Below are 55,239 nucleotides of genomic sequence, written 5' to 3' on the forward strand. Positions count from 1 at the left end.
CGATCGTCGCCGCGCTGGTGGCGCTGATCTGGGTGCTCGGCCTGCCGGGTTTCCCGGCGCTGCTGTTCGGTCTGCTGCTGGGCATGCCGGTGGCCTACCTGGCGCTGCGGCCGATGCGCGACCGGCTCACCGAAGCGATCGCCGCGCGCAGCATCCGCAAGCAGCAGCTCCGCGCGGAGCTCCGCGGCGACGACGCCGCCGCGTCCTGATCCTCAGCTGAGGGCGAGGCCGACGGCCAGCAGCACGCCCACGGCGAGGGTGAGCCGGCCGGTGCCCTGCAGCGCGCCGATCAGCGCGGGGCCGCGGCCGCCGGTGAGCACGGTGCGCACCGGCGGCACGGCCAGCGGTGCGGCGAGAAGGGCCAGCAGTGCCCACGGCCGGGCCAGGCCGATGAGCGCGATCGCGGCGAAGACGACGACCAGCAGCCCGGTGAAGAACAGCCGGGTGCGGCCCTCGCCGAGCAGCACCGCCAGGGTGCGCTTGCCGACGGCGGCGTCGCCGTGCACGTCGCGCAGGTTGTTGACCACCAGCAGCGCCACCGAGCACAGCCCGATCGGCACGGCGGCCGCGAACGCCAGCCCGTCCAGCGACTCGGTCTGGGCGAACGTCGTCCCGACGACGGCGACCAGGCCGAAGAAGACGAAGACGAACACCTCGCCCAGCGCCCGGTAGCCGTAGGGGATCGGGCCGCCGGTGTAGGTCCAGGCGGCCAGGATGCTCACCGCACCGACGGCGACCAGCCACCAGCTGGACAGCGCGGCCAGCGCCAGGCCGGCCACCGCGGCGACGGCGAAGGCGATCATCGCCGCGACCAGCACCTGCCGGGCGGTCGCGGCGCCGGAGCCGACCAGCCGCATCGGGCCCACCCGGTCGGCGTCGGTGCCGCGCTTGCCGTCGGAGTGGTCGTTGGCGTAGTTCACCGCGACCTGCAGGGCGAGCGCGACGAGCAGCGCCAGCAGCGCCGGGGCGAGCCGGAACCCGTCGAGCGCGGCGGCCACCCCGCTGCCGACGAACACCGGCGCGAGGGCGGCGGGCAGGGTGCGGGGGCGGGCGCCCGCCAGCCACTGGGCGGGGGTCGCCATCAGTCGGTTCCTCTCAGCGTGCGTGCGACACCACGGCGGTCGGGCTTGCCGGTGTGCAGGGTCGGGACGGCGTCGATCAGGTGCAGGTCCTTGGGCGCGGCGGCGGCGCCGAGCCGGTCGGCCACCCAGGGCCGCAGCTGCGCGAGCTCGGGCGCGGCGCCGGGGGCCGGAACGACGGCGGCGACCACCCGCTGGCCCCACTCCGGGTCGGTCAGGCCGGTGACGACGGCGTCGGCGACCGACGGGTGCTCACGCAGCGCCGCCTCGACCGCCTGGGGTGACACGTTCACGCCGCCGCTGATCACGACGTCGTCCAGCCGGCCGTGCACGGTCAGCACGCCGTCGGCGGACAGCGTTCCGGCGTCCCGGGTGCGGAACCAGCCGTCGTGGAAGGCCGCGGCGGTGGCTGCCGGGTCGCGCCGGTACCCGTGCGCCAGCACCGGCCCGGCCAGCTCGATCCCGTCGGCCACCCGCACCGAGACGCCGTCCAGCGGCACCCCGTCGTAGACGCAGCCGCCGGCGGTCTCGCTCATCCCGTAGGTCGTGCGCACGCGCACCCCCGCTGCCCGAGCTTCGGCCAGCAGCGCGGCGTCGGTGGCCGCACCGCCGACCAGCACGGCGTCGAAGGACGTCAGCGCGTCCGGCTCCTCGGCCAGGTACCGGCGCAGCTGGGTGGGCACCAGGGAGGTGTACCGGCGGTCCCCGGCCGGCAGCCGGGCAGCGGCGACGGCCAGCGGCTCCCCGCGGCCCAGCACCACCGGCTCCCGGCCGGCCAGTGCGCTGCGCACCAGCACCTGCAGTCCGCCGACGGCGGAGACCGGCAGCGCCAGCAGCCAGCTGCCGGGGCCGCCCAGCCGGTCCAGCGTGGCGGCGGCGGAAGCGCGCAGCGCCGCGGCGGACAGCAGCACGCCCTTTCCGCCGCCGGTCGAGCCGGAGGTCACCACGACCAGGTCGGTGCCCGGCTCGAGTGGCTCGTCGGGGCGCAGCACCTCGCGGGCGACGGCCGCCGGGCCGTCGCCGGCGGGCAGCACGGCCAGCGGGGAGTCGCCCTCGAGGGCGGCGCGCAGTGCGGGCCACACGGTGCCCAGCACCGCGGCCGGGTCGGTGGAGACAGGTGCCGGCACGAGGGTCAGCTGCCGGGACACGAGGAGCCACGGTACTGCGCACCGGCCGAACCCCCAGGGGTCGCCGGTCGGCGGGGCCTGCTGGGCTCGGTGCGGATGAGGCCGGCGCTGAACAGCTCGGCGGCTGCTTACCGCTCTCGCGTACCCCGTGTCGTGGGAGGCCCCGGAGACCTCACGTCGGTGCTGGCCCCTGCGGCGACTACTGCTGAGTAAGGTCCCGATCGTGGTTCTCGCTGCCGCTGCCGCTGCCGCTGCCGCTGCCGCTGCCGCTGCCGCTGCCGCTGTGGCACTGGCCATTGGGCTGTTCCTTGTGCCCTCCCGCCGATCGGGTGGGGCGAAGTTGGCCGAGCAGGAGTCGCAGAACCGAAGGGCTCGCGGCTGCCTGACCACCCGCGCTTTGGGCACGCCGACCAGAACGCTCGCGTCCAGGGGGTTGGCGGTGCCGTCATGGCCGTAGCCGGCGTCGCAATGGTCATCATCGGTTTAGCCACTGGGTGAGACCGAGGTGTCGCTCGGGCAGGAGTCAGGGCGTCGGCTCACGAGCGGGACCACTCCTCAGAGAGCGGTTCCTGCGCTCAGGCGCGTCGGTCGCGGTGCCAGGACCTCTGGTCTTGGTGCGGCGGGCCTGGGGACGCTGCAGTAGCCGACCCGATTGCCGGATACGTGACCTGACATGAGGGGCCTGGATGAGTGGCCGGAAGCACTGGATGGACACCGGAAACACCGCCGGTCGGCGCGTGGGGGCCATCACGGTCACTCTGGTGTCCTCTGCCCTCCTGGTCGGTGCCCTGTTCGCTGACGTCTCCGGGACGATCAGGGGACTGTGCCTCGGAGTGGGCCTGCTTGGTGCCATCCTCGGCCTCTACGCCTTTCGGCAGTTGAGTGAGATCAGACGACGCGAGGATGGAGGCGCGAAGTGAAGGCCGGTACGCCTCTCCATCTGGTGACGATCATCATCGGTGCTGGACTGGTCGCTGCCGCCATCGTTCTCGACCTCGGTCTCGTGGTCACGGTCATCGGCATAGTCGCGGTGGTGGCTGCGGGGATCGCTCTGGTATTTGCCACCACAGGCCGTGGCGGCACGCCCCAATAGGCTGCCCTCTGAAACCTGCCGGGTCGGCGGCTCCAGCTACTACTTCATCGCCGACCGACAGGGCAGCACCATCGCCGTGGTCGACCCCACCGGCGCGGTGAAGAACACCTACTCGTACGACCCCTACGGCGCCTCCCGCACCAAGACCGAAGCAGTCAACAACCCATGGCAGTACATCGGAGGTCAACTCGACAGCGCTGGCCTGTACCACTTGCAGGCGCGCTATTACGACCCGGTGGTCGGACGTTTTACCCAGCCTGACCCAACTGGTCAGGACGCTCAGGCGTACGGGTGTGGAAGCAGCGACCCTGTGAACTTCTCAGACGCGACGGGCGAAGTCGCTGTGCTCATCCCTCTGGCGCTAATCGGCCTTCAGGTCGGGGCCGGCTGTGGCGAGTGTGACAGCTCGGGCGGCGGGAGCAACTGCAAAGAGCTTTGTGCAAAACACATCCGTGCAGCGAGGTATCATCTCCGCAGCCAAGTCGGCGAAGGCGTCCGGTGGCCTGTCGCGGCAAGCTGGAGATGATCTGGCTGCGAGTGCTAGGGCGGTAGCGATTCCGAGAAGTCACGGTCCGTCAACGACCACCCGTGGTGCGTCCCATACCTGCGTCGGTCCGGTGCGGCACATCCCCCTTTGCTGAAGGCTTAGTCAAATGTCGACCGCTTCCCTGCTATTCAGTCTCGCCGCTTCTGTAGAAGCTTCTGAATATTCTTCAGCGAGTTTCACTGTCTTCGGTTACGGAGACGAGTTTGAAGTGGCATTTGAGGCGGAAGACCCTGATGCCCTCCTGCCTAGGGTGTTGGCGCCAACAATGCAAGAAGTCCTTGAGGCTGCACAGCTTCGGGCAGAGGAAATTGCGCCTGGTTGGATTTCTGTAGATCAGCCGGAGGCGTCAGTGCGGCCTGAGGAAAGGGCGTTGGTCGACCGAGCCATCATGTCTCTAGTGAGCGCGAACTTCAGCCTAAGCTACGTGCCGCGCTCAATGGTTACAGCCGGCCCATCGTGGGAACTGTCGATAAATGTTGAAGATGAGGAGGGGGGCATAGTGTTCATGGCGCCGACTCTTCTTCAGACGCTTAACGATTTTACGCAAGGTTTCGCCGGGTGAAACTTGTTGCAGGCGGAGGAGATGGCCGGGTGGGACGGTGATGTCCCATCGGAACAACTTGTCCGGTCTGAGCGACTCGTTACTGGCGAGTGAGGAGGTTCTCCCGTGGGTGGAGTAGTGGGAGCGGGCGAAGTCGTTCTCCGTGGTCACGCTCGGGATGGCAGCCCTTAAAGGGACCGAGATCGGAGTCGGTAAGGATCCGCATGTGGTGGTCAGCGTGGTCGCGCAGCCACACGGGCATGCCGGTGACCGCGTCCAGGCGCAGGTGCTCCCAGGACCGCCACATCGCCTTCAGCCGCACGATCGCCTCCGCATGCTTCCACCAGGCAGGGCACCAGGTCAGGTGCCGGCCATCGACCGGGCGGCACCAGCTTGTGGCCAGCAATCCAGTGACGAATCAAGTGTCGGGTACACCAGCTGCGGCCCGGGCTCGGGATTGGCCGGCTCATCGGCGTGGTCGACCGGCGGGTGCTCGATGGGTGCGGTGTCGTCGTCGGGCCACTCGTCGACGTCGCTCATGTTGATCCAATCTCGCGGGCACCGGTGACGAGGACGGCGTAGCGCGGGACGGGTCGTGCGCCTCGATCGAGGCCCTGATCGCCGGAGCTTCGGGGCTGTCCATCCAAGGCAGCGTGCGGACGAGCACCGGGGGGACGCCGGAGGCGAACAACACGGCGCGGAACCGCGGCATGGAGCCCAGGTCGGAGACGTCCAGGACTCGGTCGCGGCGCAGGTTGCGGCTGGTGGTGGTGTGCCCGCGGCTGCGGGAGGTGGAGACGGTGTCGACGTCGACCTACCCGATGAGCGTGGACAGCTAGGTGAGGAACTCGATCTCGGAGACGCCGCCGCCGTAGATCTTGACGTTGGCTGCTGACCATAGCTTGCGCATGCCGTTGCGGCCCCAGACCTCCACGCCCTGGGACCAGGCCTGCAGGATCGTGAGGATGGTGATGCCGCGCGACCCGTAGTGGGAGTAGAGATCGGGGAGGTTGTGCCAACGGCACACGTTCGCGGCCTCATCCAGCACGGCGACCAGTCCAGCTGGGCAGCTAGCCGTGGCATCCCGCCCCCGGACTGTGCCGCCAAGCCCACGCCTGACAGCTGTCATCGCCAGTGGGCCCCGGGTGCGCTCTAGGCTGAGCGGGTGATCGCCCCGGCAGCCGGCGGCGCCGGTACGGCGCTGGAGGCGCACGTCTACCGCCTGCCGCTGCGCAACCGGTTCCGCGGGCTGGACGTGCGCGACGGCGTGCTGGTCCGCGGCCCGGCCGGCTGGGGCGAGTTCTCCCCGTTCTGGGACTACGACGTCGCCGAGAGCCGGCGCTGGTGGGCCAGCGCGCACGAGGCCGCGGTGCTCGGCTGGCCCGACCCGGTGCGCGGCACCGTGCCGGTGAACGTGACGGTGCCGGCGGTCGGCCCCGAGCGGGCGCACGAGATCGTGCTCGCCTCGGGCTGCCGGACGGCGAAGGTGAAGGTCGCCGAGCGCGGGCAGACGCTCGCCGACGACCTCGCCCGGGTCGAGGCGGTCCGCGACGCGCTGGGGCCCGCCGGCGCGATCCGGGTCGACGCGAACGCCGCCTGGGACGTCGACACCGCCGCCGACCGGCTGCGCGCCCTGGACCGGTTCGGCCTGGAGTACGCCGAGCAGCCGGTGGCCACGGTCGAGGAGCTGGCCGCGCTGCGCCGCCGGGTCGACGTGCGGATCGCCGCCGACGAGGTGGTCCGCCGCGCGGTCGACCCCCGCCGGGTGCCGTTGCGGGAGGCCGCCGACGTCGTCGTCCTCAAGGTGCAGCCGCTGGGTGGGGTCCGGGCCGCGCTGGAGGTGGCCGAGGCGCACGGGCTGCCGTGCGTGGTCTCCTCGGCGCTGGAGAGCTCCGTGGGCATCGCCGCCGGGGTCGCCCTGGCGGCGGCGCTGCCGGAGCTGCCGTTCGCCTGCGGGCTGGCGACGGTCGCGCTGTTCACCGCCGACGTCGCCAGCGAGCCGCTGCTGCCGGTCGACGGCGCGCTGCCGGTGACCCGCTCGGTGCCCGACCGGCTGGCCGCGACCACCGCGGACCCGGAGACCGAGCGGCGCTGGCGCGAACGGCTCGCCGCGGTGCAGGCGCCGTGAACCCGGCCACCGCCTTCGCCCGGGTGCTCGTCGACGAGCTGGTCCGCGGCGGGGTCACCGACGCGGTCGTCTCACCCGGCTCCCGGTCCGCCCCGGTGGCGCTCGCCCTCGCCGACGCCGAGACCGCCGGCCGGCTGCGGCTGCACGTGCGCATCGACGAGCGGACGGCGGCGTTCCTCGCGCTGGGGCTGGCCAAGGCCGGCGGGGGCCCGGTGCCGGTGCTCACCACCTCCGGCACGGCGACCGCGCACCTGCACGCCGCGGTGCTGGAGGCCGACGCCAGCGGGGTGCCGCTGCTCGCCCTGACCGCCGACCGGCCGCCGGAGCTGCGGTCGACCGGGGCGAACCAGACCATCGAGCAGCCCGGGCTCTACGGCCGGGCGGTGCGCTGGGCCGCCGACGTCGGGGTGCCCGAGGCCGGGCGCGAGGTGGCGCAGAACCGGTACTGGCGCTCGCTGGTGGCCAAGGCGCTGCTGGTGGCCCGCGGCGAGCTGTCCGGCGACCCCGGCCCGGTGCACCTGAACCTGGCGCTGCGCGAGCCGCTGCTGCCCGACGACGTCACCCCCGGCGTCCGCCCGCCGCTGCCCGGCGGCCCGTTCGCCGGCCGCCCGGACGGCGCGCCGTGGACCGCTGCCGTGCCCGGCGGCGCGTCACGTGGGGCCCCGCTCACCGGGCCCGACCCGGCCGGGGCGCGCACCCTGCTCATCGCCGGCGACGCGCCGCTCGGTGTCGGCCGGGCCGCCGCCGTCCTCGCCGACCAGCGGGGCTGGCCGGTGCTCGCCGAGCCCAGCAGCGGCGCGTGGGGCGCGGCCGGCGCGCTGCGCGGGCCGGCGCTGCTGCTGGGGGCGCCGGAGTGGCTGGCCGAGCACCGGCCCGACCGGGTGCTGGTGGTCGGCCGCCCGACGCTGTCCCGCCCGGTCTCCGCGCTGCTCGCCGACCCCGACGTGCTGGTCGAGACCTACGCCCCGGCGCCCCGCTGGGCCGATCCCGGCCGGGGGAGCACGCTGGTCGGCAGCGCGCACCTGGACCCGGGCAGCTCCTGGCGGGAGGGCGGCCCGCGCGCGGGGCGCGGCTGGGCGGCCGAGTGGTCGTCGGCCGCCGAGCGGGTGGGCGTCGCCGTCGACGCGCTGCTCGACGACCGGCCCGGGCGGGCGCTCACCGCCGCGCGGCTGGCGCGCGACGTGGTCGCCACCCTCCCGGCGGGGGCGCTGCTGGTGCTCGGGTCGTCGACTCCGGTCCGCGACGTCGACCGGCTGGCGGTGCCCCGGCCGGGCCTCACCGTGCTGGCCAACCGCGGCGTCGCCGGCATCGACGGCACCGTCTCCACCGCCGTCGGCGCCGCCCTGGCGCACCAGGGGGCCGGTGGCGGCCCGGCGTTCGCGCTGATGGGTGACCTGACGTTCCTGCACGACCTCACCGGGCTGCTCACCGGGGAGGGCGAGCGGCAGCCGGACCTCACCGTCGTGGTGCCGGACAACGACGGCGGCGGCATCTTCGCCCAGCTCGAGCCCGGCCAGCCGCAGTACGCCGCCGGCTACCGGCGGGTGTTCGGCACCCCGCACGGGCGCGACCTGGTGGCGGTGGCCCGGTCGCTGGGCTGGGCGGCCACCGCGGTCGCCGACCCCGAGCAGCTGGTCGCGGCGCTGAGCGCGGGCGGGCCGCGGGTCGTCGTGGTCCGCACGGACGCCGCGGCCGAGGCCGAACTGGCCGGGCAGCTACGTGCGGCGGCGGCGACGGCGCTGAGCGTCGCCCGGGGCTGACCGGCCGCCTCAGGCCTGGGCGCGGGGCGCCGGGCTCGACTCGCGCAGGAGCAGCAGCTCCGCCTCCGCCTCCTCCAGCGGTGTGGCGAACAGGTAGCCCTGCGCCAGGTCGCAGCGCTCGGCGCGCAGCCGGTCCCGCTGGGCAGCGGTCTCGACCCCCTCGGCCACCACCTCCAGCCGCAGCGTGCGGCCCAGCTGGACCAGACCGTGCACGATCGCCGCGTCGTCCGGGGAACCGTCGAGCAGGCTGACGAACGAGCGGTCGATCTTGAGCACGTCGACGTCGAACTGGCGCAGCCAGCTCAGCGACGAGTAGCCGGTGCCGAAGTCGTCCAGCGCCAGGCGGGTGCCCAGCGCGCGCAGCTCGGCGAGCCGCTCGGCGACCGCGGACCGGTCGGTGACCAGCGCCGTCTCGGTGACCTCCAGCACGAGCGACGAGGGCACGGTGCCGCTGGCGGACAGCGCCTCGGCGACGTGCCCGACCAGCGTGCCGCCGGCCAGCTGACGCGGTGAGACGTTGACCGCCATCGACAGCGGGGTGCTGCGCGGGTGGGCACGCTGCCAGCGGGCGGCGGTGCGGGTGGCCTCGGCGAGCACCCAGCGGCCGATCGGCACGATCAGCCCGGAGTCCTCGGCGACCGGGACGAACCGGTCCGGCCCGATCGGGCCGAGCACCGGGTGGTGCCAGCGCAGCAGCGCCTCGAAGCCGACGACCCGCTCGGTGGCCAGGCAGACCACCGGTTGGTAGACCAGCCGCAGCTGCCCGGCGTCCAGCGCACCGGCCAGCTGGCGCTCCAGCTCGATCCGCTCCAGCGCGGCCGCGCGCATCTCCGGGTCGAAGACCACCCACTGCGCCCGGCCGGCGGACTTGGCCCGGTACATGGCGATGTCGGCGTCCCGGAACAGCGACAGCGGGGTCGCCGACGCCTCCGCGGCGACGATGCCGATGCTGGCGGCCACCGAGACCCGGTGCCCGCCGAGGTCGATCGGTGCCCCGATCACGTCCAGCAGCCGCTGGGCGAGTTGGGCTGCCTCGGGCAGCCCCCCGCGGGTGTCGTCGACCAGGACGGCGAACTCGTCACCACCCAGCCGGGCCACGGTGTCCGCACCGCGGACGGCGTCCCGCAGCCGGTGCCCGACGGTGCGCAGCAGGTCGTCGCCGGCCAGGTGGCCGAGGCTGTCGTTGACGTCCTTGAACCCGTCGAGGTCCAGGCACAGCACGATCGGCGGGGTGCCCGTGCGGCCGGCCCGGCGCAGCGCCTGCTCGGTGTGGTCCAGGAAGAGCGAGCGGTTGGCCAGCCCGGTCAGCGCGTCGTAGAACGCCTGGTGGGCCAGCTCCTGCTCGGCGAGCTTGCGGGCGGTGATGTCGTAGACGCTCACCACGATGCCGCCCACGTCCGGGTCGTCGACCAGGTCGACGGCGCGGCCACCCAGCCAGACGGTGCCGCCGTCGGGGTGGCCGCCCCGCAGCTCCAGCTCCGACGGGGTGCCCTTCTGCTGCCGGGCCCGGGCCAGCACGGCCAGCACGTCGGCGGGGTCGACGCCGATCGCGGCCAGCATCGCCGGCAGTGAGTCGCCGGCGACGCCCGGCTGGCCGAGCAGCTCGGCCATCGACCGGGAGTCGGCCACCAGCCGCCCTGCCGGGTCCACGACCACGACCCCGTCGGAGGAGTTCACGGCGAGGGCCTCGGACCGGCGGGCCTGGGAGCGGACCAGCGCCCGGGAGCGTGCGCTCTCGGTCAGCAGCCGCTGCGCCCGGATCACGACCAGGACGGTGAGGGCGAGGGTGGCCAGCAGCCCCGGCAGCGGATCCAGGTCCTCCCCCTCCAGCCACGCCTCGAGCTCCAGGACGCTCGGCACGAGCAGCGGCAGGAAGGCCAGCGTCATCCGCCAGCGGCCCACGACGGCGTGGTGCGGGCGCGGGGTCGCCCTCGCGCTCCTGCGGGAGGTCCACGTCGAGAGGGCGAGCAGCACCGAGCCGACCAGCCAACCGGCGTCCAGCCAGCCGCTGGCGGTGTCCGCGTCGCCGATCACGAGCCATCCCAGGTCCGAGCCCAGCCACGCGGCGGTCCCCAGGGCGAGCAGCAGCGGGGACGCGCCCAGCCGGCGGTAGAGCACGGCCCCCCGGACGACCAGCCCCAGGGCCACGGCGTCCAGGACGGGGTAGGACGCCCAGACGACCCGGGTCTCCAGGGCGAGCGAGGCGTCGAACAGCGTGGTCCGCACGGAGGCCTGCCAGACCACCAGCAGGGCGATGACGAGCATGGACGTGCCGTCGAGCACGGAGTGGAAGCGGGCCCGGGTGCTCGGCCCCCCGTCGTGCCCGAGCCTGAGCAGTGCGGCCGCCAGGGCGATGTAGGAGCCGATGTAGGCCACGTCCGCCACCGAGACGTCCAGCGCGCTGCCGTGGGCGGTGGTGACCAGCTGCCAGAGCAGGTCGCCGAGGGCGTTGAGGGTCAACGCCACGGCGAGCCATCGGCTGGTCGACGAGCGCGGTTCCCGCCGAGCCCCGATCCACGCGGCGATCGCGGACCCGGTGCTGACCACCAGGAAGCTGACGGCGGACGACGGCGTGCCCTCGGTCAGCGCAGCCGACAGCACGAGGCTGGCCGCGAGGCCCAGCACGGCGACGCCGGCCACCGTCGGGCGCCGGTGGGCCGGCGACGGCGACGGCGCAGGGGCGGCGGGCAACACCTGTGAGACGTCGGCCGGGAGCCGCCCCGTCTTGACCCCACCGGCGAGGGCTCCGCTCTTCCGGGTGACCCGGTGGGCTGCTCAGTCCTCCAGGGCTGCCTGCACGGCCGCGAACTTCGCCTGCGTCTCGGCGAGCTCGGCCGCCGCGTCGGAGCCGGAGACGATCCCGCAGCCGGCGAACAGCCGCGCCTGCCGGCCGCCCTCGCTGCCGGTCAGCTGGGCGCAGCGCAGGGCCAGCCCGAACTCGCCGTCGCCGCGGGCGTCGAGCCAGCCGACCGGGCCGGCGTACCGGCCGCGGCCCATGCCCTCGAGCTCGCCGATCAGCGCCGCGGCGCGGTCGGTCGGGGTGCCGCAGACCGCCGCCGTGGGGTGCACGGCGGAGACGAGCTCCAGCAGGTCGGCGTCGCCGTGCTGGCGGCCGTGCACGTCGGTGGCCAGGTGGCGGACGTTGGGCAGGGTCAGCAGCGACGGGCCGGGCGGGACGTCCATCGACGAGCAGTAGGGGCGCAGCGCGTCGACCAGGGAGCGGACGGCGTAGCCGTGCTCGGCGAGGTCCTTGACGGAGTGCTCCAGCGCGACGGCGAGCCGCTCGTCCTCGGCTCCCGCGCCGCGCGGAGCGGTGCCGGCGAGCACCCGGGCGGAGAGCTGGTCACCGGTGCGGCGCAGCAGCAGCTCCGGGGTGGCGCCGAGCAGGCCGTCGACGGCGAAGGTCCAGCAGTCGGGGAAGCGCTCGGCCAGGCGGAGCAGCAGCCGGCGGGGGTCGATCGGCTCGTCGGCGCTGACCAGCAGGTCGCGGGCGAGCACCACCTTGTCCAGCGCCCCGGCGTCGATCCGGGCGACCGCGGCCTCGACGGCGGCGCACCAGGTGGCCGGGTCCAGCGACCCGTCGGCGTAGCGGAGCTGGCCGATCGACGTCGTCGTCACCGACGGCGAGGTCTCCACGACCGCCCGCTCCTCGGCGCCGGCGTCCCCGGTGACGGTGACCCAGGTGGCGCCGTCGCGCCGGCCGACCACCACCTCCGGGACGACGAACACCGAGCTGGACGCCGCCGGGTCGAAGGCGATGGAGGCGAAGACCACCGGGCCGGACCCGGGGACGCCCACCGGGTCGTGCACCTCGGTGCGGGCACAGCGATCGGCCCACCAGGCGGCGGCGGTGGCCAGCGCGTCGGGGCCGGAGACCTCCAGCCGGTCGGCCTCGCCCCAGCCGACCAGCCCCTCGCCGCGGCGGACCCAGGCCAGGGCGCCGTCGGAGGGGACCAGGGTGAGCAGCGGGGTGCGCCGCCGGCCCAGCGCGGTGGTGGTCACGGCAGCCTGGGTGGTCGGGGAGGGGGCTGCCGGGCTCACCGCTCCAGGGTAGGAGGCGCGCAGGTAGCGTCCCCGGGGTGGCGACCGGTGGACGACCTGACGGGGGAGGCGTGCGCGCCGGGCTGGACAAGGCCCCGGCCGACGTCGCGGCGATGTTCGACCGGGTCGCCGGGCGCTACGACCTGACCAACACCGTCCTCTCGGGCGGGCTGGACAGCGGCTGGCGGCGGGCCACCCGCGAGGCCCTGGACCCCCGGCCGGGCTCGACGGTGCTGGACGTCGCGGCCGGGACGGCGGTCTCCACGGTCGAGCTCGCGGCGGGGGGCGTGCGCGCCATCGCCTGCGACTTTTCCCAGGGGATGCTGCGCGCCGGGGCATCGCGCCCGGTGCCGAAGGTGGCCGGTGACGCGATGGCGCTGCCGCTGGCCGACGAGAGCGTCGACGGGGTGGTCATCTCCTTCGGGCTGCGGAACGTCGCCGACCCGCGGCAGGCGCTGCGCGAGTTCCGCCGGGTCACCCGGCCCGGCGGGCGCCTGGTGGTCTGCGAGTTCTCCCGGCCGACGTGGGCGCCGTTCCGCACCGTCTACACCGAGTACCTGATGCGGGCGCTGCCCTCGATCGCGCGGGCGGTCAGCAGCAACCCGGAGGCCTACGTCTACCTGGCCGAGTCGATCCGGGCGTGGCCGGCGCAGCCGGAGCTGGCGATCTGGCTGCAGGAGTCCGGCTGGGGCGACGTCGCCTGGCGGAACCTGACCGGCGGGGTCGTCGCCCTGCACCGCGGCACCCGCGCCTGACCTCGCCGCAGGCCATGGCTCGATCCTCCCGCCGTGCGCAGCTGCTGATCGGCGTCTCCCTCGTGGCTGTCCTCGGCCTCGCGGGCTGGGCCTGGGGAGCCGGTGGCCCGGCGGTGCTCCTGGTCTTCGGGCCGGCCGTGGCCGGCGCGCTCCTCGCGCTCGCGGCCGAACGGGCCAGCCGGACGATGATGGCTCCCGCGGTCACCGCCGGCGTGGGTGCGGCGTCGCTCGTGTGGGGGCTGGTCACGCTGGCGGGCGGCGGCCTCCATCTCCTGGTGCCCGCCGGTCTCCTGGTGGTCGCCGCCCTGGTCTCGTGGGTCGACCGGCGGCCGCGCGCCCGTGCGCGGGCGCGGACCTGAGCCGAAGCGCAAGAGCGATCTCGGACGCACGCAGCTCGGCAGCCGGGGTGCAGCGCCGGTGCGCGGCGAGATCTGCGATCTTGTGGCCACCTGGGCCGGGAAGCCACGAGATCGCAGATCTCGCGCGGCCCCGAGCGCGGTCGGTCTCGACCCGCTGTGTGAACTCGATCACCGAAGGTCCTGGTGTTCCGGTGGCCGTCTGTCATAGGCTTCGACCGCTCGACTTTGTGAAGTAGTTCACAAGCGTCCGCCCGGTCCGCCGGGTGGAGGAGAGGTCGCCGCCGTGGTCTGCACAGCGAGGTGCACACGCGAGACCGCCCCGGCGCGTGCCCATCGCGCGCCCCGAGGGGGTGGCCGCTGATGCTGTCCACCTACGCGCCGATCGTCGGCCTCTTCGTCCTCGCCGCGGGCTTCGCGCTCTTCTCGGTCACCGTCGCGCCGTTCGTCGGCCCGCGCCGGTACAACCGCGCGAAGCTGCAGGCCTACGAGTGCGGCATCGAGCCGGTCGACCAGCCGCTCACCGGTGGCCGCTTCCCGGTGAAGTACTACCTGACCGCGATGTTGTTCATCGTCTTCGACATCGAGATCGTCTTCCTCTACCCGTGGGCGGTCGCCAACGACGCGCTGGGCCTGTGGGGTCTCGGCGCGATGGCCCTGTTCATCGGCACCGTCTTCATCGCCTTCGCCTACGAGTGGCGCCGCGGAGGCCTCGAGTGGGACTGACACCGACCCGGAACGGGGGGCGCTGACATGGGCCTGGAGGAGAAGCTGCCCAGCGGCGTGCTGCTCACCAGCGTCGAGAAGCTGGTGAACTGGACCCGCAAGTCCTCGCTGTGGCCGGCCACCTTCGGGCTGGCCTGCTGCGCGATCGAGATGATGGCGTCGGGCGCCGGCCGCTACGACCTGGCCCGCTTCGGCATGGAGGTCTTCCGCGCCTCCCCGCGCCAGGCCGACCTGATGATCGTCGCGGGCCGGGTGAGCCAGAAGATGGCCCCGGTCCTGCGCCAGATCTACGACCAGATGCCCGAGCCGCGGTACGTGCTCGCCATGGGCGTCTGCGCCAGCTCCGGCGGCATGTTCAACAACTACGCGATCGTGCAGGGCGTCGACCACGTCGTCCCGGTCGACATGTACCTGCCCGGCTGCCCGCCGCGGCCGGAGATGCTCACCGACGCGATCCTCAAGCTGCACCACAAGATCCAGCACCAGCCGCTGGGCGCGAAGCGGGCCCGGGAGATGGCCGCCGCCCGCGCCGACGGCACCGCTCCCGACCTGCACCTCGAGATGCCCTCCAGCGTGCGGGTCGACAAGGAGAAGCGGCGCGCCTACGAGGAGGCCGCGGCCGCCGGCCGCACCGGCCAGTTCGCCATCGAGCAGCGTGGCGGCAACGCCGTCGCCCTGCCCGGCGCCGAGCCGGGGGCGCGCCGGTGAGCGACGAGGCCGGGTTCGGCGCGGCGAGCGCGCCCGGCGGCGGGTTCCGCAAGGGCGCCTTCGGCGTCACCGGCAGCGGCGACACCTCCGGCTTCGGTGGCCTGGTCCGGGTCGAGCCCGGCGGCGCCGTCGCCCTGCACTCCACCGAGCGGCCCTACGGCGGCTGGTTCGACGAGGTCGCCGACGCGCTCGTCGACGCCGTCGGCCAGGCCACCTACGACGCCGCCGTCCAGCGGGTGCTCGTCGACCGCGGCGAGATCACCTGGTTCCTCGAGCGCGAGCACCTGCTGGCCTTCGTCCGCGCCCTGCGGGACGACGAGGCGCTGCGGTTCGAGCTGCTCTCCGGCGTCTCCGGCGTCGACTACCTCGACAGCGGTGGTCCGGAGGTGTCGCCGGGGCGCCCTCGGCTGCACGTCGTCCACCACCTGACCTCGATGACCTACCGCCGTCGCATCCGGCTGGAGGTGGCGGTGACCGCCGAGGACCCGCACGTCCCCTCGGTCACCGGCGTCTACCCGACGGCGGACTGGCACGAGCGGGAGGTCTGGGACATGTTCGGCGTCGTCTTCGACGGCCACCCCGGGCTGACCCGGATCCTCATGCCCGACGACTGGGACGGCCACCCGCAGCGCAAGGACTACCCGCTGGGCGGTGTGCCGGTGGAGTACCACGGCGCGACGATCCCGCCCCCCGACGAGCGGCGGAGCTACCGATGACCACGCTGAACGACCCCTACGCCGGGTCGCGGGAGACCACCGAGGGCCGGGTCTACACGGTCACCGGCGGCGACTGGGACCAGACCTTCGGCGCCGACCCGCACGAGGACGAGCGGCTCGTGGTCAACATGGGCCCGCAGCACCCCTCCACGCACGGGGTGCTGCGCCTGGTGCTCGACCTCGAGGGCGAGACGGTCACCAAGGCCCGGGTGGTCATCGGCTACCTGCACACCGGCATCGAGAAGACCACCGAGTACCGCACCTGGGTGCAGGGGACGACGCTGGTCACGCGGATGGACTACCTGTCCCCGCTGTTCAACGAGGCCGGCTACTGCCTGGCCGTGGAGAAGCTGCTCGGCATCGAGGCCCCGCCCCGCGCGCAGACCATCCGCGTGCTGGTCATGGAGCTCAACCGGATCGCCTCCCACCTCGTCGCGCTGGCCACCTTCGGCATGGAGATGGGCGCGCTCACCGGGATGACCAACGGCTTCCGCGAGCGCGAGCTGGTCCTCGACCTGCTCGAGGAGATCACCGGGCTGCGGATGAACCACGCCTACATCCGTCCCGGCGGCGTGGCGCAGGACCTCCCCGAGGGCGTGGAGGGCCGGATCCGCGAGTTCCTGCAGGTCATGCCCGAGCGGGTCGCCGGATTCCACCGGCTGCTCACCGGCCAGCCGATCTGGCAGCGGCGCCTCAAGGACGCCGGCTACCTCGACGTCACCGGCTGCGTCGCCCTCGGCGTCACCGGCCCGGTGCTGCGCGCCGCCGGGCTGCCCTGGGACCTGCGCAAGGTCGAGCCGTACCTCGGCTACGAGACCTACGACTTCGAGGTGGCGACGGCCGACACCTGCGACGCCTGGGGCCGCTACCTGGTGCGGATGAGCGAGGTCAACGAGTCGCTCAAGATCATCGCCCAGGCGCTGGACCGGCTCGAGCCCGGCCCGGTGATGGTCGAGGACAAGAAGATCGCCTGGCCCGCGCAGCTGTCGCTGGGCGCCGACGGGCTCGGCAACTCCCTGGACCACGTCCGGCACATCATGGGCCAGTCGATGGAGGCCCTGATCCACCACTTCAAGCTGGTCACCGAGGGCTTCCGGGTGCCGGCCGGCCAGGTGTACGTGCCGATCGAGAGCCCGCGCGGCGAGCTCGGCTACCACGTGGTCAGCGACGGCGGCACCCGCCCGTTCCGGGTGCACGTGCGCGACCCCAGCTTCGTGAACCTGCAGGCCACGGCGGCGATGAGCGAGGGCGGGATGATCGCCGACGTCATCGCCGCGATCGCGTCCATCGACCCCGTGATGGGGGGTGTGGACCGGTGAGCGCCCTTCCCGGCTCGCAGGAGGGAACGGCGGTCACCGGGCTGGACTCCAGCCCGGTCGAGCCCGCCGCCCCGGACCTGCCACCGCTGACCGGGCAGACCGAGGCGGAGGCACGCCAGATCATGGCCCGCTACCCGCAGGCCCGCTCCGCGTTGCTGCCGATGCTGCACCTGGTCCAGTCGGTGCAGGGCTACGTCTCCCCGGAGGGCGTCGGCTTCTGCGCCCGGCTGCTCGGGCTGACCAAGGCCGAGGTCGGTGCGGTCGCCACCTTCTACACGATGTACAAGCGGCACCCGACCGGCCGGCACCTGGTCAGCGTCTGCACCAACACGCTCTGCGCCGTCCTCGGCGGGCAGCGGATCTACGACGCGGTCTCCGCCGACCTCGGGGTCGGCCACGACCAGACCGCGGCCGACGGCTCGGTCACCCTGGAGCACGCCGAGTGCCTGGCCGCCTGCGACTACGCGCCGGTGGTCACCGTCGACTACGAGTTCTACGACCAGCAGGACGTCGAGTCGGCCCGGGAGCTGGTCGCCGCGCTGCGCCGCGGGGAGAAGCCGCCGCCGACCCGGGGCGCCCCGCTCACCGACTTCCGGGGCATCTCCCGCCAGCTCGCCGGCCTGTCCCAGCACGCCGACCTCGCCGCCGAGCGGGCCGCGGTCGACGCGCCCTCCACCGGGGCACCCACCCTGGCCGGCGTCCGGCTGGCCGCCGAGCGCGGCGAGACCGCGCCGCCCCTGCAGCACCCCGAGCCCGAGGCCGCCCCCGAGCCGGACGTCTCGGAAGAGGCTGGCACGGGGGAGACGGCGAGCGAGCAGGCCGCCGACACCGCCGTCGCCTCGGCCGACACCCCCGCCGAGCGGGCCGGCGCCGCCCAGCACCACCCCGACGCCCCCGAGCCCGCCGGCCGGCAGCCGGCCGAGCGCGGCCGCGAGGGCACCGACACCCCGCCGACCGGCACCGGCGCCGGTCAGCAGAGCTCGATCGAGCGGGAGGCCTGAGATGCCCCTGACCCCCGTGCTCACCGCACGGTTCGACGCGCCCCGCTCCTGGACGCTGGACACCTACGAACGCCTCGACGGCTACCGCGCGCTGCGGCAGGCGCTGGCGATGGCCCCGGACGACGTCGTCGCGCTGGTCAAGGACTCCGGGCTGCGCGGCCGCGGCGGGGCCGGCTTCCCCACCGGTATGAAGTGGAGCTTCATCCCGCAGCCCAAGCCGGGGGAGGAGCCCACCGGCCCGGCGGCGGCGCCGAAGTACCTGGTGGTCAACGCCGACGAGGGCGAGCCGGGCACCTGCAAGGACCTCCCGCTGATGATGGCCGACCCGCACTCGCTGGTGGAGGGGGTGATCATCACCGCCTACGCGATCCGCTCGCACTTCGCGGTGATCTACGTGCGCGGCGAGGCGGTGCACGCCCACCGCCGGCTGATGGCCGCCGTCCAGGAGGCCTACGCGGCCGGCTACCTCGGCCGCGACGTGCTGGGCACCGGGTACGACCTGGAGCTGGTGGTGCACGCCGGCGCCGGCGCCTACATCTGCGGCGAGGAGACGGCGTTGCTGGACTCGCTGGAGGGCTACCGGGGCCAGCCGCGGCTCAAGCCGCCGTTCCCCGCCGTCGCCGGGCTGTACGGCTCCCCGACGGTGATCAACAACGTGGAGACGCTGGCCACCGTGCCGTACGTGGTGCGCGGCGGCGCGGAGTGGTTCAAGCAGTTCGGCCCGGAGAGGTCGCCGGGGCCGAAGATCTACTCGCTGTCGGGCCGGGTCGTCCGCCCGGGCCAGTACGAGGCCCCGATGGGGACGACGATGCGCGAGCTGCTGGAGCTGGCCGGCGGCGTCCGCCCCGGCCACCGGCTGAAGTTCTGGACGCCGGGTGGTTCCTCCACCCCCTACTTCACCCCCGAGCACCTCGACGTCCCGCTGGACTTCGACTCGGTGGCCAAGGCCGGCTCGATGCTCGGCACCACCGCACTGATGGTCTTCGACGAGACCGACTCCATCGTGGAGGCGACGCTGCGGTTCACCGAGTTCTACGCGCACGAGAGCTGCGGCAAGTGCACCCCGTGCCGGGAGGGCACCTACTGGCTGGTCCAGATCCTGCAGCGGCTGGTCCGCGGGGAGGGTCGCGCCGCCGACCTGGACCTGCTCACCGACACCTGCGACAACATCCTGGGCCGCTCGTTCTGCGCCCTCGGTGACGGCGCCACCAGCTGCATCGCCAGCTCGCTGAAGTACTTCAAGGACGACTACGTCGCGCTGCTGCCGGCCGAGGAGCAGGCCCGCCTCGGCCGGTCGCTGCGGCTCGAGCCGGTCGGAGCAGCCTCATGACCCTCACCCCGGCCACCCCCGAGCCCGCGCCGGCGCTGCCGCCCGGCGCCCCCGGACCGCACACCCCGCCGGACGCCGTGCACTGCACCATCGACGGCTTCCCGGTCGCGGTGCCCAAGGGCACGCTGATCATCCGCGCGGCCGAGATGATCGGCGTGCAGATCCCGCGGTTCTGCGACCACCCGCTGCTGGACCCGATCGGCGCCTGCCGGCAGTGCCTGGTCGAGGTGGAGGGGCAGCGCAAGCCGGTCGCCTCCTGCACCACCCCGGTCAGCCCGGACATGGTGGTGCAGACCCAGCTGACCAGCCCGGTCGCGGACAAGGCGCAGCAGGGCACCATGGAGCTGCTGCTGGTCAACCACCCGCTGGACTGCCCCGTCTGCGACAAGGGCGGCGAGTGCCCGCTGCAGAACCAGGCGATGAGCAACGGGCGCACCGAGTCCCGGTTCGTCGAGACCAAGCGCACCTACCCCAAGCCGCTGCCGATCAGCTCCCAGGTGCTGCTCGACCGCGAGCGCTGCGTGCTGTGCGCGCGCTGCACCCGGTTCAGCCAGCAGGTGGCCGGCGACCCGTTCATCGAGCTGTTCGAGCGCGGTGCGCTGGAGCAGGTGGCGGTCTACGAGGACGAGCCGTTCGAGTCCTACTTCTCCGGCAACACCACCCAGATCTGCCCGGTCGGCGCGCTCACGAGCGCCACCTACCGGTTCCGCGCCCGCCCGTTCGACCTGCGCAGCGAGCCGAGCGTCTGCGAGCACTGCGCCAGCGGCTGCGCCCAGCGCACCGACTACCGGCGGGGCACGGTGACCCGGCGGCTGGCAGGGGAGGACCCGGCGGTCAACCAGGAGTGGAACTGCGACAAGGGCCGCTACGCCTTCCGCTACGCCAGCAGCAACGAGCGGCTGATGACGCCGCTGGTGCGTCGCGACGGGGAGCTTCAGCCGGCGTCCTGGCCGGAGGCCTGGGCCGCGGCAGCCGCGGGGCTCGTGAAGGCGCGGCAGGCCGGCGGGGTCGGCGTGCTGCCCGGGGGCCGGCTCACCGCCGAGGACGCCTACGCCTACGCCACGTTCGCCCGGGTCGCGCTGGGCACCAACGACGTCGACGCCCGCGCCCGCGCCCACTCCGCCGAGGAGCTGGACTTCCTCACCACGCACGTCGCCGGCACCGCGCCCGGCGCCGGGGCGGTCACCTACGACGACCTGGCCGCGGCACCCGTGGTGCTGCTGGTCGGTTTCGAGCCGGAGGAGGAGTCGCCGATCGTCTTCCTGCGGCTGCGCCGGGCGGTCCGGACGGCCGGCCTGCAGGTGTTCGACGTCGCCCCCTTCGCCACCCGGGCCGCGGAGAAGCTGCGGGCCACCGTGCTGCCGACGGTCCCGGGCCAGGAGGCCCGGCTGCTGCGCGACCTCATGACCCATCCGGTGGACGGCGTGCTGGCCGAGGTGGCGTCGGCGCTGTTCCGGCAGGGGGCGGTCGTGCTGGCCGGCGAGCGGCTGGCCGAGGCGCCCGGCGCCTTCTCCGCGCTGACCGCGCTCGCCGGTGAGACCGGGGCCCGGATCGGCTGGGTACCGCGCCGGGCGGGGGAGCGGGGCGCGGTCGAGGTCGGCGCGCTGCCCACGCTGCTGCCCGGCGGCCGCACCGTGGCCAGCGCCGCCGACCGCGCGGCGGTCGCCCAGCGCTGGGGCGCCGACGTCCCGGCCACGCCGGGCCGCGACCTCACCGGCATCCTCACCGCCGCGCGGGACGGCGCCCTGGCCGGCCTGCTCGTCGGCGGCGTCGACCCGGCCGACCTGCCCGACCCGGCGCTGGCCGAGCAGGCGCTGGCCGCCGCCGGGTTCGTGGTCAGCCTGGAGCTCTTCCCCTCCGCCGTCACCGCACACGCCGACGTCGTCCTGCCGGTCGCCGCGGCGCCGGAGAAGGCCGGCGCCTACCTGGACTGGGAGGGCCGGGTGCGCCCGTTCGACGCGACGCTGCACGGCACCGGTCAGCTCAGCGACGGCCGGGTGCTGCAGGGGCTGGCCGAGCACCTGGGCCTGCGGCTGCGGCTGGGCTCGGTGACCGAGGTCCGCGCCGAGCTGACCGCCCTGGGTGGAGCCGCGCAGGCGCCCACCGCGGCGGCGCCGGACGCCGAGCCGGCACCGCTGCCGGAGCTGGCCGACGACGAGGCGGTGCTCGCCTCCTGGCGGCAGCTGCTCGACGTCGGGACGCTGCAGCGGGACGAGCCCGCGCTGGCCGGCACCGCCCGCCCGCCGGCGGCCCGGTTGGGCAAGGACGCCGCCCGCCGGCTCGGCGTCGCCGACGGCGACCCGCTCACCGTCACCGGCCCGGCCGGGGCGATCACCCTGCCGGTGCGGCTGGCCGACATGCCCGACGGGGTCGTCTGGTTGCCCATGCGGTCGCCGGGCAGCGAGGTGCGCAGCCAGCTGGGAGCGGGCCCGGGTGCCGTCGTCCGGCTGGCCGGGCCGCCCCCCACCCCGGCCGGCGCCACGGCGGTCGCCAGCCTGCAGGGGGAGGAGGCATGAGCGTGCTCGCCGCCGCCGACCAGCCGACGCTCGCCGACTTCGGCGGCGACGTGTGGTGGATCGTGCTCATCAAGATCGTCGGCATCTTCGCCGTGCTCGTGCTGATGACGCTGTTCGCGATCGTCTTCGAGCGCAAGGTCGTCGCCCGCATGCAGCAGCGCATCGGCCCCAACCGGGTCGGCCCCCGCGGCTACCTGCAGAGCCTCGCCGACGGGCTGAAGCTGGCGTTCAAGGAGGACATCATGCCGGCGCTGGCCGACCGGCCGGTGTACTTCCTGGCCCCGGTCATCGCCACCATCCCGGCGTTCCTGGCGTTCTCGGTCATCCCGCTGGGCCCGACGGTGAGCATCTTCGGCGAGCAGACGCCGCTGCAGCTCACCGACGCACCCATCGGCGTCCTCATCGTGCTGGCCTGCTCGGCGATGGGCGTCTACGGCATCGTGCTCGGCGGCTGGGCGTCCGGGTCGACGTACCCGCTGCTCGGCTCGCTGCGCAGCGCCGCGCAGATGGTCAGCTACGAGATCGCCATGGGCCTGTCGATCGTCGCCGTGTTCCTCTACGCGGGCTCCATGTCGACGTCGGAGATCGTCGCCGCCCAGGCCGACGGCGTCCCGCTGTTCGGCGGCAGCGTCACCGGCCCCGGCTGGTACGCGCTGCTGCTGCCGGTCTCCTTCGTGATCTACGTGATCGCGGTCGTCGGGGAGACCAACCGGGCGCCGTTCGACCTCCCCGAGGCCGAGAGCGAGCTGGTCGGGGGCTTCCACACCGAGTACTCGTCGCTGAAGTTCGCGTTGTTCTTCCTGGCCGAGTACATCAACATCGTCACCGTCTCCGCGCTGGCCGCGACGCTCTTCCTCGGCGGCTGGCGGGCGCCGTGGCCGATCTCGATCTGGGACGGCGCGAACACCGGCTGGTGGCCGGTGCTGTGGTTCCTGGCCAAGGTCGTCGTCGCGCTGTTCGTCTTCGTCTGGCTGCGCGGCACGCTGCCCCGGCTCCGCTACGACCAGTTCATGCGCTTCGGCTGGAAGGTGCTGGTCCCGGTCGGGCTGGTGTGGATCCTCGCCGTCGCCACCATGCGGGCCGTGGCCCGCGAGGCCGACCTCGACGTCGGGCAGGTCGCGGTCCTCGTCGGCGTGCCCGTCGCGCTGCTGATCCTCGGCGGGTTGCTGATCGCCTCGCGGCGGAGCAACCGGGACACCCGGGTGGCCGCGCGCGCCGCGGCGGCCGGCGCGCTCAACCCGACCGAGGCCGAGGTGCTGCCACCGACCGGGCAGGGCGCCGCCGGCGGCGGCTTCCCGGTGCCCCCGATGGACCTCGTGGTGCCGCCGTCCCCGCGGCTCGGCCGGGAGTCCGTCGGCGCCGGCGCCGGCGCCGTGGTCGGCACCGGCCGGCGCGGCACCCCACCCACCGAGCAGGAGGACGGCGATGTCTGAGCAGGCCCCGGCCCGGCGCAGCGGCGCCCGCGCCCTCAGCACCGAGGGCGCAGCCCCCGGCACCGACGGCGGTGCCCCGGCCCGGCGCAGCTGGCTGCCCGGCCCCGCGCAGGGCTTCGGGGTCACCTTCGCCACGATGTTCAAGAAGGTGACCACCGAGCAGTACCCGGAGGTCCCGAAGCAGACCAAGCCGCGCTACCACGGGCGGCACGTGCTCAACCGGCACCCCGACGGGCTGGAGAAGTGCGTCGGCTGCGAGTTGTGCGCCTGGGCCTGCCCGGCCGACGCCATCTACGTCGAGGGCGGCGACAACACCGAGGACGCCCGGTACTCGCCCGGCGAGCGGTACGGCCGCGTCTACCAGATCAACTACCTGCGCTGCATCTTCTGCGGGCTGTGCATCGAGGCCTGCCCCACCCGCTCGCTGACCATGAGCAACGACTTCGAGCTGGCCGACGACGACCGGCAGAGCCTGATCTACACCAAGGAGCAGCTGATGGCGCCGCTGCTGCCGGGGATGGAGCAGCCACCGCACCCGATGCGGCTGGGCGACGACGAGCAGGACTACTACGTGCGCCAGCCGGAGGCGTCCTCACCCGCCGAGCCGGTGGTGGGGGAGCGGGCATGAGCGTGCTGGCCGCCGCTGCCGACACCGCCGTCCGGCTGGGCACCGCCGAGACGGTGGTGTTCTGGCTGCTCGCCCCGATCGCGCTGGCCGGGGCCCTGGGCATGGTGCTCTCCCGCAACGCGGTGCACTCCGCGCTGTGGCTGGTGACCACGATGCTGGTCCTGGGCGTGTTCTACGTCGTCCAGGAGGCGCCGTTCCTCGGCGCGGTGCAGATCATCGTCTATACCGGCGCGATCATGATCCTCTTCCTGTTCGTGCTCATGCTGGTCGGCCGCGACTCCTCGGACTCGGTGGTCGAGACCCTCCGCGGGCAGCGGGTGGCCGCCCTCGTGCTCGGCGCGGGGTTCGCCGCGCTGGTCGGCGCCGGCATCGCCCGGGCCACCCAGGACCTCCCGGTCACCGGGCTCACCGCGGTGCAGGGCACGGAGGGCGGGCCGGCCGCCGGCAACGTCGAGGCGATCGCTGGGGTGCTCTACGGCCGCTTCGTGCTCGCCTTCGAGGTCACCGGCGCGCTGCTCATCGTGGCCGCGGTCGGCGCGCTGCTGCTCACCCACGCCGAGAAGGAGCCCGGCACCCGGCGCAGCCAGAAGGAGCTCTCCCGCGCCCGGTTCCTCACCGATCGGCCGCAGACGCTGCCCGGCCCCGGTGTGTACGCGCGGGCCAACTCCGTCGCCGCGCCGGGCCGGCTGCCCGACGGCCGACCGGCCCCGGACACGCTGCTCACGGGCGTCGACCCGCAGCCGGTCGACCCGCTGCCCCCGGCCGGCAGCACCGGCATGGAGCGCGAGGGCCTGCCGCACGCGGGCGGCACCGATGCGGCGCTCGGCACGCTGGACGGAGGCCGGTCGTGAGCCTCACCAACTACCTGGTGCTGGCGGCGATCCTGTTCACCATCGGCGCGGTCGGCGTCCTGGTGCGGCGCAACGCCATCGTCGTGTTCATGTGCATCGAGTTGATGCTCAACTCGGTGAACCTCACCCTGATCACCTTCGCCCGGGCCACCGGCACCGTCGAGGGCCAGGTCATCGCCCTGTTCGTGATGGTCGTCGCCGCCGCCGAGGTGGTCGTCGGGCTGGCCATCATCATGTCGATCTACCGGACCCGCCGTTCGGCGTCGGTCGACGACGCGAACCTCCTGAAGTACTGAGCGGAACGGGGCCCAGGATGAACGAGGTCGTACCGGCGTCCCTGCCCGTCGACGGGCTGCTCTCGGTCGCCTGGCTGCTCATCGCGCTGCCGCTGGCCGGCGCCGCGGTGCTGCTGCTGGGCGGCCGGCGCACCGACCGCTGGGGCCACCTGCTGGGCACCGCGACCGTGGTCGCCGCGTTCGCGCTGGCCGTGGCCTGCACCGTGCAGCTCACCGGCCGGGCCGGGCACACCGCCAGCATCGACCTCTACACCTTCATCGACACCGGATCCCTCGACGTCACCGCCGGGCTGCTGTTCGACCCGCTGTCTGCCGTCTTCGCCCTCCTGATCACCGGCGTGGGCGGGCTGATCCACGTCTACTCGATCGGCTACATGGCGCACGACCCCGGCCGCCGGCGGTTCTTCGCCTACCTCAACCTCTTCGTCGCCGCGATGCTGCTGCTGGTGCTGGGCAACAGCTACGTCGCCCTGTACGTCGGCTGGGAGGGCGTCGGGCTGGCGTCCTACCTGCTCATCGCCTTCTGGTACACCCGCCCGGCCGCGGCCACCGCGGCGAAGAAGGCGTTCGTCATGAACCGGGTCGGCGACGTCGGGCTGGCCCTGGCCGTGTTCCTGATGTTCGCCCAGCTGGGGACGACGTCCTACGCCGGCGTGCTCGGCTCGGTCGGCGCGCTGGCCGGCGGCGTGGTCACCGCGATGGGGCTGCTCCTGCTGCTGGGCGCCTGCGGCAAGTCCGGCCAGTTCCCGCTGCAGGCCTGGCTGCCCGACGCGATGGAGGGCCCCACTCCGGTCTCCGCGCTGATCCACGCGGCCACCATGGTCACCGCCGGGGTCTACCTGATCGCCCGCAGCGCCCCGGTCTACGACGCCACGCCCACCGCCCGCACCGTGGTGCTCACCGTCGGCGCGCTCACCCTGCTGATCGGTGCGATCGCCAGCTGCGCCCAGGACGACATCAAGAAGGTGCTGGCGTACTCCACGGTCAGCCAGATCGGCTACATGTTCCTCGCCGTCGGCCTCGGCCCGGTCGGCTACGCCGCCGGCATCGCGCACCTGCTCACCCACGGGTTCTTCAAGGCCGGGCTGTTCCTCGGCGCCGGCTCCGTGATGCACGCGATGGGCGACCGCACCGACATGCGCCGCTTCGGCGGGCTGGCCCGGCGCATGCCGGTCACCTCCGTCACCTTCGGCCTGGGCTACCTGGCGCTGATCGGGTTCCCGTTCCTGTCCGGCTACTGGACCAAGGACGCGATCATCGAGGCCGCGCTGGACCGCGGCGACTGGTCGGGCTGGCTGCTGGGCGGGGTCGCCGTCCTCGGCGCGGGGCTCACCGCCTTCTACATGACCCGGCTGATGCTGATGACCTTCTTCGGCCGCGCCCGCTGGGACCCCGGGGTGCACCCGCACGAGGCGCCGGCGGTGATGACCGCGCCGATGGTGCTGCTCGCCGTCGGTTCGGTGGGCGCCGGCTTCCTGCTGGTGCAGGTCTTCCCGCTGGCCGAGTGGCTCGCCCCGGTGTTCGGCGAACCGGCCGAGGGCGCGCACGTCGTCGCCCCCGCCGTGGTCGGGCTGGTGGTCACGGCGGTGATGGCGGTGGGCGTGCTGGCGGCGTGGCTGCTCGTCGGCCGTCGTGAGGTGCCCACCACCGCCCCGGCCCGGGTGTCGCCGGTGGTCACCGCGGCCCGCCGCGCGCTCTACGCCGACACGGTCAACGAGGCGCTCCTCATGCGCCCGGGCATCTGGCTCACCCGCGCCCTGGTCTTCCTCGACAACCGCGGCGTCGACGGCCTGGTGAACGGCACCGCCGCCGCGCTCGGCGGCTCGTCGGCCCGGCTCGGCCGGGTGCAGACCGGCTTCGTGCGCAGCTACGCGCTGGGGGTGCTCGGCGGCGCGGTGGTGCTCGCCGGTGCGCTGGTGGCGGTGACGACGGCGTGAGCGCCGGACCGGGCCTGGAGGGCGACCGATGAGCGAGTTCCCGTACCTGCTGGCGATGATCGTCGTCCCCGCGCTGGCGGCGGCCGTCGTCGCCGCGCTGCCCGCGGCCCGCGCCGGCCTGGCCCGGTCGCTCGCCCTGGGCACCAGCCTGCTGGTGCTGCTGCTCGCCGTGCTGGCGACCGTCGCCTTCGACACCGCCGGCCCCCGGTTCCAGCTGACCACCTCGGTCGCCTGGATCCCCGACTTCGGCGTCGACTTCGCCCTCGGCGTCGACGGCATCGCGCTGGCGATGCTGCTGCTGGTCGGCCTGCTCGTGCCGGTGGTCGTGCTCGCGTCGTGGCGCGACGTGGCCCCCGGCCGACGGTCGATGCGCACCTTCTGGGCCTGGCTGCTGGCGTTGGAGGCCACCCTGGTCGGCGTCTTCGCCGCCACCGACGTCTTCCTCTTCTACGTCTTCTTCGAGGCGATGCTCATCCCGATGTACTTCCTCATCGGGGGCTTCGGCGGACCGAACCGGCAGTACGCGGCGGTGAAGTTCTTCCTCTACAGCCTGCTCGGCGGGCTGGTCATGCTCGCCGCCGTCATCGGCCTCTACGTGGTCAGCAACTCCCAGCTCGGAGAGGGCACCTTCGCCTTCGACGCGCTGCGCCAGCTGGAGATCGACCCGGGCGTGCAGAAGCTGCTGTTCGCCGGGTTCTTCGTCGCCTTCGCGATCAAGGCGCCGCTGGTGCCCTTCCACACCTGGCTGCCCGACTCCGGCGCCGAGGCGCCGATCGGCGGGGCGGTGCTGCTGGTCGGCGTGCTGGACAAGGTCGGCACCTTCGGCTTCCTGCGCTACTGCCTGCCGCTGTTCCCCGACGCCTCCCGCGACCTGGCGCCGGTGGTGCTGGTGCTCGCCGTCGTCGGCATCCTCTACGCGGCGCTGGTGGCGATGGGGCAGAGCGACCTGAAGCGGCTGGTGTCCTACACCTCGATCGCCCACTTCGGCTTCATCGCGCTGGGCATCTTCGCCTTCACCACCGAGGCGGTCACCGGCGCGGTGCTCTACATGGTCAACCACGGGATCGCGACCGGGCTGCTGTTCCTGGTCGTGGGCATGCTCATCGCGCGCGGTGGCTCGCGGCGGATCGACGACTACGGCGGCGTCGCGGCGAAGGCGCCGATGCTGGCCGGGGCCTTCCTGATCGCCGGGCTGGCGTCGCTGGCTCTGCCGGGCACCAACAGCTTCGTCAGCGAGTTCCTGGTGCTCATCGGGGCGTTCCCGGTGCGCCCGGTGTTCACCGTCCTGGCCACCGCCGGCATCGTGCTCGCCGCCCTCTACGTGCTGCTGGTCTACCAGCGCACCATGCACGGCCCGCCGCGCGGCGTGCTCCTGGTGGACGACCCCGACGCCGGCACGGCCGCCCCGCCGGTGCCCGACGGTGCCGGGGGAGCCACCGCGGTGCTCACCGCCCCCGAGCGCACCCGCACCCTGCGGGTGGCCGACCTGAGCCGGCGGGAGCTGGCCGTCGTCGCCCCGCTGGTGGCGCTGGTCCTGGTGCTCGGGTTCGCCCCGCAGCCGCTGATCGACTTGGTGGAGCCCGCGGTCCAGGCGACCGTGGCCGACGTCGGCGGCGAGCCGGGCGGCGTCGTCCCGGTCATCGAGGGGACGGGGGAGTGATGGACGGCATCGGGGCACCGGACCTGTCGTTCGCGGCGCTCGCGCCGCTGCTGTGCACCTTCGGGGCGGCCTGCCTCGGCGTGCTGGTGGAGGCGTTCGTGCCGCGGGCGGTGCGCCAGCCGGTGCAGGTCGTGCTGGCGCTGGCCGGCACGGTCGGCGCGCTCGTCGCCGTCGTGCTGCTGGCCGGCCGTCCCGCGGCCACCACCGCCGCCGGAGCGCTGGCCGTCGACGGCGTGGCGCTGTTCCTGCAGGGCACCATCGCCGTGCTGGGCGCGCTGGCGGTGCTGCTGTTCGCCGAGCGGTCGCTCGACCCGGCCCGGTCGGCGTTCGTCGCCGCCGCCGCGGTCCCCGCCGGCAGCGTGCGCGACCGGCAGCTCGCCACCGACGAGCGGGTGCAGACCGAGGTCTACCCGCTGGCGTCCTTCGCCGTCGGCGGGATGATGCTGTTCACCGCCGCCAACGACCTGCTGCTGCTGTTCGTGGCGCTCGAGGTGCTCAGCCTGCCGCTGTACCTGATGGCCGGGCTGGCCCGCCGCCGCCGGCTGCTGTCCCAGGAGGCGGCGGTCAAGTACTTCCTGCTCGGCGCCTTCGCCTCCGCGTTCTTCCTCTACGGGCTGGCGCTGGTCTACGGCGCCACGGGCACGGTCCGGCTGGCCGGGATCCGGGACGCCGTCGCCGGCCAGGGCGCCGGCACCCTGCTCGTGCTGGGCCTCGGGCTGCTGATCGTCGGGCTGATGTTCAAGGCCAGCGTCGCGCCGTTCCACACCTGGACTCCGGACGTCTACCAGGGCGCCCCCACGGCGGTGACCGCCTTCATGGCCGCGGCCACCAAGGTCGCCGCCTTCGGTGCGGTGCTGCGGGTGCTCTACGTCGCCTTCGGCACCGAGGTGTGGGCGTGGCGGCCCCTGGTCTACGGCCTGGCGATCGCCTCGATGGTGGTCGGCGCCGTACTCGGGCTCACCCAGACCGACCTCAAGCGGATGCTGGCCTACTCCTCCGTGGCGCACGCCGGCTTCCTGCTCACCGGCGTCATCGGTCTGGGCGCCGGGGCCGGCTCGGGCCTGGCCGCGACGATGTTCTACCTGCTCACCTACGGGCTGATGACCCTCGGCGCGTTCGCGCTGCTGACCCTCGTCCGGGACGGCGACGGCGAGGCCACCCACCTCGCCCAGTGGGCCGGCCTGGCCCAGCGTTCCCCGACGGTGGCCGCGCTGATGACCTTCTTCCTGCTGGCGCTGGCCGGCATCCCGCTCACCAGCGGGTTCACCGGGAAGTTCGCCGTCTTCCGGGCCGCCATCGACGACGGCGCGTGGCCGCTGGTCCTCGTCGCGCTGCTCACCAGCGCGGTGGCCGCGTTCTTCTACCTGCGGGTCGTGGTGCTCATGTACTTCTCCGATCCGGCGCCGGACGGGCCGACCGTGGGCGTGCCGGGGCTCCCGAGCACGGTCGTCCTCGGCCTCACCGCGGCCGCCACCCTGGTGCTCGGCGTCCTCCCCGGCGCCGTGCTCGACCTAGCCGACTCCGCCGCGGTGCTGACCGGCTGACCGGGCGCCCCGACCTGGTGCACGGCCCCGAGCGCCGCCCGGTGCGCCACACCCAGCCGGCGGCAGCTATCTTCGGCTGTTGATGACCGGAGCCGGCACCACCAGCCCGCGGGGCGGGGGGCACGACACCCGGGGGGAGACCGCCCGGCACCGGCCCGCCGGCCCCGCCTCGACGATCGGCCCCTGGCTGCCCGAGGGCGAGCTCGGCGCCGCGCTGGCCGCCGGGCTGGTCCGGGTGGAGGACGCGCTGGCCACCGCGGTGGCCAGCGAGAACGCCTTCGTCAACGAGGCCGCCGGCCACCTGATGGCCGCCGGGGGCAAGCGGTTCCGGCCGATGCTCGCGCTGCTGGCCGCCCAGCTCGGCGACCCGGAGGCGCCGGGGGTGGTCGAGGCCGCGGTCGTCTGCGAGCTGACCCACCTGGCCACGCTGTACCACGACGACGTGATGGACGAGGCGTCCGTGCGCCGCGGCGCTCCCAGCGCCAACAGCCGCTGGGGCAACAGCGTCGCCATCCTCACCGGCGACTTCCTCTTCGCCCGCGCCTCCGACCTCCTGGCCGACCTCGGCCCCGAAGCCGTCCGCGTGCAGGCGCAGACGTTCGAGCGTCTGGTCACCGGCCAGCTGCGCGAGACGGTCGGTGCCCAGCCGGGACAGGACCCGGTCGCCCACTACCTGGCGGTGCTGGCCGACAAGACCGGCTCGCTGGTCGCGACCTCCGCGCGCTTCGGCGCCTCCTTCGCCGGGGCCGACGCCGAGCTGGTCAGCGCGCTCACCGCGTTCGGCGAGGAGGTCGGCGTCGCCTTCCAGCTCTCCGACGACCTGCTGGACATCGTCAGCACCGACGGCGCGTCCGGGAAGTCGCCCGGCACCGACCTGCGCGAGGGCGTCGCCACCCTGCCGGTGCTCTTCGCCCTCGCCGGCGACGACCCGGCCGAGGCCCGGCTGCGCGAGCTGGTCGCCGGCCCGATCGTCGACGACGCGGCGCACGCCGAGGCGCTGGCCCTGCTCCGCGGTTCGGCGTCGCTGGCCCGCGCCACCGCCGTCACCGAGGAGTACGCCGACCGGGCCCGCGCCCGGCTGGCCGGCGTGCCCGACGGCGAGGTGCGCGAGGCGCTGTCCGCGCTGTGCACCTACGTGGTGACGCGCACGTCCTGAGGCACCCTGGAGGGGTGACCGCTGCCCGCCGGACCGTCCCCGGCCTGCTCGCCGTCCTGCTGCTCGCCGGGTGCGGCGAGGACCCCGCGGCAGACTCCGCCGCGCCCACGACCACGCCCGCCGGCGTCCCGGAGCTGCAGGTCGAGGTGGTGGCCGACGGCCTGGACCACCCCTGGGACGTCGACCAGGCTCCCGACGGCACCCTGCTGCTCGACGAGCGCGCGGGCGGCCTGACCGCCGTCCTCCCCGACGGCACCGTCCGGCCGCTGGACGCCGACTTCAGCGATCTGTTCGCCCAGGGGGAGACCGGGCTGATGGGGCTCACCCTGGACCCCGCCTTCGCCGAGAACCGCCGGTTCTACACCTGCCAGGGCGTGCAGGAGGCGGGTGACGCGGAGATCCAGGTGATCGCCTGGACGGTGGACGCGGACTGGACCTCCGCCACCCGGGCCGACGACCCGTTGCTCGGCGGCATCCCGGTCAACGAGTCCTCCGGCCGGCACGGCGGCTGCCGGGTCGAGTTCGGGCCCAGCGGTGCGCTGTACGTCGGCACCGGCGACAACGCGGTCGGGACCAACCCGCAGGACCTCGGGTCGCTCGCCGGCAAGGTCCTCCGGATCGACCCCGGCACCGGCGAGGCGCTCCCGGACAACCCGTTCACCGACGACGCCGCCGCGGACGACCGGATCTGGACGTACGGGCACCGGAACGTGCAGGGCCTGGCGGTGCACCCGGACTCCGGGCTCGTGTTCTCGGTGGAGCACGGGCCGGATCGGGACGACGAGGTGAACCTGCTCCGGCCGGGAGCCGACTACGGCTGGGACCCGGTCGGACCGGGCGGGTACGACGAGAGCGTGCCGATGACCGCCCCCGGTGCCGTGCCCGCCGTGTGGTCCTCCGGCGAGCCGACCATCGCACCGTCGGGGGCGACGTTCCTCAGCGGCGAGGACTGGGCCGGTTACGACGGGGTGCTGATGGTCGGCGTGCAGAAGGACACCGGTGTCCTCGCGCTGCGGATCAGCCCCGACGGCGAGCTGCGGGAGCAGTTCCGGGTGCCCGAGCTGGAGGGCACCCACGGCCGGATCCGCACCCCGGTGATGGGTGCCGACGGGGCGCTCTACGTCACCACCGACAACGGCGACGGGGCGGACGAGCTGCTGCGGGTCACTCCCCGGCGCTGACCGGGAGACTCAGCGGGCCACGCAGCGCCGTGGCGACCCGTGGCACCGAACGGCCCGCGGCGCGCAGCCGGGGTGCCCGCTCCGCCAGCAGCTGGAGCGCTACCTCGCCCTCCAGGCGGGCCAGCGGCGCCCCGAGGCAGTGGTGGACGCCGCTGGAGAAGGCCAGGTGTGCGGGGGGCTGGTGCGAGCCGGTCTGCGCTCGGTGCAGGTCGAAGCGGTCCGGGTCGGGGTGCGCTGCCGGGTCGCGGCGGGCAGCCGCGAGCAGCACGAGCACCCCGCTGTTCTCGCGCAGCAGCACGCCGTCCACCTCGGCGTCCTCGTGCGCCACGCGGGCGGTCAGCTGCACCGGCGGGTCGAACCGCAGGGTCTCCTCGACGGCCGCCGCCGCCAGTGACGGGTCGTCGGTCAGGTCGGCCCACTGCCCCGGCTCGGCGAGCAGGGCACGCACCGCGTTGCCGATCAGGTTCGTCGTGGTCTCGAAGCCGGCGACCACCAGCAGCTGGGCGAGGGCCAGCACCTCGTCGACGGTCGCCCTGCCGTCGTCGACGGCCGAGGCCAGCGCGGACACCACGTCGTCGCCGGGTGCCCGGCGACGCTGCTCGAGCAGTTCGCCGAACAGTTCCCGGAGGTCGGCGGTGGTGTCGGCCAGCTGCCGGGCGTGCGCCGGGGACCGGAGCCCGTCCAGCGCGCTGCCCAGCACCCGGCCCCACCGGGCGAAGCGGTCCCGGTCGACCGCCGGTACGGCCAGCAGCGCCGCGATCACCGTGATGGGCAGCGGGGAGGCCAGGTCGCGCACCAGGTCGAACCGGCCGTCCCGGCGGTCGCGGGCCAGGGCGTCGTCCAGCAGCCCGCCGGCGACGTCCTCGGCGACGGCGCGGTACTGCGCCAGCCGGCGCGGCGAGAAGGCCGGCTGCGCGAGCCGGCGGAGGCGGGTGTGATCAGGTGGGTCGAGGGTCAGCAGGGAGAGGTCCACCGGCTCGAACATGGCGGCCGCGGTGCTCCCGGCCCCGCCCTCCTCCATCCGGCGTCGCCCGTCCGCGAGCCGGACGCCGAACCGCGGGTCCCGGAGGACGGCCGCGCAGCTGGCGTGGGTGGCCACGGCGGTGATCCCGGTGCGACTGGGCACCGGTCCGCCGCCCGCCCGGGTCTGCGCCGCGCGCAGCTCCCGGTAGACCGGATAGGGGTCCAGCCGCCAGGGGCGGTGCAGCAGTCGGGCCACCCGGTCGCCACCGACCGCCAGTGCCAGCCCGCCGGTGCGCAGCGCGCCGATGCGCAGGCCGAGCCCGGCGTCGGTCCGCAGCCGGGCGAGGCGGTCGTCCACCGCTCACCCCCTGATGCGAACCACTACCGCACATTGAACGCCAGTGGCCCAGAACCCGGGGGATTCTGGGCCACTGACGTTCAGTGCTGGGGTCAGGCGCTGACGGTCCAGCTGTCGCCGCCGGCCAGCAGCGCGTCGAGGTCGGCCGGCTGCTGCGCGGCGGCGTCCTCGAGCTGGTCGGCCATCATCCGCTCGTACGAGGGCTTGGCCACCGACCGGAAGACCCCCATCGGCGTGTAGCGCAGGTCCTGGCTGGAGAGCCGGGACAGTGCGAACGCGTAGGCCGGGTCCTCCCGGTGCGCGTCGTGCACCACGATCTCCGACGGGTCGACCTGGTTGGTCTCGGCGATCCGGAGGCCGCCGAAGTCGTCGCGGACCACGCACGAGGCGCCGCCCGGGCCGAACACCAGCGGCTCGCCGTGCACCAGCGGGATCGTCCACATCGGGCCCGTCGTCGGGTCCTTGAGCAGCTCGAACGCGCCGTCGTTGAAGATGTTGCAGTTCTGGTAGATCTCCACCAGCGACGTGCCCTGGTGCTCGGCGGCCTGCCGGAGCACGTCGGTCAGCCCCTTGCGGTCGGAGTCCATCGCCCGCCCGACGAAGGTGGCGTCGGCGCCGAGCGCCAGCGACACCGGGTTGAACGGGTGGTCCAGCGAGCCCATCGGCGTGGACTTGGTGACCTTGCCGATCTCGCTGGTGGGCGAGTACTGGCCCTTGGTGAGCCCGTAGATCCGGTTGTTGAACAGCAGGATCGTCATGTTCACGTTGCGGCGCAGCGCGTGGATCAGGTGGTTGCCACCGATCGAGAGGGCGTCGCCGTCACCGGTGACGACCCACACCGACAGGTCCGGGCGGGAGGCTGCCAGGCCGGTCGCGATCGCCGGGGCGCGGCCGTGGATCGAGTGCATCCCGTAGGTGTTCATGTAGTACGGGAACCGCGAGGAGCACCCGATGCCGGACACGATGACCATGTCCTCGCGGGCGATGCCCAGGCTCGGCAGGAAGCTCTGGACGGCGTTGAGGATGACGTAGTCACCGCAGCCGGGGCACCAGCGGACCTCCTGGTCGGTCTTGAGGTCCTTGGCCTTGAGCGTGGCGTTCTTCTCACCGGCCAGCTCGACCGACCGGTCGATCGCGTCGGCGATGGGGCCGGGGGCCGGCATCCCCAGGTCGTGCACGTGGGCGTTGCGCTGGTCCGGGTGGAGGGCAGTCACGAGGTGGCTCCGTTCCCGGCCGCGACGGCGGCCGGAGTGCTGGTGCTGTCGATGACGTCCTGCAGGACCCCGGCGAGCTCGGCGGCCCGGAAGGGCAGCCCGCGCACCTGGGTGTGGCTGACGACGTCGATGAGGTACTTCGCCCGCAGCACCATCGCCAGCTGCCCGAGGTTCATCTCCGGGCAGATCACCCGGTCGTACCGGGCGAGGATCTCGCCGAGGTCGGCCGGGAGCGGGTTCAGGTGGCGCAGGTGGACCTGGGCGATCGGCCGGCCCGACGCGCGGATCTGCCGGCAGGCCGCCCCGATCGGCCCGTACGTGGAACCCCAACCGATGACCGCGACCCGCGCATTCCCGTCCGGGTCGTCGACCTCGGTGGCCGGGATCGACGCGGCGATGCCGTCGATCTTGGCCTGCCGGGTGCGGGTCATGAAGTCGTGGTTGGCCGGGTCGTAGGAGATGTTGCCGGTCTTGTCGGCCTTCTCCAGCCCGCCGATCCGGTGCTGCAGGCCGGCGGTGCCGGGCACCGCCCAGGCGCGGGCCAGGGTCTCCGGGTCGCGCAGGTAGGGCAGGAACTCACCCTCGGTGCCGTCCTCCGCGCTGCCGTTGGGCGCGGTGGCGAAGTCCACCCGCAGGTCGGGCAGCTCCGTGACCTCCGGGATCGACCACGGCTCGGCCCCGTTGGCCAGGTAGCCGTCGGAGAGCAGCATCACCGGGGTGCGGTAGGTCAGCGCGATCCGCACCGCCTCGAGGGTGGCGTCGAAGCAGTCGCCGGGGGAGCGCGGGGCGATCACCGGGACCGGGGCCTCGCCGTTGCGGCCGTAGAGGGCCTGCAGCAGGTCGGACTGCTCGGTCTTGGTGGGCAGCCCGGTGGACGGGCCACCGCGCTGGACGTCGACGATCAGCAGCGGCAGCTCGGTCATCACCGCCAGCCCGATCGTCTCGGCCTTGAGCGCGACACCGGGCCCGGACGTCGTCGTCACGCCCAGCGCGCCACCGAACGACGCCCCCAGGGCGGCGCCGATGCCGGCGATCTCGTCCTCGGCCTGGAACGTGCGCACGCCGAAGGACTTGTGCTTGGACACCTCGTGCAGGATGTCGCTGGCCGGGGTGATCGGGTAGGCGCCGAGGAACACCGGCAGGCCCGAGCGGTGCCCGGCGGCGATGATCCCGTAGGCCAGCGCCTGGTTGCCGGAGATGTGCCGGTACTTCCCCGGCGCCATCTTGGCCGGCTTCACCTGGTACGAGACGGCGAAGGCCTCGGTGGTGTCGCCGTAGTTGTAGCCGGCGCGGAAGGCGGCGATGTTCGCCGCGGCGATCTGCGGCTTGCGGCGGAACTGGCGCTCCAGGAAGCGGACCGTGCCCTCGGTGGGGCGGTGGTACATCCAGCTGAGCAGACCGAGCGTGAACATGTTCTTGCTCCGCTCGGCCTCCTTCTTGCCGAGGCCGGAGTCCTTGAGCGCCTCGAGGGTGAGGCTGGTCAGCGGCACGCTCACCAGCTGCCAGCTCTCCAGCGAGCCGTCCTCCAGCGGGTTGGCGGCGTAGCCGACCTTGGCCAGGTTGCGGGCGGTGAACTCGTCGGAGTCGGCGATGATCAGCCCGCCGCCCGGGAGGTCGGGGAGGTTGGCCTTCAGCGCGGCCGGGTTCATCACGACCAGCACGTCGGGGGCGTCCCCGGGGGTCATGATGTCGTGGTCGGCGAAGTGCAGCTGGAAGGAGCTGACCCCCGGCAGGGTGCCCGTTGGCGCCCGGATCTCGGCGGGGAAGTTCGGCAGGGTCGACAGGTCGTTGCCGAAGGAGGCCGTCTCGCTGGTGAAACGGCCGCCGGTCAGCTGCATGCCGTCGCCGGAGTCGCCGGCCAGACGGATGACGACGCGGTCGAGCTCGACGACGCTCTTCACCAGGCCGCCGGGGGCGGAGCTGGGCACGGTCGGGTCCACGGCGGGGTGCATGCCGGGGGCAACGTCGTCCGTGGCCGAGCTGATTCCTGGAGTGGTGGTTCCGGGAGTGGTGCCAGTCATCTGTGAGGTACCTCCGGCTGGCCAGGTTACGTGCGGGTTGCGGGCGCCGGACCGGTCGCGCGTGAACGTGAGGCACCGCACAACGCCTCGCCTGTCGGCACCGCAGCTCCCCAGGTCACCGGGGAACGGGTGCGGGGCCGCCTCCGTTCTGATGGGCGTGCAACGGTGGAGCAACGGTCTGAAGACGGCGGTCCTGCTCGGCCTGATGGCCGGGGCGATCCTGCTGGTCGGCAGCTTCTTCGGCCGGGGCGGGCTGTTCGTCGCCCTCGTGGTCGCGCTCGGCGTCAACGGCTACGCCTACTTCAACTCCGACAAGCTCGCGCTGCGGGCGATGCGTGCGTTCCCGGTGACCGAGACGCAGGCGCCGCAGCTGTACGCCATCGTGCGGGAGCTGGCCACCGAGGCGCGCCAGCCGATGCCCCGGCTGTACGTCAGCCCCACCGACCAGCCGAACGCGTTCGCCACCGGGCGCAACCCGCGCAACGCCGCGGTCTGCTGCACCCAGGGCATCCTCGAGCTGCTGGACCGCCGCGAACTGCGCGGGGTGCTGGCCCATGAGCTCTCGCACGTCTACAACCGCGACATCCTGATCAGCTCGGTCGCCGGCGCCATGGCCACGGTGATCACCTACCTGGCGCACATGGCGATGTTCGCCTCGCTGTTCGGTGGCCGCTCCGACGACCGGGGCGGCGGGGGCGCGCTGGGGAGCCTGCTGCTGGTGTTCCTCGGCCCGATCGCCGCCGGCCTGGTGCAGATGGCGGTCAGCCGCAGCCGGGAGTACCAGGCGGACGCGTCCGGCTCCGAGCTCTCGCAGGACCCGCTGGCGTTGGCCAGTGCGCTGCGCAAGCTGGAGCGGGGGGTGGCTGCGCGGCCGCTGCCGCAGGACGACCAGCTGGTCACCCAGAGCCACCTGATGATCGCCAACCCGTTCCGCGGGTCGGGGATGGCCTCGATGTTCGCCACCCACCCGCCGATGCCGCAGCGGATCGCCCGGCTGGAGGAGATGGCCCGCCAGCTCGGCCAGTAGAAGGACCCCCGTCCCCCTCACCGCTCGCAAGCTCGCGGCGAGCCTCTGGACGGGGGCCGTTCCATCACCTCACCCGGGGCCGTTCCATCACCTCACCAGGGGCCGTGGCCCTGGCTCACCGGTAGTTGTCGAACTGCAGGGCGACGTCGAGGTCCTTGCCCTTCAGCAGCTGCTGCACCGCCTGCAGGTCGTCGCGCTTCTTGCCGCTCACCCGGAGCTGGTCGCCCTGGATCTGCGCCTGCACGCCCTTGGGGCCCTCGTCGCGGATGATCTTCGCGATCTGCTTGGCCTTGTCCGAGGCGATGCCCTGCTGGATCGTCGCCGAGATCTTGTAGCTCTTGCCGGAGGCCTGCGGCTCCCCGGCGTCCAGCGCCTTCATCGAGATCCCCCGCTTGACCAGCTTCTCCTTGAAGACCTCCAGCGCGGCCGCCACCCGCTCCTCGGTGTCGGCGGTCAGCGTGACGCCGTCCTCGCCGGCCCAGGCGATCGAGGCGTTGACGCCCCGGAAGTCGAACCGCTGGGAGAGCTCCTTGCCGGCCTGGTTCAGGGCGTTGTCGACCTCCTGCCGGTCGACCTTGCTCACCACGTCGAAGGACGCATCGGCCATCTCGGTTCCTCCTCTGCCGCGGTCGGCCACCGACCGGTACCCCGGCGGGCGGTCGACCCTCGTCTTGTACTCTCTTCTCCGTACCACCACGGCGGGTTGCCCGAGTGGCCAATGGGAGCGGACTGTAAATCCGTCGGCTTAGCCTACGAAGGTTCGAATCCTTCACCCGCCACACCTGGTACGAACGGCCCCCGACCACCGGTCGGGGGCCGTTCCGTCTCCCCGGACGTGTCTCAGCGTGCGGGCCTCACGGTGCCGTGGGGGCCCGGGCGCTGGCCACTGCGGTGCGCTCCAGTGGCTCCCCGGCCAGGAACAGCCACCCGAAGGCGATCTCGACGACCCGCGTGCAGCGCACCGTCACCTCGGCTCCGTCGGTGACCGCCGACCACGCGTCCAGCCGCACCCCGGCGTCGGCGAGCTGGTCGGCGACCGCCGCCTCGGCCCCCAGGCGGGTCAGCGGCAGGTCCGGGCCCACGCCCTGGCGGTAGACGGCCGCCTCGTCGGCCTGGTTGGCCGCCGCGAGCGCGGCGCCGTCGCACACCGACTGCACCTCCTGCTGCTCGAGGAAGGCGTCCGAGGCGGCGACGGCGCCGAGCACCATCAGCGCCGCGACCAGCCAGCACACCAGGACGAAGGGCAGCGTCGACCCGGCCTCCGGGTCGGGCCGCGTCTGGTCGACGCCGGGCAGGCGGGCTGGCACGCGGGCAGCGTAGGTGCCGCGCGGCCCTGGTGTGCACCGTTGTCCCCCGGTTGTGGACGACGCCTGTGGACGGTGTGGACGACGAGCGCGCGGTCCCCGCCCCGTCCGCCGGGGCCTGTGGACGACGCCCGGGCGGGGTGGGCGGTCGCCCGCAGACTGCCCGCATGGCGATCGAGGTGGTCCCCGCCCGGCTGTACGACCTGGCGCGGGTGCTGGAGGCGGCGGGCGGGCAGGTCGGCCGCTCGGGGCAGGCGGTGCCCGCCGCTGTGATCGGTGGGGCGGTGGGCCCAGCGGTGAGCGCGTACACCGAGACGCTCCGCACGGCGGCCGGGTGCCTGGCGGCCGAGCTGTCCTGGCTCGGTGGCGCCGTGGCCGCCGCGGCGGACTCCTGGCTCGGGCTGGACGGCTCGGTCCTGCCGGTGCGCGGGGAGGGCACGCCCCGGTGACCGCCGGACTGCCGAGGCCGGTGGACCTCCCCGACCCCCCGGGGTCGGCGACGGTGCTCGGTGCGGCCCTGGACGACCTGGGGTCGGCTGCCTTCACCGCCGGCCTGGCCGTCCACCTGCTCGGACCCGCCACGGTGCTGACCGGCTGGCAGGGCGCCGATGCGCGCGTCGCGGCTGGTGAGGTGGCAGCCGCCCTGGGGGTCGCCGACGAACTGCACCAGTGCCTGACCGTGGCACTGCGCCGACTGGGCGAGCACCACGACCTGTGGCTGGGCGCTCTCGCCCGGCTGGCGGGGCTGCGTGCGGACCAGGCCGCGGACTTCGCCCAGGCCCGCGCCGAGTTCGGGCGGTTGCTCGGCGCCGCCCACGGGGGCGACGGCACGGCCGAGCCGCAGGCCCAGGCGCTGGTGGACCGCCTCGTGGCCGCGGAGGAGGTCCGGAGCGCCGAGCACGCCGGCCTCTTGGCCGACCTGGACGGGGACGCGGCCGAGGTCACCGCGCTGCTGGCCGCCGCGAGCCAGGGACTGGGCGGCAGCGGGGGCACCGGGGCGGCCACCGGCGTCACCGTGCACCTGGCCGGGCTCCTGCCGGGGTGGGGTCGCGGGGCGCTGACCACGATGGGCGTCACTGCGGCGACCGAGCTCACCGGCGCGGGCACCGCTGCCGACGTCCGTGACGCCACCGTCCGCTGGGCCGATGCCGTGGTGGTGCCCGCGGTGGCCGAGGCGTTCCTCACCGCCCTGGGCGCGGAGGGGCTCGCCTTCCTGCTCGCGCTGCTCCACCAGCAGGCCGGCACGGGGGAGGAGGAGCCGCTCGCCGGGTTGCTGGCCACCGCGCTCACCGTGGGCGGGGCCGGCGCTCAGCCCGTTCCCCGGGTGCGCGAGGTGCTCGCCGCGGCCGCGCTGCCGGTGCACGACCGCGATGCACGGCACGACGAGACCGCCGTCGGCATGGGGGCGGTGCTCGCCGCGTCCGGCGCCGGGCCGGCACTGGCGGCCGCGTGGGGCCGGCGGCTGCTCGAGCGCGAGGCGGCGCAGGGGGAGCGCGCCGTCGACCGGGTCAGCGGCGGGCGGCCCGACCCGGTGGCGGCGGCGCTGGCGGCCGTGGTCCGGGCCGGGGACCCGGCGGCGGCGGGCCGGTTGCTCCACGACTCGTCCGCGTGGGACGTCCTGCTGCGCCGGGGCTGGGACGACGACGGGCGGGCCGCCGTGGCGCTGGTCGACCTGGCGGCTGGCTCGGCCGACGCCGACCAGGTGGCCCGCAGCGCGATGCAGACGCTCGGGGCAGGCCTCGACCCGGCCGGTGGCGGAGCCGGGGAGCCGGACGCCGCGGAGCCGGTCGACCTCGGGGCGCTGGGCCAGCTGGCCGGCAGGATCGGGAGCCTGCTGGCCGGGCAGCCGGAGCTGCTCGGCCGCGAGCTCGCCGCCGCGGGCACCGGAACGGAGCTCTCCGCGGCGCAGGTGACCGGCCTGCGCGGGCTCGGGCTGCTGCTCACCGAGCCGGCGGCCGAGCAGCGGGTGACCAGCAGCCTGGTCGGCGGGCTGGCACTCGGTGGGGAGCACCGCGCCGAGACGGCCGGCGCCCTGGTGGCGGTGCAGGAGTACGGGCACCGCGCCCGGTACGCGCTGCGCTTCGCGCAGGTCCTCGTCGACACCCGCTCCCGGGAGGGCATCTACGGGCTGGTCACCGCCCCGGTGGACCTGGTCCGCGGGGGGAGGGGCGCCCCCGGACTCGGGGTGCTCGTCGACGCCGGCGCCGTGCTGTTGCGGTCGGACGGGCGGATCCGGATCGAGCCCGACGACGGACCGGTCCGCACGGCCGAGGACGCCGGACAGCTGGCGGCCGTCGTCGTCACCGGGGCGGCCGGGGTGCGACCGTCCGGGGTGGGGACACCCCGGGGCCGCGCTGCCGTCGACGCCGGGGGCGCGGCGTTCGCCCGCACCTCGCGGGTCCTGACGCTGCCCACGTTGCCGGACCGGTACACCGGGAGCACGACGGGAGCGCTGGTCCACGACGTGGTGGAGGGGCTGACCTCCGACGCCCTCGGGCCTCCGTCGAAGCCGGAACGCCGCCGGCGGTGAGGTTCCCTCGATCGATGACGTCACACCGGTTCATCAGTGACTCTGTGTGACGACACTGCGAAAAGTTCCGACACGGTGGTGGATGGACTTGCTCGATCGAGTGACCTTCTGCAATGTGATCACTGCGGTGTGTTGCCGGACGACGCTCTGCCCCCGCGTGGGCCGCTGCCGCTCAGCGAGAACTGACAGAGCAGACCGTCATGCCCCGAGGAGACATCATGTCCACCGCCACGAGCTCGTCCGTCGTCCGCACCGCCACCGCCGACCGCGGTTGGCGCTGGCTGTGAGCTGAGGCGGACACCCGATGGGGCCGGGCGCGAGACGCCCCGCCCCATCGGGTGAGCTGCCTTCGTCCGCAGTCCGTGCGCTGTTACCTTCGGCGGGCCCGACCCTCCTCCGACAGGCAGGCTGACGTTGGCCGACCATCCGGCCCCTGACGTGCGGGGGCGTTCCCCGCTGAGCCGTCCCTGGACCCTCGCCGTCCTGGCCGGTGCCGTCGCGGTCGGCAGCGCGTCGGCGACCATCCCGGGTGAGCCGACCAACCCGCCGGTCATCCTGGTCCTCGTCCTGTTCGGCGCCCTGCTGATCGCCGAGTCGGTCCAGCTCGGCATCGAGTTCCGGCGGCAGACCATCTCCCTCGCGCCGACCGAGATCGCCCTGGTCGTGGGCCTGGTCGAGGTCGGCGGGGCGTGGACCGCCGTGGCCCGGGTCGCCGCCCTGGTCGTCGTGCTCGGGGTCAGGCGCACCCCAGCCGCGAAGGTCGCCTTCAACGCCGCGCTGGCGGTGATCGAGCTGTCCGCCGCGCTGGCGGTGCTCCACGTCCTGCCGCCGGGTGACCTGGGGAACCCCCTCACCTGGCTGTCGCTGATGCTGGCCGTGCTGGCTGCGCACGTGGTGGGCATGGCAGGGGTCGGCCTGGCCATCACCCTGACGGAAGGTCTCCCGGGCTGGCCCTTCTGGGCCGCCGCACTCCCCAACGCGCTGTTCGGTCCGCTGTGCGTCGTCGTGGCGGTGATCGCGCTGATGCTGGTGGAGGAGACCCCCTGGGCCTGGGCGCTGATCGTGCCGATGCTGCTCGGTGCGCTCGTCATCTTCCGGCAGTCGGCCCGGGCGGCCCGGGAGCGACGGACGGTGCAGCGGGTCTACGACTTCGCCCGCCGCGTCGAGCTGGTCACCCCGGACGAAGCGGGCACCCGGGAGATCGTCCGCGCGGTCCGCGAACTGCTCAACGCCGAGCGCGTGGCGCTGTGGCTGCCGCCGTACCTGGACGAGGGGCCGCAGCTGATCGTCGACACCGCCGGCGGCGAGGTCGCCTGGTACGACGGACCGGGCGACCCCGACGACCTGCTGCACCGGAGGGCGGTCGCACCCGGGGCGGAGGGCTCGCTGCTGGTCGCCTCGGCCCGCGCGGACGCCGACGAGCTGGCCGCCCTGTCCCGGCGGGGCGCCCACGAGGTGTTGGGCGCGCCGGTCGCCACGGCCGCCGGGGAACCGGGATACCTCGAGGTCTGCGACCGGCGCAGCGACGCCGAGGCCTTCGCCCCGGGCGACCGGTCCGCCCTGGAGTCGATGCTGACCCACGTCAACGCGGCGATCCGGCAGCAGCAGCTCCTCGGTCAGATCCGGCACGACGCCGACCACGACCGGCTCACCGGCCTGCCCAACCGGCAGCGGCTGGCCGCGGAGATCGACGCGCTGCTGCAGGCCGAGCCCGAGACCGCCCGCGTCGGGCTGGTGCTGGCTGCGCTGGACGGATACACCAACGTCACCGACACCCTGGGGCACGCAGCCAGCGACGAGCTGCTGATGGTGACCGCGGGGCTGCTGCGCGAGCACGCTCCGCCGCAGGCCGTGCTGGCCCGCATGGAGGGCGGCCAGTTCGCCGTCCTGCTGCCGGGGCTGTCGCTGGCGGCCACCGAGCGGGCCGCCCGACGGCTGCGGGAGGCCGCCTCCACCCGCGCCCGGGTCGCCGGGCTCGACCTGGAGGTCTCGCTGACCATCGGCGTGGCCGCCGCCCCGGTGCACGGCTCGGACGCCGGCGCGCTGATCCAGCGGGCCGACGTCGCGCTGCTGGCCGCGCACGGGTCCAGTGGGGTCGCCACGTACCACCCGGTGCTGGACCAGCAGAGCCTGCGCCGGCTCCAGCTGGGCACGGAGCTGGAGGCGGCGATCGCCGAGGGGCAGATCACGGTGGTGTTCCAGCCGATCGTGGAGACCCGCACCTCCGACATCGTCTCGGTCGAGACGCTGGTCCGCTGGGCTCACCCCCGGTACGGCGACGTGCCCCCGGACGACTTCATCGCCCTGGCCGAGCAGATCGGCCGCATCGGGTCGCTCACCGACCACGTGCTGGACCGGGCGCTCGACCGCTGCCGGCGCTGGCTGGACCAGGACATCGCGTTGTCGGTGGCGGTCAACCTCTCCGCCCACTGCCTCGCCGAGCCCGACCTGGTCGACCGGGTGCGCCGCGCGCTGCGGCACCACGGGGTCCCCGGGGAGCTGCTCACCCTCGAGCTCACCGAGGGCAGCGTCGTCGACGACACCGTGCGCAACAGCACCGTCCTGGCCGACCTGCACGCCCTGGGGCTGCGGCTGTCGATGGACGACTTCGGCACCGGCTACTCCTCGCTGTCCCAGCTGCGCGCGCTGCCCATCGACGAGCTGAAGATCGACAAGAGCTTCGTGCTGGGCATGTCGACCAGTCAGAACGAGTCCTTCATCGCCCGTTCGATCGTCGAGCTGGCGCACAACCTCGGTCTCCGGGTGGTCGCCGAGGGCGTGGAGGACGAGGTGACCCGCGACCTGCTGGCCCAGATGGGCTGCGACAAGGTGCAGGGCTTCCTGGTCAGCCGGCCGCTGCCGGAGGACCGGCTGGAGGGCTGGCTGCTGGCCCGCACCGGGGTGCGCACCGCCGCGCCGGGTGGCACCCACCGCCGGTTGTTCGTCCGGACCTGAACGAGGACCTCCCTGCCCCCACCGCTCGCCGGCCCGCGGCGGGCCCCTGCAGGGGGCCCGAAGGCATCATGTAGAGTTCTCCACGGCTCTTCGGAGCAGGCCCCTTTAGCTCAGTCGGCAGAGCGTCTCCATGGTAAGGAGAAGGTCTACGGTTCGATTCCGTAAAGGGGCTCGTACGATCGAGTACCGACCACCGGTCCAGTCGCGAGACCGGGCCGCACGGTCACCCGGCGGTGTAGCTCAGCCTGGTAGAGCAAGCGGCTCATAATCGCTGTGTCACCGGTTCAAGTCCGGTCACCGCTACTCCAGACGGACCCCGTTCTCGGGGTCCGTCGTCGTGTCCGGCACCTGTCGGGCGCGGGCTCCACCCACTGACCAGAACAAGGCGAGGACACACTCATGGCCGCCACAGACGTCCGTCCGAAGATCACCCTGGCGTGCCAGGAGTGCAAGAACCGCAACTACATCACTCGCAAGAACCGGCGGAACGACCCCGACCGGATCGAGCTGAAGAAGTACTGCCCGACCGACCGCAAGCACACGCTGCACCGCGAGACCCGCTGATCCCAGCGGACGTCGAGGCGAGAGGGCGGGAGCATGGCGCTGGACCCAGGACTGGTCGGGCGCAGCTACCCGCCCTCTGCCGTCTACGAGGTCGGGCGGGAGAAGATCGCCGAGTTCGCCACCGCGCTCGGTGACCCCGACCCGGTCTACCGCGATCCGGCCGCGGCGCAGGCGCTCGGCCACCCCGACGTCATCGCGCCGCCCACCTTCGCGATCGTGCTGAGCCTCGGAGCCGGCAACGTCGTCGTCGAGGACCCGGACGTGGGCATCGACTACGGCCGCGTGGTGCACGGCGAGCAGCGCTTCACCCACCACCGCCCCGTCCGGGCCGGCGACCGGCTGGTGGCCACCGCCACCATCGACGCGGTCCGGTCCGTGGCCGGGAACGACATGCTGACCACCCGGGTCGACCTCGCCACCGAGGGCGGCGAGCCGGTCTGCACCACCCGCTCGATGCTCGTCGCCCGGGGCACCGCGTGACCCGGCTGCGCGCCGCGGACGTCGCCGTCGGCACCGAGATCCCGGAGCAGACCTCGCGGGTCACCCGCGCGGACCTGGTCCGCTACGCAGGCGCCTCGGGCGACTTTAACGTCATCCACTGGAGCGATCGCGTGGCCGGCGAGGTCGGCCTGCCGGGCGTCATCGCCCACGGCATGCTCACCGCTGGTCTGGCGGCCCGGGCGGTCACCGCGTGGGCGGGCGACCCGGGTGCGGTCGTCGACTACCACGTCCGGTTCAGCCGGCCGGTCGTCGTCCCCGACGACGACGCCGGCGCAGAGGTCACCGTCCGCGGCCGGGTCGCCGCGCTGCTGGACGACGGTCGGGTCCGCGTCGACCTGACCGTGACCAGCGGTGGCGAGAAGGTGCTCTCCCTGGCCCGCGCCGTGGTCGCGCTCGCCTGAGACCCGGCTCGGGGACGGCCGTGCGGCCCCGACCGCTGCAGCCCCGTTCCTCGTGGCGGTGGCCTGGCCGGCCGCGGTCCGGATGGCGCGGAGGTCGTGTGGTCCACCCCGACCTCCGCGCCGCCCCCGCGGCCCGTGGTGGCGGTGGCGCCCCTCGGGAACCCGCCGGGTGAGCGGCCCGGTGCCCCCGCCGGAGGGGGTCCTGCCCGGCCGTGTTGGCCAGCGCTCCCACCGGTCCCGTACACTCGACGACCTGGGGCCAGCTTGACCCCGCCACCGGCGTGCCCCGGGACCCTCTGGGGCCCGGCAGCGCTGCGGCGCGGACCGGTCCCGGGCGGGTGTTCCTGAGGGTGTTCCAGGTGTCCTGCGCGAGCAACGCTCGTGGAGGGCCGGGGGGTGGCCCGTGGGGCTCCTAGGGGTGTAGCTCAATTGGCAGAGCAGCGGTCTCCAAAACCGCAGGCTGCAGGTTCAAGTCCTGTCACCCCTGCCACCGACCGACGACCGGCGCCGAGCCGGCGCAGGTGATCCATCGAGCAGAGCGAGGCGTTGTGAGCGAGAAGGACGGCGAGCCGAACGGCGAGCGGCCTGACGCCGAGCAGTTCGACCACGAGGCGCCGGGCGTCGACGACGCTGCCGAGCTCGAGGCGGCCGAGGCGGAGCTCGCCGACGAGGCGGAGACCGACGAGGACAAGGTCGTCGCCACCCCCACCCGCCGGCAGCGCGACACCGGCCGAGCGAGCAGCCGCCCGGCCGGCCGGCCGGCCGAGGGGCGCACCGGGGAGGGCACCCGTTCGCGGGCGGCCGCCGAGCGGGCGCGCGCCGAGGAGCTGCGGGACAAGCGCAGCATCGGCCGGTTCCTCCGTGAGGTCGTCGCCGAGCTGCGCAAGGTCATCTGGCCGGGCCGCAAGGAGCTGATCACCTACACGACAGTGGTGATCATCTTCGTCGCGGTGATGGTCGCGCTCGTCGCCGGCATGGACATCGTCTTCGCCCAGGGCGTGCTCGCCGTCTTCGGCTGAGCGCCCCGCGAGCTGCACCGAACCCAGGAGGAAGAGACCACGTGACAGACCCCCGCGAGCCCTTCGAGACCGACAACGCCGTCGAGGGCACCGACCTCGACGACGCACGGTTCGACGTGCGCGGCGCCGCCGACCTCGAGACCGGGGCCGACGAGCCCGGCGCAGCCGAGGGGTCCAGCGACACCACCGACCAGGACACCGCGACCGGCGTCTCCGACGTCGTCCCCGAGGTGGAGTCAGGCGAGCCGGACACCCTGGCCGGTGACCCGCAGCCCGCGCCGGCGCCTGACCACGACCCGGCGGTCGAGGAGGCCCTCCAGACGGCCGAGGAGGCCGACGAGGACCCCCGGGAGGCGCTGCGCTCGAGGCTGCGCACCCAGTTCGGCGACTGGTACGTCATCCACTCGTACGCCGGCTACGAGAACAAGGTGAAGACCAACCTGGAGTCCCGCATCACGTCGCTGGACATGGAGGACTACATCTTCCAGATCGAGGTGCCCACCGAGGAGGTCACCGAGATCAAGAACGGCAAGCGGACCCAGGTCAACCGCAAGAAGCTGCCCGGGTACCTGCTGGTCCGGATGGACCTCAACGACGAGTCCTGGGGTGCGGTCCGCAACACCCCCGGGGTCACCGGGTTCGTGGGCGCGACCTCCAAGCCCTCACCGCTGAGCATCGACGAGGTCGTCAACCTGCTGGTCGCCGACACCCCGGTCAAGCCCACGGCGGCGGCGACCGAGACCAGCACGCCCGCTGCCGGCCCGGTTCCCACGGTGGAGTTCGAGGTCGGCGAGTCGGTCACCGTCATGGACGGCCCGTTCGCCACGCTGCCGGCCACGATCAACGAGATCAACGCCGAGCAGCAGAAGCTGCAGGTCCTCGTCTCCATCTTCGGCCGCGAGACACCGGTCGAGCTGTCGTTCACCCAGGTCGCCAAGTTGTGAGAAGGACCCCGCTGCTCCCCACCGCTCGCAAGCTCGCGGCGGGCCCCTGCAGCGGGGCCGTCGAACTGAACTAGTCAACGCACACAGAAGAAGGAAGTCATGCCCCCCAGGAAGCGGTTGACCGCGGTCATCAAGCTCCAGATCAACGCCGGCGCGGCCACCCCCGCTCCGCCCGTGGGCCCGGCCCTCGGTCAGCACGGCGTCAACATCATGGAGTTCTGCAAGGCGTACAACGCCGCGACCGAGTCGCAGCGCGGCAACGTCATCCCGGTCGAGATCTCGGTCTTCGAGGACCGGTCGTTCACCTTCGTCACCAAGACCCCGCCGGCCGCGCGCATGCTGCTCAAGGCCGCTGGTGTCGAGAAGGGCTCGGGCGAGCCGCACAAGACCAAGGTCGCCACCGTCACCCGCGACCAGGTCCGCGAGATCGCGCAGACCAAGATGGCGGACCTGAACGCCAACGACCTCGACCACGCCGAGAAGATCATCGCCGGCACCGCCCGGTCGATGGGCATCACGGTCCAGTGAGGTCGCGCCGCTGACCCAGCGGCGCCGCACCACCCGCCGTCCGGGCGACCGGAGGGTGTCAGCACATGTGGGAGGGCCTGCGCCAGGCCCGCGCACCACGCGACCGGGGCACCGCCCCGAAGGAAGGAACCACCATGGCGAAGCACGGCAAGAACTACCGCAAGGCCGCCGAGCTGGTCGACGCGGACGGGCTGTACAGCCCGCTGCAGGCCGCCGGCCTGGCCAAGCAGACGTCGACCACCAAGTACGACGCGACCGTCGAGGTCGCGATCCGGCTCGGCGTCGACCCGCGCAAGGCCGACCAGATGGTCCGCGGCACGGTCAACCTGCCCCACGGCACCGGCAAGACCGCCCGGGTCATCGTCTTCGCGACCGGCGACAAGGCCGCCGAGGCCGAGGCCGCCGGCGCCGACGTGGTCGGCTCCGACGACCTGATCGAGCGGATCCAGGGCGGCTTCCTCGACTTCGACGCCGCGATCGCGACCCCCGACCAGATGGCCAAGGTCGGTCGCATCGCCCGCATCCTCGGCCCCCGTGGCCTGATGCCGAACCCGAAGACCGGCACCGTGACCCCCGACGTCACCAAGGCCGTCAACGACATCAAGGGCGGGAAGATCAACTTCCGCGTCGACAAGCAGGCCAACCTGCACCTGGTGATCGGCAAGGCGTCCTTCGACGAGACCAAGCTGGTGGAGAACTACGCCGCCGCCCTCGACGAGGTGCTCCGCGCCAAGCCGTCCGCGGCCAAGGGGCGCTACCTCAAGAAGGTCACCATCTCCACGACCATGGGCCCGGGCATCCCGGTCGACCCGAACCGCACCCGCAACCTGACGGTCGACGAGGCCAACGCCTGATGAAGGACCCCCTGCCCCCCGCCGCTCGCTAGCTCGCGGCGGGCCCTGCAGGGGGCCAGACGGACGGCGTCACCTCTCGCGGGGTGGCGCCGTCCGTCGTTCCCGGCCCGTTCGACCCCGCCGGTCCAGGTCCCTGGCGGCGGGCCGTGACGACGGCGGTTGGCGTCGAGGGCGTGCCATGACGTACAGTTGCCGCTGTTCCCCCCATGACCGCTTGGTCGTCGCACGTCCGCGTGCGATCGAAGGTCCGGATCACCGGACGGCCCGCGCAGGTGGACGGTTCGACGAACGCGTCGGAGCCCGGGTCGGCTGACCCGGAGCCACCGGCCTTTCTCGCCCCGTGCGCCCTGCGCCGGGGCGTTCCTCGTCTCCGGGCCCCGATCGTGCACGTGCGCGCACCGGCCGGTGGTCGCCCGACAGCGAGAGGAGGCCCATGCCCACGCAGGCCAAGGACGCCGCGATCCAGGAGATCACCGAGCGTTTTCAGGCATCCAGCGCGGCCGTGCTCACCGAGTACCGCGGGCTGACCGTGGCGCAGCTGACCGAGCTGCGTCGTTCCCTCGGTGCGGGCAGCAGCTATGCCGTCGTCAAGAACACCCTGACGAAGCGGGCGGCGGACTCGGTCGGTTTCTCCGACCTGGGCCCGCTGCTGAACGGCCCCACCGCGATCGCCTTCATCGAGGGCGATCCGGTGGAGGCCGCCAAGGCCATCCGCGACTTCGCGCGGGCCAACCCGTCGCTCGTCGTCAAGGGTGGCGTGGTCGACGGCCGCACGGTCGACGCCTCCGAGGTCACCCGCCTCGCCGACGTCGAGCCGCGCGAGGTCCTGCTGGCCAAGCTGGCCGGTGCGATGAAGGGCAACCTGACCAAGGCCGCCGGGCTGTTCCAGGCCCCGCTGTCCCAGGTCGCCCGTCTGGCGGCCGCGCTGCAGGAGAAGAAGCCCGCTGAGGGCGCTCCTGCCGCGGACGCAGCTGCTGCTGACACCACCCCCGAGACCACCGACGCTGCCGCGGACACCGCGGCCAGCGACGCCTGACCCACCAAGGAGACACCATGGCCAAGCTTTCCACTGACGAGCTGCTCGACGCCTTCAAGGAGATGACCCTCCTGGAGCTGTCGGACTTCGTGAAGCAGTTCGAGGAGACCTTCGAGGTCACCGCCGCTGCCCCCGTCGCCGTCGCGGCCGCCCCGGCCGCCGGTGGTGGCGGTGGCGAGGCCGCCGCCGTCGAGCAGGACGAGTTCGACGTCATCCTCGAGGCCGCCGGTGACAAGAAGATCCAGGTCATCAAGGAGGTGCGCGGCCTGACCTCGCTCGGCCTCAAGGAGGCCAAGGACCTGGTCGACAACGCGCCGAAGCCGATCCTGGAGAAGGTCGCCAAGGACGCCGCGGAGAAGGCCAAGGCCGCCCTCGAGGGCGCCGGCGCCACCGTCACCGTCAAGTGACCCCCTGCCCGGCGTCCTCGGACGCCGGGTACGTCACGGTGACGTGACCCCCCTGCCCGGCGGAAGCCGGGCGTGCACGACCCGACAGGGGCCGTCCTCCGCACGGAGGGCGGCCCCTGCGGCGTACCCGGGCGCACCGTCCGGTTCTCGGCGTGCCTGCCCGCACCGAGCCGGGGCGCTGGCATCATCGACGCCCGGCAGCCCCGTCGGCCCGCGCGGTCGGCGTCCCCCGACGCACGGCGTCCCGGCACGACGACGGGGACCGCGACGGCGCCGGGTACACCGATGGGTGTGTCCCGCGCCGCACCAGCGGCCCGACGTGGACACCGGCGCGTAGCAGGGGTAGGGTCTCCTGTTGCGCTGCCCTCTGACTGCCAGCCCGCCGAAACGGGTCACGAGGGGTGCCCGGGGAACGGCTCCGGGCGACCCCGTGTTGACCGTACCGACGGGGCCCGGCATCCGCGGTCAGCCTCGCCGACAACGACGACGACCCAGGACGAACTGCACCCACCGCCCGCACGTCGTGAGGTCCTCGAAAGGACGCATCTTGGCAGGCTCTCGCCCCACCAGCATCACCCCCGGCACCACCGAGTCCCCCAGCAGCACCCCGGCCGCGGTCGAGCTGCAGGCCGGTCCCCGCACCGGCGGCACCGACCACCAGAAGATCCCCGGCGCGCCGCTCCGCGTCTCGTTCGCCAAGATCCACGAGCCGCTCGAGGTCCCCGACCTGCTCGGCCTGCAGACCGCCTCGTTCGAGTGGCTGGTCGGCAGCCCCGTCTGGCGCGCCACCCTCCCCCCCGAGGAGCAGGCCGGCGCCGTCGGCGGTCTGGCCGAGATCCTCGAGGAGATCTCGCCGATCGAGGACTTCAGCGGCTCGATGTCGCTGTCCTTCTCCAACCCGCGCTTCGAGGACGTCAAGGCGTCGCTCGAGGAGTGCAAGGACAAGGACATGACCTACGCGGCGCCGCTGTTCGTCACCGCCGAGTTCATGAACAACACCACCGGTGAGATCAAGAGCCAGACGGTGTTCATGGGCGACTTCCCGATCATGACGAACAAGGGCACCTTCGTCATCAACGGGACCGAGCGCGTGGTCGTCTCGCAGCTGGTCCGCAGCCCCGGCGTCTACTTCGACAAGGCGCTGGACAAGACCTCGGACAAGGACGTCTTCAGCGCCAAGGTCATCCCCAGCCGCGGTGCGTGGCTGGAGTTCGACGTCGACAAGCGCGATACCGTCGGCGTCCGGATCGACCGCAAGCGCCGCCAGCCGGTCAGCGTGCTGCTCAAGGCGCTGGGCTGGACCGAGGACCGCATCCGCGAGCACTTCCAGTGGTCGCCCACCATGCTGGCCACCCTGGAGAAGGACCACATCGCCGGCCAGGACGAGGCGCTGCTCGACATCTACCGCAAGCTGCGCCCGGGCGAGCCGCCGACGCGTGAGTCCGCGCAGGCGCTGCTGGAGAACCTGTTCTTCAACCCGAAGCGCTACGACCTGGCCAAGGTCGGCCGGTACAAGGTCAACAAGAAGCTCGGCGTCGACGCCCCCACCTCGACGACCACGCTGACCGAGGACGACATCGTCGCCACCATCGAGTACGTGGTGCGCCTGCACGCGGGCGAGCCCGACCACGGCGTCGACGACATCGACCACTTCGGCAACCGCCGGCTGCGCACCGTGGGCGAGCTGATCCAGAACCAGATCCGGGTGGGGCTGTCCCGCATGGAGCGCGTCGTCCGCGAGCGGATGACGACCCAGGACGTCGAGGCGATCACGCCGCAGACCCTGATCAACATCCGGCCGGTCGTCGCCTCCATCAAGGAGTTCTTCGGCACCAGCCAGCTGTCGCAGTTCATGGACCAGACCAACCCGCTCGCGGGCCTGACCCACAAGCGCCGCCTGTCGGCGCTGGGCCCGGGTGGTCTGTCCCGTGAGCGCGCGGGCATGGAGGTGCGCGACGTGCACCCCAGCCACTACGGCCGGATGTGCCCGATCGAGACGCCGGAAGGCCCGAACATCGGCCTGATCGGCTCGCTGTCCTCCTTCGGCCGGGTGAACCCCTTCGGCTTCATCGAGACGCCGTACCGCAAGGTGGAGAACGGCCAGGTCACCGACCAGATCGACTACCTGACCGCCGACGAGGAGGACCGCTTCGTCGTCGCGCAGGCCAACTCCCCGCTGGACGCGAGCGGCCGCCTGGCCGAGGAGCGGGTCCTGGTCCGCACCAAGGGCGGTGAGGTCGACTACCTGGCGCCGGAGAATGTCGACTACATGGACGTCTCGCCGCGGCAGATGACCTCGGTCGCGACGGCGATGATCCCGTTCCTCGAGCACGACGACGCGAACCGGGCCCTGATGGGCGCGAACATGCAGCGTCAGGCCGTCCCGCTGCTGCGCAGCGAGGCGCCGCTGGTCGGCACCGGCATGGAGCTGCGTGCCGCGGTGGACGCCGGCGACGTCGTGGTGGCCGAGAAGGCCGGTGTGGTCGAGGACTCCACCGCCGACTACGTCACCGTGATGGCCGACGACGGCACCCGGCAGACCTACCGGCTGCTGAAGTTCCGCCGCTCGAACCAGGGCACCTCGATCAACCAGAGCCCGGTGGTCGAGGAGGGCCAGCGGGTCGAGGTCGGTCAGGTCATCGCCGACGGCCCCTGCACCGACGAGGGCGAGATGGCGCTGGGCAAGAACCTGCTCGTCGCCTTCATGCCGTGGGAGGGCCACAACTACGAGGACGCGATCATCCTGTCGCAGCGCCTCGTGCAGGACGACGTCCTGTCCTCGATCCACATCGAGGAGTTCGAGGTCGACGCCCGCGACACCAAGCTCGGTGCCGAGGAGATCACCCGGGACATCCCGAACGTCTCCGAGGAGGTCCTCGCCGACCTCGACGAGCGCGGCATCATCCGCATCGGTGCCGAGGTCGTCCCCGGCGACATCCTCGTCGGCAAGGTCACGCCCAAGGGCGAGACGGAGCTGACCCCCGAGGAGCGGCTGCTGCGGGCGATCTTCGGTGAGAAGGCCCGCGAGGTCCGCGACACCAGCCTCAAGGTCAAGCACGGTGAGTCGGGCAAGGTCATCGGCGTCCGGGTCTTCTCCCGCGAGGACGGCGACGAGCTGCCCGCCGGCGTGAACGAGCTGATCCGGGTCTACGTGGCCCAGATGCGCAAGATCAGCGACGGTGACAAGCTGGCCGGCCGCCACGGCAACAAGGGCGTCATCTCCAAGATCCTCCCGCAGGAGGACATGCCGTTCCTCGAGGACGGGACCCCGGTCGACATCGTGCTCAACCCGCTGGGCGTGCCCGGCCGGATGAACGTCGGCCAGGTGCTGGAGACCCACCTCGGGTGGATCGCCAAGACCGGCTGGGAGGTCGAGGGCACCCCGGAGTGGGCGTCCCGGCTGCCTGCCGCCGCGCGCCAGGCCGCACCGGGTACCCGGACCGCGACTCCGGTGTTCGACGGCGCCAAGGAGGACGAGATCATCGGCCTGCTCGGCTCGACGATCCCGAACCGCGACGGCAACCGGATGGTCAAGGAGACCGGCAAGGCCCGGCTGTTCGACGGCCGTTCCGGCGAGCCGTTCCCCGAGCCCATCTCGGTCGGCTACGTCTACATCCTGAAGCTGCTGCACCTGGTCGACGACAAGATCCACGCCCGCTCGACCGGGCCGTACTCGATGATCACGCAGCAGCCGCTGGGTGGTAAGGCGCAGTTCGGTGGCCAGCGCTTCGGTGAGATGGAGTGCTGGGCGATGCAGGCCTACGGCGCCGCGTACGCGCTGCAGGAGCTGCTCACCATCAAGTCCGACGACATCCTCGGCCGGGTCAAGGTCTACGAGGCCATCGTCAAGGGCGAGAACATCCCGGAGCCGGGCATCCCCGAGTCGTTCAAGGTGCTGCTCAAGGAGCTCCAGTCGCTGTGCCTGAACGTGGAGGTCCTCTCCGGCGACGGCCAGGCGATCGAGCTGCGCGACACCGACGACGAGGTGTTCCGGGCCGCGGAGGAGCTGGGCATCGACCTCTCCCGCCGCGAGCCCTCCAGCGTCGAGGACGTGTGATCGGCGGGGGGGGGGGGGGGGGGGGGGGGGGGGGGGGGGGGGGGGGGGGGGGGGGGGCGCGCGCCCCCCGCCATAAAATAAAAAAAGATTACTTTGTTTTTTCATGATTATATATTATAATTAAATA

Annotated in this window: 50 protein-coding genes and 4 tRNA genes (1 of these 54 running past the window's edge); 42 read left to right on the forward strand and 12 right to left on the reverse strand. The window is 73.4% G+C overall.

What is annotated here, in order from left to right:
• Window positions 1-209: the 3' portion of a DUF4229 domain-containing protein gene (locus ACI783_RS07700; protein ID WP_457139886.1), read on the forward strand. The gene continues 172 nt to the left of window position 1, outside the view; the window shows 209 of its 381 coding nt (coding positions 173-381); the start codon falls outside the window, past its left edge; it ends in the stop codon at window positions 207-209.
• A 3-nt stretch (window positions 210-212) separates the two neighbouring features.
• On the opposite strand, the gene ACI783_RS07705 is transcribed toward ACI783_RS07700, so the two are convergent.
• Window positions 213-1,082: a 1,4-dihydroxy-2-naphthoate polyprenyltransferase gene (locus ACI783_RS07705; protein WP_457139887.1), complete on the reverse strand. Its 870-nt coding sequence runs from the start codon at window positions 1,080-1,082 to the stop codon at window positions 213-215.
• Entirely contained in the window at window positions 1,082-2,227 is a 1,146-nt protein-coding gene (menE, locus tag ACI783_RS07710) for an o-succinylbenzoate--CoA ligase (RefSeq protein ID WP_457139888.1), read from the reverse strand. Before menE ends, ACI783_RS07705 begins: the two co-directional genes overlap by 1 nt.
• A gap of 922 nt (window positions 2,228-3,149) precedes the next feature.
• Here menE and ACI783_RS07715 point away from each other — a divergent pair.
• The 3 genes from ACI783_RS07715 (at window position 3,150) to ACI783_RS07725 (ending at window position 4,408) form a co-directional block, all read left to right on the forward strand.
• Window positions 3,150-3,299: a hypothetical protein gene (locus tag ACI783_RS07715; protein WP_457139889.1), complete on the forward strand. Its 150-nt coding sequence runs from the start codon at window positions 3,150-3,152 to the stop codon at window positions 3,297-3,299.
• On the forward strand, window positions 3,280-3,825 hold the full coding sequence (locus ACI783_RS07720) for an RHS repeat-associated core domain-containing protein (protein WP_457139890.1): 546 nt from the start codon (window positions 3,280-3,282) through the stop codon (window positions 3,823-3,825). Before ACI783_RS07715 ends, ACI783_RS07720 begins: the two co-directional genes overlap by 20 nt.
• Window positions 3,826-3,952: 127 nt before the next feature.
• A complete protein-coding gene (locus ACI783_RS07725) occupies window positions 3,953-4,408 on the forward strand; it encodes a hypothetical protein (protein ID WP_457139891.1) in 456 nt (151 codons plus the stop codon).
• Window positions 4,409-4,487: 79 nt separating this feature from the next.
• On the opposite strand, the gene ACI783_RS07730 is transcribed toward ACI783_RS07725, so the two are convergent.
• The 3 genes from ACI783_RS07730 to ACI783_RS07740 form a co-directional block, all read right to left on the reverse strand.
• On the reverse strand, window positions 4,488-4,793 hold the full coding sequence (locus ACI783_RS07730) for a DUF4913 domain-containing protein (RefSeq protein ID WP_457139892.1): 306 nt from the start codon (window positions 4,791-4,793) through the stop codon (window positions 4,488-4,490).
• Complete coding sequence (locus tag ACI783_RS07735; RefSeq protein WP_457139893.1) at window positions 4,748-4,927, reverse strand: hypothetical protein; 180 nt, start codon at window positions 4,925-4,927, stop codon at window positions 4,748-4,750. Before ACI783_RS07735 ends, ACI783_RS07730 begins: the two co-directional genes overlap by 46 nt.
• A 295-nt stretch (window positions 4,928-5,222) precedes the next feature.
• Window positions 5,223-5,516: a TraG/TraD/VirD4 family protein gene (locus ACI783_RS07740; RefSeq protein ID WP_457139894.1), complete on the reverse strand. Its 294-nt coding sequence runs from the start codon at window positions 5,514-5,516 to the stop codon at window positions 5,223-5,225.
• A gap of 36 nt (window positions 5,517-5,552) precedes the next feature.
• On the opposite strand from ACI783_RS07740, the gene ACI783_RS07745 reads away from it, so the two are divergent.
• Entirely contained in the window at window positions 5,553-6,515 is a 963-nt protein-coding gene (locus tag ACI783_RS07745) for an o-succinylbenzoate synthase (protein WP_457139895.1), read from the forward strand.
• Complete coding sequence (gene menD / locus ACI783_RS07750; RefSeq protein WP_457139896.1) at window positions 6,512-8,275, forward strand: 2-succinyl-5-enolpyruvyl-6-hydroxy-3-cyclohexene-1-carboxylic-acid synthase; 1,764 nt, start codon at window positions 6,512-6,514, stop codon at window positions 8,273-8,275. The genes ACI783_RS07745 and menD overlap by 4 nt, the downstream gene beginning before the upstream one ends.
• A gap of 9 nt (window positions 8,276-8,284) precedes the next feature.
• On the opposite strand, the gene ACI783_RS07755 is transcribed toward menD, so the two are convergent.
• Both ACI783_RS07755 and ACI783_RS07760 read right to left on the reverse strand, forming a co-directional pair.
• Window positions 8,285-10,969, reverse strand: a complete 2,685-nt coding sequence (locus tag ACI783_RS07755) for a putative bifunctional diguanylate cyclase/phosphodiesterase (RefSeq protein WP_457139897.1) — start codon at window positions 10,967-10,969, stop codon at window positions 8,285-8,287.
• A gap of 81 nt (window positions 10,970-11,050) precedes the next feature.
• Window positions 11,051-12,316: an isochorismate synthase gene (locus tag ACI783_RS07760; RefSeq protein ID WP_457139898.1), complete on the reverse strand. Its 1,266-nt coding sequence runs from the start codon at window positions 12,314-12,316 to the stop codon at window positions 11,051-11,053.
• 71 nt (window positions 12,317-12,387) lie between these two features.
• Between ACI783_RS07760 and ACI783_RS07765 the strand changes: the two genes are divergently transcribed.
• The 18 genes from ACI783_RS07765 to ACI783_RS07850 all read left to right on the forward strand — a co-directional run bounded on the left by ACI783_RS07765 (window position 12,388) and on the right by ACI783_RS07850 (window position 32,429).
• Complete coding sequence (locus tag ACI783_RS07765; protein WP_457139899.1) at window positions 12,388-13,071, forward strand: demethylmenaquinone methyltransferase; 684 nt, start codon at window positions 12,388-12,390, stop codon at window positions 13,069-13,071.
• A 14-nt stretch (window positions 13,072-13,085) separates the two neighbouring features.
• The gene (locus ACI783_RS07770) at window positions 13,086-13,430 is read left to right on the forward strand and encodes a hypothetical protein (RefSeq protein ID WP_457078656.1); all 345 of its coding nucleotides are present in this window, start codon (window positions 13,086-13,088) and stop codon (window positions 13,428-13,430) included.
• A gap of 360 nt (window positions 13,431-13,790) precedes the next feature.
• Window positions 13,791-14,153 carry an NADH-quinone oxidoreductase subunit A gene (locus tag ACI783_RS07775; protein WP_457139900.1) on the forward strand — a complete coding sequence of 121 codons (363 nt, stop codon included), beginning with the start codon at window positions 13,791-13,793 and terminating at the stop codon, window positions 14,151-14,153.
• Between the two features lie 27 nt (window positions 14,154-14,180).
• Window positions 14,181-14,861: a NuoB/complex I 20 kDa subunit family protein gene (locus ACI783_RS07780; RefSeq protein ID WP_457139901.1), complete on the forward strand. Its 681-nt coding sequence runs from the start codon at window positions 14,181-14,183 to the stop codon at window positions 14,859-14,861.
• Window positions 14,858-15,577: an NADH-quinone oxidoreductase subunit C gene (locus ACI783_RS07785; protein ID WP_457139902.1), complete on the forward strand. Its 720-nt coding sequence runs from the start codon at window positions 14,858-14,860 to the stop codon at window positions 15,575-15,577. The genes ACI783_RS07780 and ACI783_RS07785 overlap by 4 nt, the downstream gene beginning before the upstream one ends.
• The gene (locus ACI783_RS07790; RefSeq protein WP_457139903.1) at window positions 15,574-16,896 is read left to right on the forward strand and encodes an NADH-quinone oxidoreductase subunit D; all 1,323 of its coding nucleotides are present in this window, start codon (window positions 15,574-15,576) and stop codon (window positions 16,894-16,896) included. The genes ACI783_RS07785 and ACI783_RS07790 overlap by 4 nt, the downstream gene beginning before the upstream one ends.
• Window positions 16,893-17,897 carry an NADH-quinone oxidoreductase subunit NuoE gene (nuoE, locus tag ACI783_RS07795; RefSeq protein ID WP_457139904.1) on the forward strand — a complete coding sequence of 335 codons (1,005 nt, stop codon included), beginning with the start codon at window positions 16,893-16,895 and terminating at the stop codon, window positions 17,895-17,897. Before ACI783_RS07790 ends, nuoE begins: the two co-directional genes overlap by 4 nt.
• 1 nt (window position 17,898) lies before the next feature.
• Entirely contained in the window at window positions 17,899-19,227 is a 1,329-nt protein-coding gene (gene nuoF, locus ACI783_RS07800) for an NADH-quinone oxidoreductase subunit NuoF (RefSeq protein ID WP_457139905.1), read from the forward strand.
• Complete coding sequence (locus ACI783_RS07805) at window positions 19,224-21,743, forward strand: NADH-quinone oxidoreductase subunit G (RefSeq protein ID WP_457139906.1); 2,520 nt, start codon at window positions 19,224-19,226, stop codon at window positions 21,741-21,743. Before nuoF ends, ACI783_RS07805 begins: the two co-directional genes overlap by 4 nt.
• Complete coding sequence (nuoH, locus tag ACI783_RS07810) at window positions 21,740-23,176, forward strand: NADH-quinone oxidoreductase subunit NuoH (protein WP_457139907.1); 1,437 nt, start codon at window positions 21,740-21,742, stop codon at window positions 23,174-23,176. The genes ACI783_RS07805 and nuoH overlap by 4 nt, the downstream gene beginning before the upstream one ends.
• Window positions 23,169-23,804, forward strand: coding sequence for an NADH-quinone oxidoreductase subunit NuoI (gene nuoI / locus ACI783_RS07815; protein ID WP_457139908.1), 636 nt, complete (start codon window positions 23,169-23,171; stop codon window positions 23,802-23,804). Before nuoH ends, nuoI begins: the two co-directional genes overlap by 8 nt.
• On the forward strand, window positions 23,801-24,655 hold the full coding sequence (locus ACI783_RS07820) for an NADH-quinone oxidoreductase subunit J (RefSeq protein ID WP_457139909.1): 855 nt from the start codon (window positions 23,801-23,803) through the stop codon (window positions 24,653-24,655). Before nuoI ends, ACI783_RS07820 begins: the two co-directional genes overlap by 4 nt.
• Window positions 24,652-24,951, forward strand: a complete 300-nt coding sequence (nuoK, locus tag ACI783_RS07825) for an NADH-quinone oxidoreductase subunit NuoK (protein WP_457139910.1) — start codon at window positions 24,652-24,654, stop codon at window positions 24,949-24,951. The genes ACI783_RS07820 and nuoK overlap by 4 nt, the downstream gene beginning before the upstream one ends.
• Window positions 24,952-24,968: 17 nt before the next feature.
• Window positions 24,969-26,888 (forward strand): NADH-quinone oxidoreductase subunit L, encoded by a 1,920-nt coding sequence (gene nuoL / locus ACI783_RS07830; RefSeq protein ID WP_457139911.1) that lies wholly within the window; start codon window positions 24,969-24,971, stop codon window positions 26,886-26,888.
• A 28-nt stretch (window positions 26,889-26,916) separates the two neighbouring features.
• Complete coding sequence (locus tag ACI783_RS07835; RefSeq protein ID WP_457139912.1) at window positions 26,917-28,548, forward strand: NADH-quinone oxidoreductase subunit M; 1,632 nt, start codon at window positions 26,917-26,919, stop codon at window positions 28,546-28,548.
• Complete coding sequence (nuoN, locus tag ACI783_RS07840) at window positions 28,548-30,092, forward strand: NADH-quinone oxidoreductase subunit NuoN (RefSeq protein ID WP_457139913.1); 1,545 nt, start codon at window positions 28,548-28,550, stop codon at window positions 30,090-30,092. The genes ACI783_RS07835 and nuoN overlap by 1 nt, the downstream gene beginning before the upstream one ends.
• A gap of 82 nt (window positions 30,093-30,174) precedes the next feature.
• On the forward strand, window positions 30,175-31,248 hold the full coding sequence (locus ACI783_RS07845; RefSeq protein ID WP_457139914.1) for a polyprenyl synthetase family protein: 1,074 nt from the start codon (window positions 30,175-30,177) through the stop codon (window positions 31,246-31,248).
• 14 nt (window positions 31,249-31,262) lie between these two features.
• Window positions 31,263-32,429 carry a PQQ-dependent sugar dehydrogenase gene (locus tag ACI783_RS07850; RefSeq protein ID WP_457139915.1) on the forward strand — a complete coding sequence of 389 codons (1,167 nt, stop codon included), beginning with the start codon at window positions 31,263-31,265 and terminating at the stop codon, window positions 32,427-32,429.
• Here the strand turns inward: ACI783_RS07850 and ACI783_RS07855 are convergent.
• From ACI783_RS07855 to ACI783_RS07865, 3 genes are all read right to left on the reverse strand, one after another.
• Entirely contained in the window at window positions 32,413-33,750 is a 1,338-nt protein-coding gene (locus ACI783_RS07855; protein ID WP_457139916.1) for a cytochrome P450, read from the reverse strand. The genes ACI783_RS07850 and ACI783_RS07855 overlap by 17 nt on opposite strands.
• Window positions 33,751-33,842: 92 nt before the next feature.
• Window positions 33,843-34,964: a 2-oxoacid:ferredoxin oxidoreductase subunit beta gene (locus ACI783_RS07860; protein ID WP_457139917.1), complete on the reverse strand. Its 1,122-nt coding sequence runs from the start codon at window positions 34,962-34,964 to the stop codon at window positions 33,843-33,845.
• Window positions 34,961-36,892: a 2-oxoacid:acceptor oxidoreductase subunit alpha gene (locus ACI783_RS07865; RefSeq protein WP_457139918.1), complete on the reverse strand. Its 1,932-nt coding sequence runs from the start codon at window positions 36,890-36,892 to the stop codon at window positions 34,961-34,963. The genes ACI783_RS07860 and ACI783_RS07865 overlap by 4 nt, the downstream gene beginning before the upstream one ends.
• A 244-nt stretch (window positions 36,893-37,136) precedes the next feature.
• Here ACI783_RS07865 and htpX point away from each other — a divergent pair, with 244 nt between their 5' ends.
• Window positions 37,137-38,012: a zinc metalloprotease HtpX gene (gene htpX, locus ACI783_RS07870; protein WP_457139919.1), complete on the forward strand. Its 876-nt coding sequence runs from the start codon at window positions 37,137-37,139 to the stop codon at window positions 38,010-38,012.
• Between the two features lie 115 nt (window positions 38,013-38,127).
• On the opposite strand, the gene ACI783_RS07875 is transcribed toward htpX, so the two are convergent.
• Window positions 38,128-38,619 carry a YajQ family cyclic di-GMP-binding protein gene (locus ACI783_RS07875; RefSeq protein ID WP_457139920.1) on the reverse strand — a complete coding sequence of 164 codons (492 nt, stop codon included), beginning with the start codon at window positions 38,617-38,619 and terminating at the stop codon, window positions 38,128-38,130.
• A 90-nt stretch (window positions 38,620-38,709) separates the two neighbouring features.
• On the opposite strand from ACI783_RS07875, the gene ACI783_RS07880 reads away from it, so the two are divergent.
• Window positions 38,710-38,791: transfer RNA gene (locus tag ACI783_RS07880), tRNA-Tyr, on the forward strand.
• Window positions 38,792-38,866: 75 nt separating this feature from the next.
• On the opposite strand, the gene ACI783_RS07885 is transcribed toward ACI783_RS07880, so the two are convergent.
• Window positions 38,867-39,319: a pilus assembly protein TadG-related protein gene (locus ACI783_RS07885; RefSeq protein ID WP_457139921.1), complete on the reverse strand. Its 453-nt coding sequence runs from the start codon at window positions 39,317-39,319 to the stop codon at window positions 38,867-38,869.
• 164 nt (window positions 39,320-39,483) lie between these two features.
• Here ACI783_RS07885 and ACI783_RS07890 point away from each other — a divergent pair, with 164 nt between their 5' ends.
• The 16 genes from ACI783_RS07890 (at window position 39,484) to rpoB (ending at window position 55,112) form a co-directional block, all read left to right on the forward strand.
• Window positions 39,484-39,765, forward strand: coding sequence for a hypothetical protein (locus ACI783_RS07890; protein ID WP_457139922.1), 282 nt, complete (start codon window positions 39,484-39,486; stop codon window positions 39,763-39,765).
• Window positions 39,762-41,846 (forward strand): hypothetical protein, encoded by a 2,085-nt coding sequence (locus ACI783_RS07895; protein WP_457139923.1) that lies wholly within the window; start codon window positions 39,762-39,764, stop codon window positions 41,844-41,846. Before ACI783_RS07890 ends, ACI783_RS07895 begins: the two co-directional genes overlap by 4 nt.
• Window positions 41,847-42,284: 438 nt before the next feature.
• Window positions 42,285-44,801 carry a putative bifunctional diguanylate cyclase/phosphodiesterase gene (locus ACI783_RS07900; protein ID WP_457139924.1) on the forward strand — a complete coding sequence of 839 codons (2,517 nt, stop codon included), beginning with the start codon at window positions 42,285-42,287 and terminating at the stop codon, window positions 44,799-44,801.
• A 99-nt stretch (window positions 44,802-44,900) separates the two neighbouring features.
• Window positions 44,901-44,973, forward strand: a tRNA-Thr gene (locus tag ACI783_RS07905).
• A gap of 57 nt (window positions 44,974-45,030) precedes the next feature.
• A tRNA-Met gene (locus tag ACI783_RS07910) sits at window positions 45,031-45,104 on the forward strand.
• A gap of 96 nt (window positions 45,105-45,200) precedes the next feature.
• Entirely contained in the window at window positions 45,201-45,365 is a 165-nt protein-coding gene (gene rpmG / locus ACI783_RS07915; RefSeq protein WP_110553396.1) for a 50S ribosomal protein L33, read from the forward strand.
• A gap of 33 nt (window positions 45,366-45,398) precedes the next feature.
• Window positions 45,399-45,845 (forward strand): FAS1-like dehydratase domain-containing protein, encoded by a 447-nt coding sequence (locus ACI783_RS07920; RefSeq protein WP_457139925.1) that lies wholly within the window; start codon window positions 45,399-45,401, stop codon window positions 45,843-45,845.
• The gene (locus tag ACI783_RS07925) at window positions 45,842-46,267 is read left to right on the forward strand and encodes a MaoC/PaaZ C-terminal domain-containing protein (RefSeq protein ID WP_457139926.1); all 426 of its coding nucleotides are present in this window, start codon (window positions 45,842-45,844) and stop codon (window positions 46,265-46,267) included. Before ACI783_RS07920 ends, ACI783_RS07925 begins: the two co-directional genes overlap by 4 nt.
• 414 nt (window positions 46,268-46,681) lie before the next feature.
• Window positions 46,682-46,757 (forward strand) — tRNA-Trp (locus ACI783_RS07930).
• A 58-nt stretch (window positions 46,758-46,815) separates the two neighbouring features.
• Window positions 46,816-47,286 (forward strand): preprotein translocase subunit SecE, encoded by a 471-nt coding sequence (secE, locus tag ACI783_RS07935; RefSeq protein ID WP_457139927.1) that lies wholly within the window; start codon window positions 46,816-46,818, stop codon window positions 47,284-47,286.
• A 41-nt stretch (window positions 47,287-47,327) separates the two neighbouring features.
• Window positions 47,328-48,230, forward strand: coding sequence for a transcription termination/antitermination protein NusG (nusG, locus tag ACI783_RS07940; RefSeq protein ID WP_457139928.1), 903 nt, complete (start codon window positions 47,328-47,330; stop codon window positions 48,228-48,230).
• Between the two features lie 99 nt (window positions 48,231-48,329).
• A complete protein-coding gene (rplK, locus tag ACI783_RS07945; protein ID WP_153359795.1) occupies window positions 48,330-48,758 on the forward strand; it encodes a 50S ribosomal protein L11 in 429 nt (142 codons plus the stop codon).
• 134 nt (window positions 48,759-48,892) lie between these two features.
• Entirely contained in the window at window positions 48,893-49,612 is a 720-nt protein-coding gene (rplA, locus tag ACI783_RS07950) for a 50S ribosomal protein L1 (protein ID WP_457078592.1), read from the forward strand.
• A gap of 433 nt (window positions 49,613-50,045) precedes the next feature.
• Window positions 50,046-50,648 carry a 50S ribosomal protein L10 gene (rplJ, locus tag ACI783_RS07955; RefSeq protein WP_457078590.1) on the forward strand — a complete coding sequence of 201 codons (603 nt, stop codon included), beginning with the start codon at window positions 50,046-50,048 and terminating at the stop codon, window positions 50,646-50,648.
• Window positions 50,649-50,665: 17 nt separating this feature from the next.
• Window positions 50,666-51,055: a 50S ribosomal protein L7/L12 gene (gene rplL, locus ACI783_RS07960; RefSeq protein ID WP_457078588.1), complete on the forward strand. Its 390-nt coding sequence runs from the start codon at window positions 50,666-50,668 to the stop codon at window positions 51,053-51,055.
• 547 nt (window positions 51,056-51,602) lie between these two features.
• The gene (gene rpoB / locus ACI783_RS07965) at window positions 51,603-55,112 is read left to right on the forward strand and encodes a DNA-directed RNA polymerase subunit beta (RefSeq protein ID WP_457139929.1); all 3,510 of its coding nucleotides are present in this window, start codon (window positions 51,603-51,605) and stop codon (window positions 55,110-55,112) included.
• Window positions 55,113-55,239 lie beyond the last annotated feature (127 nt).

The sequence above is a fragment of the Modestobacter sp. SYSU DS0511 genome (assembly GCF_054050755.1).

Coding starts and splice junctions, on each gene's coding strand:
- ACI783_RS07790 (WP_457139903.1), top strand. CDS start 15,574: ATGACCACGCTGAACGACCCCTACGCCGGGTCGCGGGAGACCACCGAG.
- nuoI (WP_457139908.1), top strand. CDS start 23,169: ATGTCTGAGCAGGCCCCGGCCCGGCGCAGCGGCGCCCGCGCCCTCAGC.
- ACI783_RS07835 (WP_457139912.1), top strand. CDS start 26,917: ATGAGCGAGTTCCCGTACCTGCTGGCGATGATCGTCGTCCCCGCGCTG.
- ACI783_RS07875 (WP_457139920.1), bottom strand. CDS start 38,619: ATGGCCGATGCGTCCTTCGACGTGGTGAGCAAGGTCGACCGGCAGGAG.
- ACI783_RS07705 (WP_457139887.1), bottom strand. CDS start 1,082: ATGGCGACCCCCGCCCAGTGGCTGGCGGGCGCCCGCCCCCGCACCCTG.
- ACI783_RS07820 (WP_457139909.1), top strand. CDS start 23,801: ATGAGCGTGCTGGCCGCCGCTGCCGACACCGCCGTCCGGCTGGGCACC.
- ACI783_RS07845 (WP_457139914.1), top strand. CDS start 30,175: ATGACCGGAGCCGGCACCACCAGCCCGCGGGGCGGGGGGCACGACACC.
- nuoN (WP_457139913.1), top strand. CDS start 28,548: ATGGACGGCATCGGGGCACCGGACCTGTCGTTCGCGGCGCTCGCGCCG.
- nuoF (WP_457139905.1), top strand. CDS start 17,899: ATGCCCCTGACCCCCGTGCTCACCGCACGGTTCGACGCGCCCCGCTCC.
- rplJ (WP_457078590.1), top strand. CDS start 50,046: ATGCCCACGCAGGCCAAGGACGCCGCGATCCAGGAGATCACCGAGCGT.
- rpmG (WP_110553396.1), top strand. CDS start 45,201: ATGGCCGCCACAGACGTCCGTCCGAAGATCACCCTGGCGTGCCAGGAG.
- ACI783_RS07740 (WP_457139894.1), bottom strand. CDS start 5,516: ATGACAGCTGTCAGGCGTGGGCTTGGCGGCACAGTCCGGGGGCGGGAT.
- ACI783_RS07805 (WP_457139906.1), top strand. CDS start 19,224: ATGACCCTCACCCCGGCCACCCCCGAGCCCGCGCCGGCGCTGCCGCCC.
- rplL (WP_457078588.1), top strand. CDS start 50,666: ATGGCCAAGCTTTCCACTGACGAGCTGCTCGACGCCTTCAAGGAGATG.
- ACI783_RS07775 (WP_457139900.1), top strand. CDS start 13,791: ATGCTGTCCACCTACGCGCCGATCGTCGGCCTCTTCGTCCTCGCCGCG.
- ACI783_RS07890 (WP_457139922.1), top strand. CDS start 39,484: ATGGCGATCGAGGTGGTCCCCGCCCGGCTGTACGACCTGGCGCGGGTG.
- ACI783_RS07725 (WP_457139891.1), top strand. CDS start 3,953: ATGTCGACCGCTTCCCTGCTATTCAGTCTCGCCGCTTCTGTAGAAGCT.
- ACI783_RS07770 (WP_457078656.1), top strand. CDS start 13,086: ATGGCTCGATCCTCCCGCCGTGCGCAGCTGCTGATCGGCGTCTCCCTC.
- ACI783_RS07780 (WP_457139901.1), top strand. CDS start 14,181: ATGGGCCTGGAGGAGAAGCTGCCCAGCGGCGTGCTGCTCACCAGCGTC.
- ACI783_RS07920 (WP_457139925.1), top strand. CDS start 45,399: ATGGCGCTGGACCCAGGACTGGTCGGGCGCAGCTACCCGCCCTCTGCC.
- nuoH (WP_457139907.1), top strand. CDS start 21,740: ATGAGCGTGCTCGCCGCCGCCGACCAGCCGACGCTCGCCGACTTCGGC.
- rplA (WP_457078592.1), top strand. CDS start 48,893: ATGGCGAAGCACGGCAAGAACTACCGCAAGGCCGCCGAGCTGGTCGAC.
- htpX (WP_457139919.1), top strand. CDS start 37,137: ATGGGCGTGCAACGGTGGAGCAACGGTCTGAAGACGGCGGTCCTGCTC.
- rplK (WP_153359795.1), top strand. CDS start 48,330: ATGCCCCCCAGGAAGCGGTTGACCGCGGTCATCAAGCTCCAGATCAAC.
- ACI783_RS07735 (WP_457139893.1), bottom strand. CDS start 4,927: ATGAGCGACGTCGACGAGTGGCCCGACGACGACACCGCACCCATCGAG.
- nuoL (WP_457139911.1), top strand. CDS start 24,969: ATGAACGAGGTCGTACCGGCGTCCCTGCCCGTCGACGGGCTGCTCTCG.